50 protein-coding genes, 1 tRNA gene and 2 riboswitches (2 of these 53 only partly in view) are annotated in these 57,671 nt (G+C 65.8%); of the genes, 38 read left to right on the top strand and 13 right to left on the bottom strand.

The window, feature by feature from the left end:
• A protein-coding gene (locus FFS18_RS01500) for a TonB-dependent receptor (RefSeq protein WP_120216837.1) crosses the window boundary here: on the bottom strand, nt 1-2,177 show its 5' portion. It extends 811 nt beyond the left edge of the window; the window shows 2,177 of its 2,988 coding nt (coding positions 1-2,177); its start codon is at nt 2,175-2,177; its stop codon lies off the left edge, out of view.
• 437 nt (nt 2,178-2,614) lie between these two features.
• On the opposite strand from FFS18_RS01500, the gene folE reads away from it, so the two are divergent.
• A complete protein-coding gene (folE, locus tag FFS18_RS01495) occupies nt 2,615-3,217 on the top strand; it encodes a GTP cyclohydrolase I FolE (RefSeq protein WP_120216835.1) in 603 nt (200 codons plus the stop codon).
• A 614-nt stretch (nt 3,218-3,831) separates the two neighbouring features.
• On the opposite strand, the gene rplI is transcribed toward folE, so the two are convergent.
• The 4 genes from rplI to FFS18_RS01475 form a co-directional block, all read right to left on the bottom strand.
• Nucleotides 3,832-4,461 (bottom strand): 50S ribosomal protein L9, encoded by a 630-nt coding sequence (rplI, locus tag FFS18_RS01490; protein ID WP_120216833.1) that lies wholly within the window; start codon nt 4,459-4,461, stop codon nt 3,832-3,834.
• Nucleotides 4,462-4,475: 14 nt separating this feature from the next.
• A complete protein-coding gene (gene rpsR, locus FFS18_RS01485) occupies nt 4,476-4,700 on the bottom strand; it encodes a 30S ribosomal protein S18 (protein ID WP_088440322.1) in 225 nt (74 codons plus the stop codon).
• 11 nt (nt 4,701-4,711) lie between these two features.
• On the bottom strand, nt 4,712-5,080 hold the full coding sequence (gene rpsF, locus FFS18_RS01480; RefSeq protein ID WP_137869468.1) for a 30S ribosomal protein S6: 369 nt from the start codon (nt 5,078-5,080) through the stop codon (nt 4,712-4,714).
• Nucleotides 5,081-5,236: 156 nt separating this feature from the next.
• Nucleotides 5,237-6,622 carry a Mur ligase family protein gene (locus FFS18_RS01475; RefSeq protein ID WP_137869467.1) on the bottom strand — a complete coding sequence of 462 codons (1,386 nt, stop codon included), beginning with the start codon at nt 6,620-6,622 and terminating at the stop codon, nt 5,237-5,239.
• Nucleotides 6,623-6,778: 156 nt separating this feature from the next.
• On the opposite strand from FFS18_RS01475, the gene FFS18_RS01470 reads away from it, so the two are divergent.
• From FFS18_RS01470 to FFS18_RS01455, 4 genes are read left to right on the top strand one after another with little or no spacing between them, the layout of a single operon-like run.
• The gene (locus FFS18_RS01470; protein WP_137869466.1) at nt 6,779-7,606 is read left to right on the top strand and encodes an LD-carboxypeptidase; all 828 of its coding nucleotides are present in this window, start codon (nt 6,779-6,781) and stop codon (nt 7,604-7,606) included.
• A gap of 45 nt (nt 7,607-7,651) precedes the next feature.
• On the top strand, nt 7,652-8,590 hold the full coding sequence (gene fabD, locus FFS18_RS01465; protein WP_137869465.1) for an ACP S-malonyltransferase: 939 nt from the start codon (nt 7,652-7,654) through the stop codon (nt 8,588-8,590).
• A gap of 25 nt (nt 8,591-8,615) precedes the next feature.
• The gene (gene fabG / locus FFS18_RS01460) at nt 8,616-9,356 is read left to right on the top strand and encodes a 3-oxoacyl-[acyl-carrier-protein] reductase (RefSeq protein ID WP_137869464.1); all 741 of its coding nucleotides are present in this window, start codon (nt 8,616-8,618) and stop codon (nt 9,354-9,356) included.
• A gap of 34 nt (nt 9,357-9,390) precedes the next feature.
• Nucleotides 9,391-9,930 carry a hypothetical protein gene (locus FFS18_RS01455; RefSeq protein WP_137869463.1) on the top strand — a complete coding sequence of 180 codons (540 nt, stop codon included), beginning with the start codon at nt 9,391-9,393 and terminating at the stop codon, nt 9,928-9,930.
• Between the two features lie 39 nt (nt 9,931-9,969).
• On the opposite strand, the gene FFS18_RS01450 is transcribed toward FFS18_RS01455, so the two are convergent.
• A complete protein-coding gene (locus FFS18_RS01450; RefSeq protein WP_137869462.1) occupies nt 9,970-12,093 on the bottom strand; it encodes a TonB-dependent receptor in 2,124 nt (707 codons plus the stop codon).
• 193 nt (nt 12,094-12,286) lie between these two features.
• Here FFS18_RS01450 and FFS18_RS01445 point away from each other — a divergent pair, with 193 nt between their 5' ends.
• From FFS18_RS01445 to FFS18_RS01295, 30 genes are all read left to right on the top strand, one after another.
• On the top strand, nt 12,287-13,267 hold the full coding sequence (locus tag FFS18_RS01445) for a cysteine synthase A (protein ID WP_120216825.1): 981 nt from the start codon (nt 12,287-12,289) through the stop codon (nt 13,265-13,267).
• Nucleotides 13,264-13,650 carry a hypothetical protein gene (locus tag FFS18_RS01440; protein ID WP_137869461.1) on the top strand — a complete coding sequence of 129 codons (387 nt, stop codon included), beginning with the start codon at nt 13,264-13,266 and terminating at the stop codon, nt 13,648-13,650. Before FFS18_RS01445 ends, FFS18_RS01440 begins: the two co-directional genes overlap by 4 nt.
• Complete coding sequence (locus tag FFS18_RS01435) at nt 13,647-14,810, top strand: Gldg family protein (RefSeq protein WP_249340245.1); 1,164 nt, start codon at nt 13,647-13,649, stop codon at nt 14,808-14,810. Before FFS18_RS01440 ends, FFS18_RS01435 begins: the two co-directional genes overlap by 4 nt.
• A gap of 275 nt (nt 14,811-15,085) precedes the next feature.
• Nucleotides 15,086-15,586 (top strand): division/cell wall cluster transcriptional repressor MraZ, encoded by a 501-nt coding sequence (locus FFS18_RS01430; RefSeq protein WP_120216823.1) that lies wholly within the window; start codon nt 15,086-15,088, stop codon nt 15,584-15,586.
• Nucleotides 15,583-16,575 (top strand): 16S rRNA (cytosine(1402)-N(4))-methyltransferase RsmH, encoded by a 993-nt coding sequence (gene rsmH / locus FFS18_RS01425; RefSeq protein WP_137869460.1) that lies wholly within the window; start codon nt 15,583-15,585, stop codon nt 16,573-16,575. Before FFS18_RS01430 ends, rsmH begins: the two co-directional genes overlap by 4 nt.
• Nucleotides 16,575-17,162 (top strand): hypothetical protein, encoded by a 588-nt coding sequence (locus tag FFS18_RS01420; protein WP_137869459.1) that lies wholly within the window; start codon nt 16,575-16,577, stop codon nt 17,160-17,162. The genes rsmH and FFS18_RS01420 overlap by 1 nt, the downstream gene beginning before the upstream one ends.
• A complete protein-coding gene (locus FFS18_RS01415) occupies nt 17,159-18,853 on the top strand; it encodes a peptidoglycan D,D-transpeptidase FtsI family protein (protein WP_137869458.1) in 1,695 nt (564 codons plus the stop codon). The genes FFS18_RS01420 and FFS18_RS01415 overlap by 4 nt, the downstream gene beginning before the upstream one ends.
• The gene (locus FFS18_RS01410; RefSeq protein ID WP_137869457.1) at nt 18,853-20,292 is read left to right on the top strand and encodes a UDP-N-acetylmuramoyl-L-alanyl-D-glutamate--2,6-diaminopimelate ligase; all 1,440 of its coding nucleotides are present in this window, start codon (nt 18,853-18,855) and stop codon (nt 20,290-20,292) included. Before FFS18_RS01415 ends, FFS18_RS01410 begins: the two co-directional genes overlap by 1 nt.
• On the top strand, nt 20,289-21,665 hold the full coding sequence (locus tag FFS18_RS01405) for a UDP-N-acetylmuramoyl-tripeptide--D-alanyl-D-alanine ligase (RefSeq protein WP_137869456.1): 1,377 nt from the start codon (nt 20,289-20,291) through the stop codon (nt 21,663-21,665). Before FFS18_RS01410 ends, FFS18_RS01405 begins: the two co-directional genes overlap by 4 nt.
• Nucleotides 21,665-22,735, top strand: a complete 1,071-nt coding sequence (gene mraY, locus FFS18_RS01400; protein WP_137869455.1) for a phospho-N-acetylmuramoyl-pentapeptide-transferase — start codon at nt 21,665-21,667, stop codon at nt 22,733-22,735. Before FFS18_RS01405 ends, mraY begins: the two co-directional genes overlap by 1 nt.
• A complete protein-coding gene (gene murD / locus FFS18_RS01395; RefSeq protein WP_137869454.1) occupies nt 22,732-24,036 on the top strand; it encodes a UDP-N-acetylmuramoyl-L-alanine--D-glutamate ligase in 1,305 nt (434 codons plus the stop codon). Before mraY ends, murD begins: the two co-directional genes overlap by 4 nt.
• Nucleotides 24,033-25,271, top strand: a complete 1,239-nt coding sequence (locus tag FFS18_RS01390) for an FtsW/RodA/SpoVE family cell cycle protein (protein WP_171005180.1) — start codon at nt 24,033-24,035, stop codon at nt 25,269-25,271. Before murD ends, FFS18_RS01390 begins: the two co-directional genes overlap by 4 nt.
• Nucleotides 25,268-26,452: an undecaprenyldiphospho-muramoylpentapeptide beta-N-acetylglucosaminyltransferase gene (gene murG, locus FFS18_RS01385; RefSeq protein ID WP_137869453.1), complete on the top strand. Its 1,185-nt coding sequence runs from the start codon at nt 25,268-25,270 to the stop codon at nt 26,450-26,452. The genes FFS18_RS01390 and murG overlap by 4 nt, the downstream gene beginning before the upstream one ends.
• The gene (murC, locus tag FFS18_RS01380) at nt 26,452-27,885 is read left to right on the top strand and encodes a UDP-N-acetylmuramate--L-alanine ligase (protein WP_137869452.1); all 1,434 of its coding nucleotides are present in this window, start codon (nt 26,452-26,454) and stop codon (nt 27,883-27,885) included. The genes murG and murC overlap by 1 nt, the downstream gene beginning before the upstream one ends.
• Before the next feature lie 115 nt (nt 27,886-28,000).
• Entirely contained in the window at nt 28,001-28,900 is a 900-nt protein-coding gene (murB, locus tag FFS18_RS01370; RefSeq protein WP_137869451.1) for a UDP-N-acetylmuramate dehydrogenase, read from the top strand.
• A complete protein-coding gene (locus tag FFS18_RS01365; protein ID WP_137869450.1) occupies nt 28,897-29,820 on the top strand; it encodes a D-alanine--D-alanine ligase in 924 nt (307 codons plus the stop codon). Before murB ends, FFS18_RS01365 begins: the two co-directional genes overlap by 4 nt.
• A complete protein-coding gene (locus tag FFS18_RS01360) occupies nt 29,817-30,749 on the top strand; it encodes a cell division protein FtsQ/DivIB (protein ID WP_137869449.1) in 933 nt (310 codons plus the stop codon). The genes FFS18_RS01365 and FFS18_RS01360 overlap by 4 nt, the downstream gene beginning before the upstream one ends.
• Nucleotides 30,750-30,752: 3 nt before the next feature.
• A complete protein-coding gene (ftsA, locus tag FFS18_RS01355; protein WP_137869448.1) occupies nt 30,753-32,009 on the top strand; it encodes a cell division protein FtsA in 1,257 nt (418 codons plus the stop codon).
• Between the two features lie 153 nt (nt 32,010-32,162).
• A complete protein-coding gene (gene ftsZ, locus FFS18_RS01350; RefSeq protein WP_137869447.1) occupies nt 32,163-33,632 on the top strand; it encodes a cell division protein FtsZ in 1,470 nt (489 codons plus the stop codon).
• Nucleotides 33,633-33,707: 75 nt separating this feature from the next.
• The gene (locus FFS18_RS01345; protein ID WP_137869446.1) at nt 33,708-35,591 is read left to right on the top strand and encodes an SPOR domain-containing protein; all 1,884 of its coding nucleotides are present in this window, start codon (nt 33,708-33,710) and stop codon (nt 35,589-35,591) included.
• A gap of 253 nt (nt 35,592-35,844) precedes the next feature.
• Nucleotides 35,845-37,017 (top strand): deoxyguanosinetriphosphate triphosphohydrolase, encoded by a 1,173-nt coding sequence (locus FFS18_RS01340; protein WP_137869445.1) that lies wholly within the window; start codon nt 35,845-35,847, stop codon nt 37,015-37,017.
• Complete coding sequence (locus FFS18_RS01335; protein ID WP_137869444.1) at nt 37,010-37,657, top strand: Rossmann-fold NAD(P)-binding domain-containing protein; 648 nt, start codon at nt 37,010-37,012, stop codon at nt 37,655-37,657. Before FFS18_RS01340 ends, FFS18_RS01335 begins: the two co-directional genes overlap by 8 nt.
• A gap of 61 nt (nt 37,658-37,718) precedes the next feature.
• Nucleotides 37,719-37,820, top strand: a riboswitch (glycine riboswitch).
• Nucleotides 37,821-37,925, top strand: a riboswitch (glycine riboswitch).
• Nucleotides 37,926-37,979: 54 nt separating this feature from the next.
• On the top strand, nt 37,980-39,146 hold the full coding sequence (gene gcvT, locus FFS18_RS01330) for a glycine cleavage system aminomethyltransferase GcvT (protein ID WP_137869443.1): 1,167 nt from the start codon (nt 37,980-37,982) through the stop codon (nt 39,144-39,146).
• A gap of 3 nt (nt 39,147-39,149) precedes the next feature.
• A complete protein-coding gene (gcvH, locus tag FFS18_RS01325; protein ID WP_137869442.1) occupies nt 39,150-39,521 on the top strand; it encodes a glycine cleavage system protein GcvH in 372 nt (123 codons plus the stop codon).
• A gap of 84 nt (nt 39,522-39,605) precedes the next feature.
• Nucleotides 39,606-40,388, top strand: a complete 783-nt coding sequence (locus FFS18_RS01320) for a glycosyltransferase family 2 protein (RefSeq protein ID WP_137869441.1) — start codon at nt 39,606-39,608, stop codon at nt 40,386-40,388.
• 3 nt (nt 40,389-40,391) lie between these two features.
• Nucleotides 40,392-41,750, top strand: a complete 1,359-nt coding sequence (gcvPA, locus tag FFS18_RS01315; protein ID WP_137869440.1) for an aminomethyl-transferring glycine dehydrogenase subunit GcvPA — start codon at nt 40,392-40,394, stop codon at nt 41,748-41,750.
• A gap of 32 nt (nt 41,751-41,782) precedes the next feature.
• Nucleotides 41,783-43,297: an aminomethyl-transferring glycine dehydrogenase subunit GcvPB gene (gcvPB, locus tag FFS18_RS01310; protein ID WP_249340253.1), complete on the top strand. Its 1,515-nt coding sequence runs from the start codon at nt 41,783-41,785 to the stop codon at nt 43,295-43,297.
• 101 nt (nt 43,298-43,398) lie between these two features.
• On the top strand, nt 43,399-43,845 hold the full coding sequence (locus tag FFS18_RS01305) for an ABA4-like family protein (RefSeq protein WP_120218253.1): 447 nt from the start codon (nt 43,399-43,401) through the stop codon (nt 43,843-43,845).
• On the top strand, nt 43,845-44,483 hold the full coding sequence (locus FFS18_RS01300) for a DUF938 domain-containing protein (protein WP_137869438.1): 639 nt from the start codon (nt 43,845-43,847) through the stop codon (nt 44,481-44,483). Before FFS18_RS01305 ends, FFS18_RS01300 begins: the two co-directional genes overlap by 1 nt.
• A gap of 101 nt (nt 44,484-44,584) precedes the next feature.
• Nucleotides 44,585-46,144 carry a fatty acid--CoA ligase gene (locus FFS18_RS01295; protein ID WP_137869437.1) on the top strand — a complete coding sequence of 520 codons (1,560 nt, stop codon included), beginning with the start codon at nt 44,585-44,587 and terminating at the stop codon, nt 46,142-46,144.
• Nucleotides 46,145-46,407: 263 nt separating this feature from the next.
• On the opposite strand, the gene FFS18_RS01290 is transcribed toward FFS18_RS01295, so the two are convergent.
• Complete coding sequence (locus tag FFS18_RS01290) at nt 46,408-47,025, bottom strand: glutathione S-transferase family protein (protein ID WP_137869436.1); 618 nt, start codon at nt 47,023-47,025, stop codon at nt 46,408-46,410.
• The gene (locus FFS18_RS01285) at nt 47,022-47,960 is read right to left on the bottom strand and encodes a DMT family transporter (RefSeq protein ID WP_137869435.1); all 939 of its coding nucleotides are present in this window, start codon (nt 47,958-47,960) and stop codon (nt 47,022-47,024) included. Before FFS18_RS01285 ends, FFS18_RS01290 begins: the two co-directional genes overlap by 4 nt.
• Before the next feature lie 92 nt (nt 47,961-48,052).
• Here FFS18_RS01285 and FFS18_RS01280 point away from each other — a divergent pair.
• A tRNA-Trp gene (locus FFS18_RS01280) sits at nt 48,053-48,128 on the top strand.
• Between the two features lie 93 nt (nt 48,129-48,221).
• On the top strand, nt 48,222-48,542 hold the full coding sequence (locus FFS18_RS01275) for a DMT family transporter (protein WP_137869434.1): 321 nt from the start codon (nt 48,222-48,224) through the stop codon (nt 48,540-48,542).
• Between the two features lie 5 nt (nt 48,543-48,547).
• On the opposite strand, the gene nagE is transcribed toward FFS18_RS01275, so the two are convergent.
• The 5 genes from nagE to FFS18_RS01250 form a co-directional block, all read right to left on the bottom strand.
• Entirely contained in the window at nt 48,548-50,230 is a 1,683-nt protein-coding gene (nagE, locus tag FFS18_RS01270) for an N-acetylglucosamine-specific PTS transporter subunit IIBC (protein WP_137869433.1), read from the bottom strand.
• Nucleotides 50,227-52,716: a phosphoenolpyruvate--protein phosphotransferase gene (ptsP, locus tag FFS18_RS01265; protein ID WP_212743005.1), complete on the bottom strand. Its 2,490-nt coding sequence runs from the start codon at nt 52,714-52,716 to the stop codon at nt 50,227-50,229. The genes nagE and ptsP overlap by 4 nt, the downstream gene beginning before the upstream one ends.
• A 53-nt stretch (nt 52,717-52,769) precedes the next feature.
• Nucleotides 52,770-53,930, bottom strand: coding sequence for an N-acetylglucosamine-6-phosphate deacetylase (nagA, locus tag FFS18_RS01260; protein ID WP_137869432.1), 1,161 nt, complete (start codon nt 53,928-53,930; stop codon nt 52,770-52,772).
• Nucleotides 53,927-54,964 (bottom strand): SIS domain-containing protein, encoded by a 1,038-nt coding sequence (locus tag FFS18_RS01255; RefSeq protein WP_212743004.1) that lies wholly within the window; start codon nt 54,962-54,964, stop codon nt 53,927-53,929. The genes nagA and FFS18_RS01255 overlap by 4 nt, the downstream gene beginning before the upstream one ends.
• A gap of 201 nt (nt 54,965-55,165) precedes the next feature.
• On the bottom strand, nt 55,166-55,903 hold the full coding sequence (locus FFS18_RS01250; RefSeq protein WP_137869431.1) for a GntR family transcriptional regulator: 738 nt from the start codon (nt 55,901-55,903) through the stop codon (nt 55,166-55,168).
• Nucleotides 55,904-56,269: 366 nt separating this feature from the next.
• Here FFS18_RS01250 and FFS18_RS01245 point away from each other — a divergent pair, with 366 nt between their 5' ends.
• Nucleotides 56,270-57,671: the 5' portion of a beta-N-acetylhexosaminidase gene (locus FFS18_RS01245; protein WP_137869430.1), read on the top strand. 1,154 nt of this gene lie beyond the right edge of the window; only the first 1,402 of its 2,556 coding nucleotides appear in the window; its start codon is at nt 56,270-56,272; the stop codon falls past the right edge of the window.

Below are 57,671 nucleotides of genomic sequence, written 5' to 3'. Positions count from 1 at the left end.
AACCCGTAAATGTTGGCGCTGACATTGTCGTTGACCGCGGTGCGGGCGACGATCTTGCTCAGCTGAAGATCCTTATATTTGTAATAGAAGGCAGTCAGGTTCAGCTGGAGCGCGCCGTTGCCGAAGCTGTTCTTCGACCCGATTTCGAACGCGTCGACCTGTTCGGGGGCGAAGCTTTCGGGAACCGCAAAGATCGGCTGCAGCGGCGGGTTGATCCCGCCCGATTTATATCCGCGCGAATAGGACGCATAGATCAGATTGTCGTCGGTGACCTTGAAGTCGAGGACGGCGCGTCCGGTCAGCTTGTTGAACTTGACTTGGCGTGACTGGATGATCTGATTGCCCGGCGTGCCCGGATCGGCATCGAACGACCCGACGAACGGCGATCCGAACACGGTGTCGCTGGTTCCGCCATGCGGGGCCAGGAAGCTGGCGAGCGTCGAGCGCGCCGTGACCGCCTTTTTGTCATTGTTGTAACGCAGGCCTGCCGTCAGTTTCAGCCGGTCGCTGAACTCGAAATAGGCTTCACCGAACAGGCCGTAGGACGTGATCTTGAGGTCGTCGGTGTTGTTGCGGAAAAAGGGCGTCGCCAGGAACGACGGCGGCAACGGACCGCCCGCAGCGGGCGGATTGGTCGCCGCGGTGAATGCACCCAACACCCCGGTCAGATAATCGATGGGGAAGGCGTTCACATAATAGCTGTTCTCGGTCAGATGATAATCGGCATAGATGCCGCCGACCAGGAAGTTGAACGGTCCGTCGAAATCGCTGGTCAAAATGCCTTCGACCGACCAGCTGCTGTTATTCTGGTTCGACCGGTCGAATTGCAGCGACTGATCGCTACAGATTTTTTTGCCGCCATAGGAGCCATATCCGGTCTCCTCTGCGAGCGAGGTGCAGAGCTGGCCGGTGGGACCGTTGGGAATGATCGCCGCGGCGACCGGCGCAAAATAGGGGGTGAACGCGGCACCCAGCGCGCCGCCTGCCGCCGCCTGCAAGGTCGCGAGGCCGCCCGCGTAAAGCGCGCGGTTGCCGACATTGCTGTTATAATCCTGCGAAGCGTCCAGTTTGACCTTTTGATACTGGCCCGACACCTGCAGCGACACCGGCCCGAAATTATGTTCGATCTGGCCCTGAACGGTCAGTTCGCTGGTGAAATAGCTGGGGGTGTAAGCGGTGTTCACCACCCGCGGATCGGCGGGAACCGTGGTGTTGGCATAGACATCGGGGCCATAAAGGCTGCCTAGCGCGAATGCAGTGGGGATCCCCCGGATGGCGAGGAATTCACGCGATGTCAGCGCCGCAGTGAAGGTGGCGTTGCCGTTGAACGGTGCGTTGTCGCGGCGGGTGTTGAGACAGCCCAAAATGCCGGTCGGATCGCGCTGGCAAAGCTGTTTCTGGATACGGGTGCGTTGGTCCCTTTCGTGGAAATAGGACGCCAGAATATCGATCGTCGTGTCGTCGCTCGGTTCCCAGCGCAGCGAGCCGCGGACCGAGTAGAGATCGCGATCGTCGATACGGGTGTTGAGGAAGGCGTTGCGGGTATAGCCGTCGCGGTTCAGGTAGATGCCCGCAACGCGGAAAGCCATATTGTCCCCGAGCGGGATGTTGACCATCCCCTTGCCCTTGATCGAGTTATAATTGCCATATTCGCCCTCGGCGGCGGCTTCGAACGTCCCGAGCTTGGGCTTGGCCGTGATCACGTTAACCACGCCCGACGTTGCGTTGCGGCCGAACAGCGTACCCTGCGGCCCGCGCAGGACTTCGACGCGCTCCAGGTCGTAGAATTCGGTTTCGAACAGGCGGGTCGAAAACAGCGGGTCGCCGTTCAGATGGATCGCCGTCGCGCTGTCGCAGGTGGTGCCGACGCAAAGGTCACCGATGCCGCGGATCGTAAAGCTGGCGCCGGTAAAGTTGGTTTTTGTAAAGGTCACATTGGGCAGGGTCAGCTGCAAATCCGACGGCGTCTTGATCTGCTGTGCTTCCAGGGCTTCGGACGAAAAGGCGCTGACCGCGATCGGCACGTCCTGGAGCCGTTCGGACTGACGCTGTGCCGTGACGACAATTTCGCCGCCGAACGCGTCGCGTTCGACTTCTTCCGCCGGATCCTGCGCCCACGCGGGTGTCGCCACCGCCATCGCAAGAATCGACGTTCCGATCAGTGCCTTGAACTTCATTTACAGCCTCCCTTTTTCGAACCCGCGCACTGCGGGGCCGCCCAAATTCAAATTGTGGTAAGGGGAGGGGATAAGACCAGACATGGCAAAGGGTGTCCGACCGAAACGGCCGGATGCCCGGGTGTGTCCCACTTGCCAGCTGTGCTGGTCATCGTCCTCTCCCACCGGCGTCGGGGAAAAACGCCGGCCTCTCCGGATCACGACCCGCTTGAGCGGGTTCTGTAATGCAACCCAAAGGTGCGCTTAGTTGACGCGAGCGTCAAGCCACTTGTTCGATCTGGAAAGCGACATGAAATGGGGCAGTTGCAAAGATGCAAAATCCCAAGTTTCCGCAACGTAAACTTGCGCACGCCGCAATATTGTTGTCGTTCGACCCTTGTTTATCTAGGCGTGGGCACCGAAATGTGCGGCAAGAATGCAACAGTGAAAGTGGGGCGATGAGCGACAGCAAGGTTGAAGTGGGAGCGGACGGCAAGGTGGTCGTTCCCGACCATGTCGCGGACGCGGTGCGGACGCTGATCGAATGGGCCGGTGACGATCCGGCGCGCGAAGGCCTGCTCGATACGCCCAAGCGCGTGGCGCGCGCGTGGAAGGAATATTGCAGCGGCTATGCCGACGATCCGGCGATCCACCTGGCGCGCACCTTTGAAGAGGTGGGGGGCTATGACGAGCTCGTGCTGCTGAAGGATATTCCGTTCCAGTCGCATTGCGAACATCATATGGCGCCGATCACCGGCAAGGCGTCGATCGCCTATATGCCGCGCGACCGCGTCGTCGGCATTTCCAAGCTGGCGCGCGTGCTCAACGGCTATGCCCGGCGGTTGCAAGTACAGGAACGGCTGACCGCCGAGGTCGCGCGCTGCATCTGGGACAATCTGCACCCGCACGGTGTTGCGGTGGTGATCGATGCGCAGCATGGCTGCATGACCGGGCGTGGCGTGCGTACCCCCGGGGTGGGGATGGTGACGAGCCGGTTGCTAGGCTGTTTCCTCGATGATCAGCGCAGCCGCAAGGAAGTGCTGAGTTTGATGGGGTATTGAGGGGGGCGTTTGCGACCGGAAGTTGACATAGCCGATCCTCCCCCACCGGGGGAGGGGGACCACCCGAAGGGTGGTGGAGGGGCACAGGCGGTTTACGCGGCGCTGGGCGAGAAGAGCCAAGCTTTCCGGGTCCGTACCAGTGGAGCACGACTTCGGCGGCAAGGCAAACCGATGGTGCCCCTCCACCAGCTTCGCTGGTCCCCCTCCCCGTTCCGGGGAGGATCGCTACGCCCGCTTCCCACCCCAAAGCCGCCACCCGCCGCCAAAAACGCTTTCCTACAATCTTCGGCTGTGCCAGCCTTCATCTCAGCTCTTTCCATATGTCGGCAAAAAAGCGGTCACCGCCCGGATTCCTGACGCGGCCCCGATCCGACCGCCCTATGTCCATCGAGCATGACAATCCGGGCGCCGCAATGGGCTGAACTTTCCTGAACTTTGGGATGATGGCGCGGGGTACGCGCCGCGCGGATCGCGGCCCCGGCCCACGATAACCGGGGACCGAAATGTCCGCTTCCTGCCCATGGGCTGACATTGAACCCAATGGAAAGCCAAAGAAAAAGGCTCCGGAACGCCAGGTTCCGGAGCCTTTCCTGTCTCGCGCGAGAGCGAAGGGCTTAAGCCTCTTCGTCCTCGGTCGCAGCCGGAGCTTCCTCGGCAGCGCGTTCCGACGGCGGCGTCGCGTCGTCGAATTCGTCTTCGCTGTCGGGTTCCAGCGCCGAAGCGACGGCTTCGGCCTGTTCTTCTTCGAACATCGCGGCGATGACGTCGATGCCCTGCTTCTGCATTTCGGCTTCGTCGGGCGAACGCGCGACGTTGACGCCGACGGTCACGGCGACCTCGGGGTGCAGCTTGACCTTGACGTCGACCAGGCCGAGCGCCTTGATCGGGCGTTCCAGTTCGACCATCGACTTGGTCACGCCGGTGACGCCGTCTTCGGCGAGGGCGTCGACGATGTCGCGGACCGAAACCGAGCCATAGAGCTGGCCGGTGTTCGACGCCTGGCGGATCAGGACGATCTGCTTGCCGTCGATGTCCTTGGCGCGGACTTCGGCTTCACCGCGACGTTCGGCGTTGTCGGCCTCGATCTTGGTGCGGTTCGCTTCGAACAGCTTGCGGTTCGCGTCGTTCGCGCGCAGCGCCTTGTTGTTGGGCAACAGATAGTTGCGGGCAAAGCCGTTCTTGACGGTGACGACATCGCCGATGCCGCCGAGTTTCTCGATGCGTTCGAGCAGAATGATTTCCATCAGACCAGCCCTCCTTACTTCACAATGTAGGGCAGCAGGCCGATGTGGCGCGAGCGCTTGATCGCTTTCGCCAGCTCACGCTGCTTCTTGGCGGACACCGCGGTAATCCGCGACGGGACGATCTTGCCGCGCTCCGACAGGTAACCCTGGAGCAGGCGGACGTCCTTGTAATCGATGACCGGTGCGTCCTTCGCAGTGAAGGGGCAGGTCTTGCGGCGACGGAAAAAGGGTCGTGCCATGGTCTTTATCCTTATTCTTCGCCGTCGCGGTCACGGCCGCCACGGCCGCCCCGACGTTCCTGCTTGCGCATCATGACCGACGGGCCTTTTTCGAGTTCGTCGACCTTGATCGTCATCCAGCGGATGATGTCTTCGCTGATCGCGGCCTGACGCTCGATCTCGGCGATCGCTTCGCCCGAAACTTCGGCCGACAGCATCACATAATGACCCTTGCGGTTCTTCTGGATCTTGTAGGCGAGCTGCTTCAGGCCCCAGGTCTCGGTCTTGTGGACCGTGCCCTTATATTCGCCAATGACGTTGGTGACGGTTTCCGCCAGCGCGTCGACCTGAGCCTGGCTCAGGTCCTGACGCGCGATAAAAACATGCTCGTAAAACGGCATGGTGCGCTTCCTTCGATTTGGCCGATCGCTGACCTGCGCCAATCGCAGGCCCCTCCGGCTGTCGTCTTGCCCTGCGAAATCACTGCAAAGCAAATGGGGCGACGGCAAAGCGCCTCGCCCCAATGGAGCGCGCCTATACAGATTCGCGCGATGAAATCAAGCGTTGCCGAGCTTTTCCAGCAAGTCGCGCCCGAAGTCGGTCAGCGTGTCGTCGCGCGCGCCGAGGATCAGGATGCGGTCCCCCGGCTTCGCTTCATCGAGCATCGCTGCGCCGCAATTGGCGCGGGTGGTCAGATGCACCGCATCGCCGCCGCCCGCGACGATGTCGGCGACCAGCGCTTCGCTGCCGATGCTGCGGTCGACGGTGCCGCCGAAATAGACGGGGTCGCACACGAACATCCCATCACCGTCGCGCATGCCCCCCGCGAAACTCGCCGCGAGTTCTTTGCCCATCTGGCGCAGCGGGCCATAGCCGTGCGGCTGAAAAAAGATCAGCGCGCGGCCGGGGAGCTCGGCAACGGCGGTGAGCGTCGCCGCCACCTTGTCCGGGTTATGCGCGAAATCGTCGATGACCGTGACGCCGCCGGCCTGACCCAGAACCTCGTAGCGGCGCGCGAGGCCAGTGAAATCGGCCAGCGCCGCGGCTGCGTCGGCGACCGATATGTTGATCGCGCGCGCCGCCGCGATCGCCGCGAGCGCATTCATGGCGTTGTGCCGTCCAGGCATGCGCAGCCGCACGTCGTGGGTGGTCGCGAGAAAATGAACCTTGAAGCGGCAGCCGTCGGGCAGCGGCTCGAAATCGCTGCCGCGCAGCGCGGCGCCGTCACCAAAGCCGAAGCGCAGATTATTGTCGGCGTTGAACAGCGGCGCCGATTCGGGATCGTCGGCGTTGATCACCGCGATCCGCGCCTTGGCGACGAAATCGCCGAACAGCGCATGGAGTTCGTCGAGGCTCTTGTGGTCGAGGCTGATGTTGGTGACCACCGCGACATCCGGGCGATAAAGCGCGATCGACCCGTCGCTTTCGTCGACTTCGCTGACGTACAGCGTGTCGTCGCCGACCAGTGCGCTGGCAAAGGGTTGGTCGGCCTTCACGAAATTGCGCATCACCGCGCCGTTCATCACCGTCGGCTTTTTCCCGGCGCGTTCGAGGATCCAGCCGATCATCCCGGTCACGGTCGATTTACCGCTGGTCCCGCCGACGCCGATCGCCTTGCCTGCGCCATTGAACAGGGCCGCGTTAAGGTCGGCGCGGGTCATGCGCGCGAGGCCGAGCCTGTTTGCGGCGGCGATGTCGGGAACGCTGTCCTCGACCGCTGCCGAGGCGACAAGCGTCTGGCCCGCGGCGACGCCGCTGCCGTCCTGCGCGAAGAGCGCGATGCCCTGACCCTCGATCCACGCGAATTTGTCGGCGCTGCGCCCCTGGTCACGGCTGCGGTCCGAGCCCGACACGCTGGCGCCGCGCGCGGCGACAATCATCGCGAGCGGCAACATGCCCGACCCGCCGATACCGCAGAAGAAATAGGATTTGTTTTCCGACATGGCGCGGCGTTATGGGCTTGTCGAAGGGTTTGCAACCGGCACTGACCCCAATTTCCGTTCGTGTCGAGCGAAGTCGAGACACCCATGGGGATGGCGTAAGGCCGATGGGCATCTCGACTTCGCTCGATGCGAACGGTTTGAGGGGAAGTTTGGTCCATGCGTATCGGGATTGTTGCACCCTCGACCCCCATCCTGCCCGACGATGCCGAGGCGGTGCGTGCGCTCGCCAGCCTCGGCTACCCCGACGTCGAGCTTGAGTTCGATCCGCAATGTTTCGCGACGCACGGCCATTTCGCGGGCGAGGACGGACATCGTTTCGCGGCGCTGGTCGAAATGGCGAACCGCCCGGACATCGACGCCCTGTGGTTTGCGCGCGGCGGCTATGGCGCGTGCCGGATCGCCGAAGACGCGGTTGCGGCGATGACTGACATCGCAAGGGCCAAGGCCTTCCTAGGCTATTCGGATCAGGGTAACCTGCTTGCCTGCCTCTATCGCGACGGTTTCGACCATGTCGCGCACGGCCCGATGGTCGCCGATATCCGGCGCGAGGGCGGTGATGCGGCGGTGCTGCGCGCGCTCGACTGGCTGGTCGCGCGCGATCCGGGCGCGTGCGAGAGCGGGCTCGAACATGGCGCGCGCCATGCGGCGTTCAACCTGATGACGCTGTCGATGCTGCTCGGCACCCCGCTCGAGCCCGATCTGGCGGGGCATGTCCTGCTCGTCGAGGAAGTCAGCGAATATCTCTACGCGTTCGACCGCGCCTTTTTCCACGTCGCAACCTGTCTCGGCCCGCGCGGGCTTGCCGGCATCCGGCTGGGGCGCGTCAGCGACGTCCGCGAAAATGACCGGCCGTTCGGGCTGGAGGCCGAGGAGATCGCGCAGGGCTGGTGCGCGCGATGCAACATTCCCTATCTTGGCCGCGCCGACATCGGCCACGATGCAGCGAACAAGGTCGTACCCTTCGGCTTGCATCGCGCGGGGTGAGGGAATAGGCGCGGCCCAATCAAAGAACAGGCTAGGGGACGCAACATGCGCGCATTCATCTTTCCGGGTCAGGGCAGCCAGTCGGTCGGCATGGGCAAGGCGCTCGCCGATGCGTCACCCGCGGCGCGCGAGGTGTTTCAGGAGGTCGACGACGCGTTGGGGCAGAAGCTGTTCCAGCTGATGACCGAAGGTCCGGAGGATCAGCTCACCCTTACCGAAAATGCGCAGCCTGCGATCATGGCAAATGCGATCGCGACGCTGCGCGTGCTCGAAAAGGAAGGCGGCGTGATGCTCGCCGCCAAGGCCGACTATGTCGCGGGCCACAGCCTCGGTGAATATAGCGCGCTGTGCGCCGCGGGTGCGTTCGACCTCGCGACGACGGCGCGGCTTCTCAAGACCCGCGGGCAGGCGATGCAGGCCGCGGTGCCGGTCGGCATCGGTGCGATGGCGGCGCTGCTCGGCGCCGACATCGACACCGCGCAGAAGCTTGCCGATGCAGCGGCGGAGGGCGAGGTCTGCACTGTCGCCAACGATAACGACCCGTCGCAGGTCGTGATTTCGGGCCACAAGGGCGCGGTCGAACGCGCGGTCGCGCTGGTCAAGGATTTTGGCATCAAGCGCGGCGTACTGCTCCCCGTCTCGGCGCCCTTCCACTGCCCGCTGATGCAACCCGCGGCCGACGCGATGGCCGAAGCGCTCGGCACAAACCCGCCCGCCGCGCCGCTGATCCCCGTCGTCGCCAATGTCACCGCGAGCCCGGTCGGCGACGCCGACAGCATTCGCGACCTGCTGGTACAACAGGTCACCGGCCGCGTCCGCTGGCGCGAAAGTGTCGCGTCGATGGAAGACATTGGCGTGATGCACTTTGTCGAATTCGGCGGCAAGGTCCTGTCGCCGATGGTGAAGCGCAGCGCGAGCGGTGAGGTCGAGACGATCAGCGTGATTTCGATGGACGACATCGAAGCGCTGCTCAAGTCGCTCTAAGGATCAGATTTCAGGAGAATTGCAGATGTTCGATCTCACCGGCATGACTGCCCTCGTCACCGGCGCCAGCGGCGGCATCGGTTCGGCCATCGCGCAGGCGCTCGCGGCGCAGGGCGCGCGGCTCGCGGTGTCGGGTTCCAATGCCGACAAGCTCAATGCGTTTCGCGATACGCTCGGCGGCGATCATGTCGCTTTGCCGTGCAATCTCGGCGACGCCGCCGCGGTCGATGCGCTCGTGCCGTCGGCGGTTGAGGCGCTCGGCCAGCTCGACATCCTCGTCAACAACGCCGGGGTTACGCGCGACAATCTAATCATGCGGATGAAGGATGAGGAGTGGCTGGATGTCATCCGCATCAATCTGGAAGCCAATTTCCGTCTCGCGCGCGCCGCCGCCAAGCCGATGATGAAGGCGCGCTTTGGTCGCATCATCTCGATTACCAGCGTCGTCGGCGCGACGGGGAATCCGGGGCAGGCCAATTATGCGGCGTCGAAGGCGGGGGTCACCGGTATGACCAAGGCGCTGGCGCACGAACTGGCGAGCCGCGGGGTGACCGCAAACTGCGTCGCGCCGGGCTTTATCGCGACAGCGATGACCGACGATTTGCCGGAGGCGCAAAAGGAAGCGCTCAATCAGCGCATCCCGGCCGGGCGGATGGGGGAGGGCAGCGATATCGCCGCGGCGGTCGTCTATCTGTCGTCGAAAGAGGCCGGATATGTCACTGGCCAGACATTGCATGTAAATGGCGGGATGGCCATGCTGTCGTGATGGTTCGCGATGCGACGTTGAAGGGAATTTGCGCATGCTGAAGGGTTTGATTGCGGGCGCCGCGCTGGCGATGGCGGCGCTGCCCGCCGCGGCCACGGCGCAGGAAGGTGAAAAATTCGATTGCGTAGTGACCTCGGTCGCCGCCGATACCAAGGCGTCGATCGGCGCCGCGATGGCGGGTGCGGGCGACGATGCCGCGCGCGACGCGCTGTTTCAGCAACTGTCGACCGTTACCGACGGGTGCGTCGCGAAGCATGGCATCGCCGAAGCCCAAAGGGCGGCCTATTTCGATTACAGCCTCGCGCGCATTTCGCGCGAGTGGCTGGTCGGCGATATCGCCAAGCTCAACCTGTCATCGGCGATCGTCGACAAGGCGCTCGACTTTGGCCCGACAGGCGCCAATCCCGATCTGTCGAGCGACATGTCCGAGGACCAGATCATGGCGATCGTTCAGGCCTACATCGACAGCGGCGTCGACATCGAAAAGGTGGACAATGCGGTGTGGGAAAAGGTCGGGGCTTATGCTGCGGCGACCTCGATCTACTGGAACAAGCGCAAGCAATTGCCGTTTTGACACCATCGTCACCCCCGCGCAGGCGGGGGCGACGATATCTCAGAAGCTCGCCCGTGCCGTAATCCGGAAATCGCGGCCCGCGAGCGGCACATAATCCTTGGTAAAGCTGGCGTGGCGGCGCGCTTCGACGTCGAAGATATTGTTTGCCGCCAGCGACAGCGTCAGGTTTTTGGTGTCGGGCAGCGGCCGCCAGCTGATCGAGGCGTTGACCAGGGTGAAGCCCTTGGTCGCGGTTTCGAACGGCGCGATGCGGGTCTGATCGTCGGTCCACTCGACCTCGGCGCGCGCGTCAATGCGCTCGCCCTGCGCTTCCAGCCCGCCCAGCACGCGCATCGCGGGGATGCGGGGGACATGATCGCCGCCCTTGATCTTGGCGCGGGTCATGTCGGCGACGACGTCGCCGACGATGTTGAAGCCGCCGATCTGCGCCAGCCGGGCGCTTGCTTCGGCCTCAAGGCCCCAGACGCGCGCGTCACGCTGAAAATATTGGAAGACTGGCAGTTCGTCTTCTTCCTCGCCGGTGGCTTCGGAATAGATGAAATTGTCGAACCAGTTGGAATAGCCGGTGAGGCTGAGGCTGAACGCGTCGGTCTTGACCTTGAACGACGCTTCGGCGCCCCAGCTCGCTTCGCGCTTCAGGTCGACATTGCCGACCTCGAACGCCTGCGTGGCGATGTGCGGGCCGTTGGAGAAAAGTTCCTCTGCCGAGGGCGCGCGGACGGCACGGGCCACGGACAGACCGATCTTGGCGCTGTCGCTGATGTCGTAATTTGCGCCGAGCGCGCCTGAAAAAGTGTCGAAACTGCGCGATATGCCCAGCGACGGCGCACGGACATCGGTCGTTTCATAGCGCGCCGCGGCCTCGACGCCGAGCGAGCCCAGCGTCCATTCCTGAAGCGTGAACAGTGCGAACTGGTCGGTCAGGTTGCGCGGGACGAACGCTTCGGCGCCGATCGCGTTGAAATCGCGGTGGCTGTACTGGATGCCGCTGGCGCCGCGCCAGCCGCCACGATCATTCTGCGCCAGTTCGAGCCGACCTTCGATCCCCTGGTTGGTAAAGACGGTGCCGACTTCGTCGCCTTCGAATTCGGTATGTTCGTAATCGGCGAAACCGGCGCGAATGCGCAGCTTGTCGAAGAAGCCATCTCCCATTTCGACCTCACCGCGCAGGTCGGCGCGCCATTGTTTCAGGCCGATCGTCACCGGACCTTCGCCATGGTCATGGCCTTCCTCTTCTTCGCCTTCTTCGCCGCCATGGTCGTGGGCGGTGTTCGGGCGCGAGGGGACGCCATAATTGCTATCGTAATAGCTGACCGAAATCCCCAGCTGTCCGCCGTCGTTGATCAGCGACAGGCCGCCCGCCGCGGTCCAAGTCTCGCTGGCGGTGTTCGGGATATTGCCGCGCCGGTTGGCGTCGGCGGTCAGTTCGGCGGCTTCGTCCAGATGACCTTCTTCGACCTCATGTTCCGCAAGATGGAGCAGGTCGTCGCGGATGCCGGGCGCATAGACAAAGCCGCCCGAGCGCGCATCGCCGGTCTTGCGCCAGCTGCCGTCCAGATGCGCGACGATCTGCGGGGTCAGCGCGACGTCGATCGAGCTACCGATGTTGCGGTCGTTGGCGGCGGTCGCATAGCCGCCGATCGCATCGATATGGACGTGGTCGGCCGGCACCTTGCGCGGGATGCGGCGGTCGAAAAGATTGACCGCGCCGCCGATCGCCTGGCTGCCGAACAGCAGCACGGCGGGTCCGCGCAGGATTTCGATGCGCTCGACGGTGAGCGGATCGATGGTGACGGCGTGGTCGGCGGAGGTGTTCGACACGTCGATCGACCCGATGCCGTCGGTCAGGACGCGGACGCGCTCACCCGAAAAACCGCGCAGCACCGGACGCGAGGCGCCGGGAGCAAAGCTGGTGGCCGACACGCCAGCCTGGCGGGTCAGCGTGTCGCCGATCTGGCCGCGGATGTCGCGTGCCAGCTCGTCGCCCTCGAGCACCGAGACATTACCGAGGATGTCGAGGCTGCGGACATAGGGTGCGGTGACGATGATCGGGTCGCCGGTGTGCACATCGTCGTCGCTGCCCGCAGCGGCACGGTCCTGCGCCAAGGCGGGGGCGGCGAGGAAGACGGCAAGCGAAAAACCGGCGGAGCAAAGCAAACGCATGGGGGAAAGTCCTATTCTGAAACGATCTGTGCGGGCTCCAGTAATGATATACTGTCACAGTGGCAACCCCCGGTCGTCGCGCATGCGTGGTCGTTTGTCGGAAGCGGGCGCCCGTTTATCGACAAAGGCCGATCATGGCGGCGCCAAGCGAAGCTGTCTTGCGAGGCCGGGGGCGCGGCCCTAGATCAGGGGCATGACTATAGCTGCAAACAGCCTCGACCTGATCGGCAACACCCCGCTGGTGCTGCTGAAGGGGCCGAGCGAAGCCACGGGCTGCGAGATCTGGGGCAAGTGCGAATATGCCAACCCCGGCGGTTCGGTGAAGGACCGCGCCGCGCTGTATATCGTTCGCGACGCCGAAGCGAACGGCAGCCTGCGTCCCGGCGGCACGATCGTCGAGGGGACTGCGGGGAACACCGGCATCGGGCTGGCGCTGGTCGGCAACGCGCTGGGGTACAAGACCATCATCGTCATGCCCGACAACCAGAGCGCCGAGAAGATGGCGACGATCCGCGCGCTCGGTGCCGAGCTGGTGCTCGTCCCGCCCGCGCCCTTCGCCAATCCCGGCCATTTTGTCCACACCTCGCGCCGGATCGCCGAGGAAACCGACAATGCGATCTGGGCCAACCAATTCGACAATATCGCCAACCGCAAATCGCATGTGATGGGGACGGCGGAGGAAATCTGGGCGCAGATGGACGGCCGCATCGACGGCTTTACCTGCGCCGCGGGAACCGGCGGCACGATCGCGGGGACCGGGCTGGGGCTGAAGGCCAAGAACAGCGATATCGTCATTGCATTGACGGATCCGCATGGCGCGGGCCTCTACAATTATTACCAGTGCGGCGAGTTAAAGGCCGAAGGCAGCAGCGTTGCCGAGGGGATCGGTCAGAACCGCATCACCGCGAACCTCGACGGGGCGCCGATCGACACCCAGTTTCGCATTTCGGATACCGAAGGGTTGAAGGTCGTACGGCAGTTGCTCGACGAGGAAGGGCTGTGCCTGGGGCTGTCGTCGGGGATCAATGTCGCCGGGGCGATGGCGCTCGCGCGGCAGTTGGGGCCCGGCAAACGGATCGCAACCATCCTGTGCGACAGCGGGTTCCGCTATTTGTCGACGCTCTACAACCCCGAATGGCTGGCGAGCAAAGGTCTGACGGAGGCGGCAGCATGAACCAGATCCGCACCGACAAACAGGCGGTACCGCCGCCGGTGGTGCCCGCGCCGGTCAACGACACGATGCGACGGTTGCAGATCGGCATTGCTGGCGTGCTCACCGTGCTGCTGCTCGTCGGCATGGCCGGGCTGATCGGCGATCGTGCGCGCGAAAATGTCGAGAGCGACGCTGCGGCCTCCGCCGACGTGAAGATGCCGGGCGAAGAAAAAGGCAGCGGCGCGCCGCTCGAAGAATTGGGGGTCCAGCCGGTATCGCCTTCGACGAAGGACGAAAATGCCGCGACCGAGATCAAGGTGCCGCAGGCGGCGCCGTCGCCAGCCACCGTCCCCGACCTGGAACCCGACCCCGAATTGCAGCGCGCGCGCAAATCCGCCCCGTGACGATCGGGACGCGCCGTTCGGTGGCGCGCACTATCTCGATCGCTGCCTTGACGCTGTTGCTGGCGTGGATCGTCGGCGGGCAGGCGCTGCTCGGCCGGATCGACCCCGCGCTTGCGCTGCCGATACTGGCTTTGGCGATGCTGCTCCTCGCGGTCTGGCAGCGCGGCGAGGAAACCGCGTCGCGGCGGTTCAACGCATTGGCCGTGCTTGCCCTGTTGCTCGGGGCGCAAGCGCTGCTCGGGGTCGCTTTGGCGGGTTCGGCGGGCTGGCTGCAACTGGCGCTGGTCGGTGTATCGGGCGCCGTCGCGGCATGGGTTGCCGATCGGCTGATGCAACGGCGTTGGCGGGTGCGATGGCTGCCGTGGTTCGCCGGACTGGTGCTGGTCACCGGCTGGTTCGCGGCCGGACATATGTTGCTCGCGGCACTTTACCGGCCCGCGTTGGCCGCGGCTGGCACCCCGGCGGCGACGATGCTCACCGGACTGCCGCTGCGCTGGTCGGGTAGCGGCGATATCGCCGCGATCATTTCGTCCGGCGCCGAGGATGATCCGGCACTGGTTCGGCTGGAGGCGTTGGGGCCGGTGGCGCTGGTCGACAGCCTGGTCGAACAGGTGTCGCCGCCCGGCGGAACGCTGCTGATCGCGCACCCACGCGCGCTAGCGCCGCAGGAACTGGTCGCGATCGACGCTTTTGTCCGGGGTGGCGGCAAGGCCGTGCTGCTGGCCGACGCGCTGTCGGGCTGGCCTGCGCGCCATCCGCTCGGCGATCCGCGCAATCCGCCGGTCACCAGCCTGCTGACCCCGCTGCTCGACCATTGGGGGGTGGCGCTCGGGTCGGCGCCAACGGACGATAATGCCGTGTCGGCGATCGCAATCGATGGAGCGTGGCTGCGCCTGTCGAGCGCCGGGGCGTTCGAGCGGTTGCCGCCGCGGTGCCGCATATTCGCCGATCGCCGCGTTGCACGATGCCCGATCGGTGCGGGCGAGGCCTGGCTCGTGGGCGATGCCGATCTGCTGTTTGCCCCGCTGTGGTCGCCGTTGGTGCCGGGTGCGCATCATCTGCGGCGAGCCGACACCATCGAATGGTTGGCGGCACGGCTTTGGCCGGGCGCCGGAGTCGCGCCGCTGCAGCCGCTGTGGATTCGCGCGCGCGCCAACTGAGGCGTCTTTTTCGACCAGATTTTGCTCCGAAAAGGCTGCGGTTTGCGGTCCGCCGATCAGTGTCGACCGCGTTTTGACCATGGAATCGGGCATTTTGCGGCAAATAGGGAGTAGATTCCCTATTTTGCCCCAAATTACCCCTTTTCACCCCGATCTATAGTTGATAGTCAGGAATCGGAGAGGGGCAATCTCCACCGACACCGAACCAACTGGAATCATGCGATTTCGGGGCCAGGGAATTATTGCCCGGTGGCGCATAGGGGGAGGGCAGAGCGATGGCGATTGTGACGCCCGGCCAATATGCAGGCACCAGCTTCGCCGCGATCGATGGCAAGGGACGCATCGCCGTCCCCTCACAGTTCCGCAACAATGTGCCCCTTACTGCGGACGGCCAGCGCGTGCTTTGGGTCGGTTTCCATGAAAAGCTGCCCTGCCTCGTCGCCTATGGTCACGATCAATATGACCGGTTGAACAGCGAGATCGAGCGTGATCGCGACACCGCGCGCGCGCGCAACCTCGATTTCGACGAAGACGCCGAGTTCAAGAAGCGTTTCAGCTATACCGAGGCCTATGCACTCGACGACAGCGGTCGGTTCCTGCCCGGCTTTACCCACCGCGACCGCGTTGGCGATGTCGGTGCGACCGCCTTTGTCGGATCGGGTCGTCGTTTCGAAATCTGGTGGCTGCCGACGCTCGTAGAATGCGCTGACGCTGATCCGGTGTTGCAGCGGCTTGCCGCGGCGTGGGACGCGACGAAAGGGAAGGGGCGCAAATGAGCGATCTTTCCGCCGCGCTGCCCCGCGATCCGCGCCATGACCCGGTCCTGCGCGACGAAGTCGTTGCCGCACTCGCGATCACGCCGGGCGAGCGTCACGTCGACGCAACCTTTGGAGCGGGCGGCTACACCCGCGCGATGCTCGCCGCGGGCGCCGATGTCGTCGCTTGCGACCGCGATCCCGATGCGATTGCCGAAGGGCAGGCGCTGGTCGGGGAGGCCAATGGCCGGCTGACCTTGATCCACGGCCGCTTCGGCGAGATCGACCGGCTGCTGGCCGAGCGCGGAATCGATACCGTCGACGGCATCACCTTCGACATCGGCGTGTCGTCGATGCAGCTTGACCGCGATGAGCGCGGCTTTTCCTTCCAGAAGGACGGCCCGCTCGACATGCGCATGGCGCAGGAGGGCGAAAGCGCCGCCGACTGGCTGAACCGCGCCGATGAAACCGAAATCGCCGACGTGCTGTTCCATTATGGCGACGAGCGTCAGTCGCGCCGCGTCGCGCGCGCGATCGTTGCCGCGCGGCCGCTGACGCGCACCGCCGAACTGGCGTCAGTGGTCCGCAAGGCGCTGCGCCATCCGCCCGGTGCGCCCAAGGATCCTTCGACCAAAAGCTTTCAGGCGATCCGCATCCACATCAATTCCGAACTCGACGAGTTGGTCGCGGGGCTGGCCGCCGCCGAACGGTTGCTCCGCCCGGGCGGCCGGTTGGCGGTGGTCAGCTTTCACAGCACCGAAGACCGCATCGTGAAGAATTTTCTGCGCGAACGGAGCGGAAGCGATGCCGCCGGTTCGCGTCACCGGCCCGCGCCGCTCCCTCTGGCGCGGGCCGCCACTTTCGAAACGCCGGCGCGCAAAGTGCGGCCGAGCAAGGCCGAAGAGGCGCGCAACCCGCGCGCGCGTTCGGCCACGCTGCGTAGCGCGGTGCGGACGGCAGCCCCGGCCTGGCCGGGTCAATCCAATATGAAGGAGGCGATCTCATGCTGATGGCGGCGCGCAAACTTCAAGGGATCGGACTGGTCCTGCTGGTGCTGATCTGTGCGATGATGCTCTATCCGGTGTCGCTCAAGGTCGCGGCGACGCGCAGCGAATTGACGCGGATCGAAAAGGAGATCGAGCGCAGCCGCGACAATATCCGCTACCTGGAATCCGAGCTCGCGGTGCGCGCCTCCATGCGCCAGCTGGAGCAGTGGAACGCTGACACCTTTGGCTATTCGGCCCCGGGTGCGGGGCAATATCTGGAGAGCGAGCGCCAGCTGGCGTCGCTTGACCGCCTGCCGCGCGCGCGCGGCGCCAACGAGGTTGCGCCGGTGCTGATGGCGATGGTTTCGCCGGTTGCCGTGCCCGCCGCGCCCCAGGCAAGCCCGGTCGCAGCAAAGCCCGCTGCGGCAAAGCCAGTCGTGCTGGCGCAGGCCGAAACAGGCATTCGCAGCGACACCGCGCCGCGCATGGCGCCGACGCGCCGCCGCGAACAGCTCAAGATGATCGAGGACCAGTTGCTTGCCGAATCGACGCTCGCGGATCTGAAGCGTGCCGCCGCCGCCGAAGCCGCAGGAGGGAAGCCGACCCGATGAACACGCTGGTCGTCCGTCCGACCCGGGTGCGTACCGCTGGGGTGCGGCAACAGATTTTGCTGACCGCGCAGCAGCGCCTGATGATCCTGATGCTGCTGTTCATGGCGGCATTTTTTCTGGTGTCGATGCGGCTCTTGTATTTTGCGATGTTCGACACATCGTCGCGCAACGGTTCGGCATCGACCGCCTTCCTTCCGGCGCGCGCTGACATTGTCGATCGCAACGGCATCCCGCTGGCGCGGACGATCGACGGCTATTCGATCCGCGTCGTTCCGGAAAAGCTGCTCAACAATCGGCAATATCTGGCCGACGAACTGCACAAGATATTCCCCGACATGTCGCGCGCCGAGCTGTTGGCCAAGGTGAGCGGGCCGCGCCCGACCTATATCCGCCGCCGCGCGCTGCCCGATCAAGTGGCGGCGGTAAACGCGATCGGCGACGTTGGCTTCGACTTCCCGCGCGAGAAAGAGCGGCTGTATCCGCAGCTCAGCCTCGCCGCGCACGTGCTGGGCTTCACCGATGCGGCGGGACATGGCGTCACCGGCGCCGAGGGGGCGTTCGACAGCCGCCTGATCGACAAGGCTACCCGCGGCGAGCCGCTGGCGCTGTCGATCGATGCGCGCGTGCAGGGTGTGCTCGAAAGCGAACTGGGCTCGGCGGTCGCCAATCTCGAAGCGATCGGCGGCGCCGGCATCATCCTCGACGTCCACACCGGCGAAATCGCCGCCATGACGTCGCTGCCGACCTATAATCCCAACAAGCTGGCGCCGGACAATATGGCGGCGCGGCGCAACGCGGTGACTCATAATCTGTACGAGCTCGGCTCGACCTTCAAACCGCTGACGGTGGCGGCCGCGATCGATGCGGGCACGGTGACCAGTATGGCGCGCCGCTATGACGCGACCGCGCCGCTGGCGATCGCGGGCTTTCGCATCCGCGACAGCCATCCCTCGAACCGCTGGCTGAACGTCCCCGAAACGCTGATCCACAGCTCGAACATCACTACCGCGCGGATTGCCGACGAACTGGGCCGCGAGAATATGGAGGCGATGTTCCGCAAGCTCGATTTCAACACGCGGCCCAAGATTGACCTGAAGGAACGTGCCTTTCCGCTGTGGCCGAAGGATTGGGGCCGATTGACCACGATGACCACCGGCTATGGCCATGGCATCGCGGTGACCCCGCTGCACCTCGCCAGCGCCTATGCCGCGTTGGTCAACGGCGGCATCTATCGCCCCGCGACGATCACCAAACTGGGCGATCAGGCGCCGCCGAAGGGCCGCCGCGTGTTCAAGGCCGCGACCAGCGCCCGGATGCGCCAGCTGCTCCGCCTGATCGTGTCGGACGGTACCGGCAAAAAGGCTGAAGCCCCGGGCTTCCGTGTCGGCGGCAAGACCGGCAGCGCCGAAAAGCCCGGCGCCGGTGGCTATCGCCGCAGCTCGGTCGTCGCGACCTTTGCCGCGGCTTTCCCGATGGATAATCCGCGCTATGTCGTGCTGGTGATGATCGACGAGCCCAAGGGCAACGCCTATAGCTCGGGTCAGCGCACCGCGGGCTGGACCGCGGCTCCGGTAGTCAGCAAGGTCGTGATGCGCGCCGGACCGATGCTCGGCGTATTCCCCGACGAAAGCCGCGACGTCGATGTCTCCGAGCTTACCCCGCTGCTGTGGAGAAATGGGGAAGACGAATAATGCGCCTGTCCGCGCTGACGGGGGATCAAGGGGGTGCGGGCACCGACCCGGTCGTCACCGGCCTCGCCATCGATCATCGCAAAGTGGCGCCAGGGACAGTCTTTGGCGCCTTTGTCGGCGAAAAATTCAACGGTGAGGATTTCATTCCCGCGGCGATCGAGGCCGGGGCGGTGGCGGTCGTCGCGCGGCCTGAGGCGCACGTCGAAGGCGCAGTGCATATTGCCGAAGCCAATCCGCGCCGGGCTTTCGCGCATATTGCGGCGCGATTCTTTCACCGCTTTCCGGCGACTTGCGTCGCGGTGACGGGGACCAACGGTAAGACCTCGACGGTCGAAATGACGCGCCAGCTGTGGCGGATGGCAGGGTTCAACGCGGCGTCGATCGGCACGCTGGGGATCACGACATCGCTCGACAGCGCGTCGACCGGGCTGACGACGCCCGACATCGTCACCTTCCTCAGCAATATGTCGGGGCTGGCGGTCGAGGGGGTCGGCCATGCGGCGTTCGAGGCCTCGAGCCACGGGCTTGACCAATATCGCACCGAAGGATTGCCGGTAAAGGCGGCGGCGTTCACCAATCTCAGCCACGATCATCTCGACTATCATGGCACGATGGAGGCGTATCTCGCGGCCAAGCTACGGCTGTTCACCGAGGTGGTCGAACAGGATGGTACAGCCGTCGTTTGGAGCGACGATGGCTATTCGGCCGCCGTCATTGATGCAGTGCGCGCGCGCGGCGTTCGCCTGCTGACGGTCGGGGCGCAGGGCGAGGCTCTGCGTCTGATCTCGCGTGAACCGACCCAGCTCGGCCAGACGCTTGTCATCGCGGCGGGTGATGTGACCCACAAGGTCGATCTGCCACTGATCGGCGCCTATCAGGTCGCCAATGCGCTGGTGGCGGCGGGTCTGGTCATCGCGACCGGCGGCGATGTCGCGCAGACACTGGGTAATCTGGCGCGGCTGCAGCCGGTGCGCGGGCGGCTCGAGCGCGCGGCGATCACCAAGGCGGGCGCGCCGGTCTATGTCGATTATGCGCATACCCCCGACGCGATCGCGGCGGCGCTCGACGCGCTGCGTCCGCATGCACGCGGGCGGCTGATCCTTGTGTTCGGCGCCGGCGGCGACCGCGATCAGGCGAAGCGCCCCGAGATGGGGAAGGTCGCGGCGGCCAAGGCCGACGTGCTGATCATCACCGACGATAATCCGCGCGGCGAGGATCCGGCGGCCATCCGCGCCGCAATTGCTGCGGGCGCACCGCGCGCGCAGGTCATCGGCGATCGCCGCGCCGCCATTGCTGCCGCGATTGCCGAAGCGCGCGCCGACGACATCGTCTGCATCGCGGGCAAGGGGCATGAGCAGGGGCAGATCGTCGGCGCGGGCGCCGACATGCGCGTCATCCCTTTCGACGACGTTGCCGTCGCGCGCGAGTGCGCGGCATGAACCCGCTGTGGACCGCCCGCGCCATCGCCGCCGCGACCGGCGGCGAAGCGAGCGCCGATTTCACCGTGCATGGCGTCGCCTTTGATTCGCGCGAGGTTACGACCGGCGACCTCTTCGTCGCGATGCGCGGCGAGGCGACCGACGGGCACAAGTTTATCGATAAGGCGATTGCTGCGGGCGCCGCCGGGATCATCTGCGAAACCGCCATCGACCAACCGCATGTCCGCGTTGCTGACAGCGCCGCGGCGCTGAATGCGCTCGGCACCGCGGCGCGTGCGCGCAGCCACGGCCGGGTCATCGGCGTGACGGGGTCGGCAGGCAAGACGGGGACGAAGGAAGCGTTGTTCGCGGCGCTCGACCGTTTCCGCCCCGGTAAGGCGCATCGCTCGGTCAAAAGCTATAACAACCATGTCGGCGTGCCACTCAGCCTCGCGCGCATGCCCTCGACCGCCGATTTCGGGGTGTTCGAAATGGGGATGAACCATGCAGGCGAGCTCGCCGAGCTGACCCGCATGGTCCGCCCGCACGTCGCCATCGTGACGACCATCGCCCCGGCGCATATGGAGTTTTTCGGCAGCGAAGAGGCGATCGCCGATGCCAAGGGCGAGATTTTCGAAGGGCTGGAGCCCGGCGGTACCGCGATCGTCCCCTTCGACAGCCCGCATTATGCCCGGCTGCGCGCCAAGGCCGAACAACATGCCGCGCATGTGATCAGCTTCGGCCTCGGCGCCGACGCCGATGTGCGCGCGGTCGACTGGTTGCCCGACGGCCAGGGTGGGTCGCTCGTCACCGCGCAGGTGCAGGATTCGCTGCTCTGCTACACGATCGCGCAGGCGGGGGTGCATTGGGTGTCCAATTCGCTCGCGGTGCTGGCGGCGGTGAAGGCGGTCGGCGGCGACCTGCCCGCGGCGGGGCTGGCTTTTGCCGAAATGGCCGGGCTCGCGGGCCGCGGCGCGCGTCACCGGGTGCCGCTGGGCGGCGGGCATATCCTGCTGATCGACGAAAGCTATAACGCCAACCCCGCCTCAATGGCCGCAACGATCGGCCAGCTGGGCAGCGAATCCGGCGACCGCAAAGTCGCGATTCTCGGCGCGATGAAGGAGCTCGGGCCGGACGGCGAAGCTTATCACGCCGGGCTCGCGGCTCCGCTCGTCGCAGCCGGGGTGCAATTCGCCCTGCTTGTCGGCGAAGAGATGGCGCCGCTCGCCAAAGCGCTTGAGGGCCGCATCGATTTCGAGCATGTGGCCGCCCACTCTGACGCAGCGGCACGGCTGGGCGACGTGATCCACCCCGGCGACACCGTGCTGGTCAAGGGGTCGAACAGCGTCGGCTTGTCGCATCTGGTGACGGCGCTGACCAACGGGGACTGTTGATGTTATATTGGCTGGCGGAATGGCTGGGCTTTCCGGGGGTATTGAACCTCATTCGCTATCTGAGCTTCCGCTCGGGCGCTGCGGTTGCGACCGCATTGATCATTGGCCTGTGGATCGGGCCGCGCTTCATCCTGATGCTGCGGATGCGGCAAGGCAAAGGACAGCCGATCCGCGAGGACGGGCCGCAAAGCCACCTTGCCAAAAAGGGCACGCCGACGATGGGCGGGCTGATGATCCTGATCTCGCTGATGATCTCGGCGCTCTTGTGGATGGACCTGTCGAACCGCTTCGTCTGGGCGTGCATTTTCGTGACCGGCGGGTTCGCGGCGGTCGGTTTCCTCGACGATCTCGACAAGGTCACCAAGGCCAGCCACCGCGGCATTCCGGGTCGCGTCCGCCTGCTGATCGAGTTCCTGATCGCCGGGGTCGCGGTGTTCCTGATCGTGTCGCGCACCGGTACCGACCTGTATCTGCCGTTTTTCAGCGGCGTCGTGCTCGAACTCGGGCCGCTCTATTATGTCTTTGCGATGGTGCTGATCGTTGGCTTCGGCAATGCGGTGAACCTGACCGATGGGCTCGACGGCCTCGCGACCTTCCCGGTGATCATCGCCAGCCTGACCTTCCTCGTCATTGTCTATTTGTCGGGCAATGTGAAATTCGCCGAATATCTAGGCATTCCGCATGTTTCGGGCGCCGGCGAGTTGGCGGTGTTCGCCGCCGCGATCATCGGGGCGTGCCTCGCCTTCCTGTGGTTCAACGCGCCGCCTGCTGCGGTGTTCATGGGCGACACCGGCAGCCTCGCGCTCGGCGGCGCGCTGGCGACGATCGCGGTGACGGCGCAGCATGAGCTGGTCCTCGTCCTGGTCGGCGGATTGTTCGTGGTCGAGGCCTTGTCGGTGATCATCCAGGTGTTCTGGTACAAGCGCACCGGCAAGCGAGTGTTTCGCATGGCGCCGATCCACCATCATTTCGAGCAGATGGGCTGGCCCGAATCGACTGTCGTCATCCGGTTCTGGATCGTTTCGATCGTTCTGGCGCTCGCGGGGCTCGCGACCTTGAAACTGCGGTGATCACCTCGCGCGCCTTTGCCGGTCGCCGCTATGCGGTGCTGGGGCTGGCGCGCTCGGGGCTCGCGACGGTCGCGGCGCTGGTTGCCAGCGGCGCGGGGGTCACCGCGTGGGACGAGCGCGAGGAAGCGCGCGACGATGCGATGGCGCTGGGCGCCGACATCGGCAATCCGCTGGATATTGACCTCATTGGCTTTGCCGGCGTCGTCGTGTCGCCCGGCGTGCCGCTAAATCGCCACCCGATCGCCGCGCACGCGCGCGAGGCGCATGTGCCGGTGATCGGCGATGTTGAGCTTTTTGCCGAAGCGCGCGGCGAATTGCCGCCGCACAAGGTCGTTGGCATCACCGGAACGAACGGCAAATCGACCGTCACGGCGCTGATCCACCATATGCTGGAAAGCGCCGGGGTACCGTCGCTGATGGGCGGCAATATCGGGCTGCCGATCCTGTCGCGCGATCCGCTGGAGGAAGGCGGCGTCTATGTGCTCGAACTGTCGAGCTACCAGATCGACCTCTCGCATAGCCTGGCCTGCGACGTCGCGGTGCTGACGAATCTCAGCCCCGACCATCTCGACCGCTATGACGGGTTTACCGGCTATGCCGCGTCCAAGGCACGGCTGTTTTCGCTCCAGCATCAGGGTCAGGTAGCGATCGTCGCGGTCGACGACGATCCGTCGAAGATGATTGCGGGGCGGATCAATCACCGACTGCACCGCGTGTCGGGCAAGGACATCGACCCGGTCGACCAGGCGCGCTGGCCCGCGCTGCAAGGCCCGCACAACGCGCAGAACGCCGTCTGCGCGATCGCGGTGTGCCGGGTGCTGGGGCTGAATGACGAGCAGGTCGAACGCGGCCTCGCGACCTACCGGTCGCTGCCGCATCGGATGGAATTTGTCGGCGAAGTCGCAGACGTCCGCTGGTTCAATGACAGCAAGGCGACCAACGCGGCTTCCGCTGCACCGGCGCTGGCGGCATTCCCGCCGGCGCCGGACCAGCGTCTGCACTGGATTGCCGGGGGGCAGGCCAAGGGCGACGGGCTGGCTGCGTGCCGTCCGTGGTTCGGGCATGTGAAGCAGGCCTATCTGATCGGCGACGCGATGGAATCTTTCGCTGCCGAAATCGGCGATGCGATCCCGGTCGATCGGTCCGCCGATATGGCGACCGCGGTCGCGCGCGCCGCGGCGGCGGCGCGGCCCGGCGACATCGTGCTGCTGTCGCCGGCCTGCGCCTCGTTCGACCAGTTCAAGGATTATGAGCAGCGCGGCGATGTTTTTCGCGGACTTGTCGCGGCGCTTGGGGCATGAGCGGGGGAATGGACAATATGGACGCCACCACCGAAAGGCCGGTGATTGCGACGACGCGCACCGTCAAGCGCCGCGGCCCGCGCCTCAGCCGCGCCGACCGCACCCCGCTGGGGCTGTGGTTCTGGGAAATCGACCGCGTCCTGCTCTTGCTAGTGTCGATGCTCGTCGCGATCGGATTGGTCGCGGTCGCCGCGGCGTCCCCCGTGGCGGCACAGAAACTATCGACCAACACGGCCTCGCTCGATCCGCTTTATTATTTCTATCGCCAGCTGATGTGGGTGATCGTCGGGGTGCCGGTGATGCTCGCGGTATCAATGTTGCCTAAAGCGCAGGCGCGGCGCTTTGCGATCTATGGCACGATCACCTTCCTGATCCTGCTGTTTCTCGTCCCGCTGCTCGGCACCACGGTCAACGGCGCGCAGCGCTGGATCGGCGGCGGTATCTTCCGGTTGCAGCCGTCGGAGTTTCTCAAGCCCTTCTTTGCGGTGTCGCTCGCATGGATCCTGTCGCTGCGCCTGCATGATCAGAGCCTGCCGGTCGTGCCGCTCAGTTTTGTGCTGACCGGGGTGATTGCGGTGCTGCTGATGGGGCAGCCCGATCTGGGGCAGACCGTGATCTTCGCCGCCACTTGGCTCGTCCTGGTGCTCGTGGCCGGGCTGTCGATGCGGATCATGGGGATGCTCGCCGCAACCAGCGTGGTCGGCATCATTCTAGCCTATTTCTTCTATCCGGTGGCGCAGCAGCGCATCAACATCTGGCTGTTCGCCGAGGGCGACAGCTTTCAGGTCGACAAGGCGCATGCGACGCTGACCGCGGGCGGACTGATCGGGACGGGCCCCGGGGCGGGCCTCGCGAAATTCCAGCTGCCCGAGGCACACACCGACTATATTTTCTCGGTCATCGGCGAAGAGTTCGGGATGATCGCGTGCATCGCAATCGCGATCCTGTATCTCGCGATCATCGTCCGCGTTCTCGTGCGTCTGCTCGATGAGGAGGACAGCTTCCTGATCCTTGCGGTCGCGGGATTGATCGCGCAGTTCGGCGGCCAGGCGACGATCAACATGGCGGTGAACACCCAGCTGTTCCCGTCGAAGGGCATGACGCTGCCGTTCATCAGCTATGGCGGGTCGTCCTTCATCGCTTTGTCGATCGGCATGGGTTTGCTCTTGTCGCTGACCCGGCGAAACCCCTATGCGGCGCGGGTGTCGATGACCCGCAACTGGAACAAGAAATGAGTGCAACTCGCCACTATCTGCTCGCTGCTGGCGGCACCGGGGGGCATATGCTCCCCGCTTATGCGCTGGCGGGCGAACTGATCGCGCGCGGGCATCGCGTCGCGCTGGTCAGCGACGACCGCGGCCTGCGTATTCCGGGCGCGCCTGCCGAGATGGAAACGCATGTCCTCCCCGCCGGGCGCGTCCATGGTGGCCCCATCGGCTGGATCAAGGCGGCGCTCGCGATCCGCAAAGGGCGGCGGATGGCGATCGACCTGATCCGCGACTTCGATCCCGCGGTCGTCGTCGGGTTCGGCGGCTATCCCTCGCTGCCCAGCCTGCTCGCGGCGGGCGCGACAAAGCGGCCGCGCGTGCTGCACGAACAAAATGCCGTGCTGGGGCGGGTCAACCGGATGATGGCGCCGCGTGTCGATGCCGTGGCGGTCGCCTATCACAATATCCAGCGCTACCCGGCGGGGCATGAGCTCAAAAAGCATATCACCGGCAATCCCGTGCGTGACGAGATCATTGCGATCCGTGAAGAAGGCTTCCCGCCGCTGAGCGAGGACGGCATTTTCCGCCTGCTCGTCGTCGGCGGCAGCCTGGGCGCGACGGTGCTGAGCGATGTCGTTCCCGCCGCGATCGCGATGCTGCCGCGCGCGCTGCTCGACCGGTTGCAGGTTGTCCAGCAATGCCGCGAGGCCGATCTGGAGGAAGTGCGCGGCAAATATGCGGCGATGGGCGTCGCCGCCGAATGCGCGACCTATATCGCGGACTTTCCCGACCGGCTCCGCTGGGCGCATCTGGTGATCGCGCGCGCCGGGGCGTCGACGGTGGCCGAACTGGCCTGCGCCGGGCGGCCCGCGATCTTCGTTCCCTATCCGCACGCGATGGACAATCACCAGACCTATAATGTCGTCGACATGGTCGAGGCGGGCGGCGCGCGCTCGATCCCGCAGCCGCAATTCACCGCCAGCGAACTCGCCAAGCAGATCCAGCGCATGGCGCTCGAGCCCGGTGCGCTCGAAAATGCCGCGGCGCGCGCCGCGAGCTGCGGCTTGCCAGACGCCACGCGCGACCTTGCCGATCTCGTCGAATCGTTGGCCGCCCCGCCGATGATGGATGTCATCCGCGTCGGCGCCCCGTCGGGCCAGCGCGCCGCAGCGACCGGCATGGCGTCGGCGCGCATGGGAGGCGAATGATGCGCGGCGTTGCGACCGACATCGGCACCATCCACTTCATCGGCATCGGCGGCATCGGCATGTCGGGCATCGCCGAAGTCATGCACAACCTCGGCTATCAGGTGCAGGGCAGCGACATCGCCGAAAGCTATGTCATCGAAGGCCTGCGCAAACGCGGCATCAAGGTCGCGATCGGTCATGACGCCGCGAATGTCGACGGCGTCGCGGTGGTCGTCACCTCGACCGCGGTCAAGCGCGGCAATCCTGAGGTCGAGGCGGCGCTGGCGCAGCGCATCCCGCTGGTCCGCCGCGCCGAAATGCTGGCCGAACTGATGCGGCTGAAATCGACCGTCGCCATCGCGGGCACCCACGGCAAGACGACGACGACCAGCCTCGTCGCGGCGCTGCTCGATGCGGGTGGCATTGACCCGACCGTGATCAATGGCGGCATCATCAACAATTATGGCTCGAACGCGCGGCTGGGCGCATCGGACTGGATGGTGGTCGAGGCCGACGAGAGCGACGGCAGCTTCCTGCGCCTCGACGGCACGATCGCGGTCGTCACCAACATCGACCCCGAACATCTCGACCATTATGGCAGCTTCGACGCGATCAAGGACGCCTTCGTCGAGTTTATCGAGAATGTGCCTTTTTATGGCGCTGCGATGCTCTGCCTCGATCATCCCGAGGTACAGGCGATCATCCCGCGCATCCGCGACCGGCGGATCGTGACCTATGGCTTTTCGGCGCAGGCCGATGTGCGCGGGACCAATGTGACGCCCGGTCCCGACGGCAATCGTTTCGACGTCGTCGTGCGCGACCGCGACGGGAACAGCCGGACGATCGAGGGCATCCACCTGCCGATGTCGGGGCGCCACAATGTCCAGAACTCGCTCGCCGCAATCGCGGTGGCGTTGCACATGGGGGTCAGCGACGACAAGATCGTGTCGGGCTTCAACGGCTTTGCCGGGGTGAAGCGCCGCTTCACCAAGGTCGGCGAGATTGCGGTCGAGGGCGGTAACGTCACCGTGATCGACGATTACGCCCACCACCCGGTCGAAATCCGCGCGGTGCTGTCGGCGGCGCGCGAAGGCGTTGGCGCAGGGCGCGTCGTCGGCGTGGTCCAGCCGCACCGCTTCACGCGCCTCCGCGACCATATGGACGATTTCCAGCAGGCGTTTAACGACGCCGACATCGTGCTGGCGTTGCCGGTCTATGCGGCGGGCGAAAGCCCGATCGACGGCGTATCGTCGGATGCGCTGGTCGCGGGCCTGCGCGATCGCGGACATCGGCAGGCGAGTGTCGTTGCGGATGCCGGGGCACTGGCTGTGAGCATCGCGGATAGCATCAAGGCGGGCGATCTTGGTGCGGGCGATATGATCATCTGCCTGGGGGCGGGCGACATCACCAAGATGGCGGCCGGGCTGGCGAGCGCGGTGGAGACGGCGGCGTGACTTGCGTCTCCGTTCTCATCTTACCTCCGTTCGTGTCGAGCGAAGTCGAGGCACGCCAGCGCAGCGCCAGGTGTCCCTCGACTTCGCTCGGGACGAACGGGGAAGGGGTGCGGTCGTGAGCGACCTTGCCACCCTCCCGACAGTCCGCGGCAAACTGACCGCCCATGCCCCACTCGCGCCGCTTGTCTGGTTCAAGTCGGGCGGTCCCGCTGATTGGCTTTTCGAACCCAAGGACGCAGACGACCTTACCGATTTCCTGCGCGACCTTGATCCGGCTACGCCTGTCATGGCGCTCGGCCTCGGCTCGAACCTCATCATTCGCGATGGCGGTTTTCCGGGCGTCGTGATCCGGCTCGGCAAAGCCTTTGCCAAGGTTGAAGCCATCGATGCCACGACGCTGCGTTGCGGCGGCGGCGCGTCGGGCATCCTCGTTTCCTCGACGGCGCGCGACGCGGGCATAGCGGGGATGGAATTCCTGCGCTCGATCCCCGGTACCGTCGGCGGCTTCGTGCGGATGAACGGCGGCGCCTATGGCGGCGAGGTGAAAGACATTTTGATCGATGCCGACGTGGTGTTGCGATCGGGTGAGCGCCGCACGCTGGCGCTCGACGATCTGGGATATACCTATCGCCACAGCGAATTGCCCGAGGGCGCGGTGGTGATCGGTGCGACCTTCCGCGGTCGGCCCGGCGAACCCGCCGCCATCCAGACCGAAATGGACCGCATCTCGGCGAGCCGTGAGGCGTCGCAGCCGCTGCGGTCAAAGACCGGCGGCTCGACCTTCAAGAACCCCGTCGGTCACAAGGCGTGGCAGCTGGTCGACGAAGCCGGATGCCGTGGCCTCACGGTCGGCGGCGCGCAGGTCAGCGAGAAGCACACCAATTTCCTGATCAACACCGGCGAAGCGACGAGCGCTGATATCGAGGCGCTCGGCGAGGAGGTCCGCCGCCGGGTGAAGGACAAGAGCGGCGTCGAATTGCAATGGGAAATACAGCGCGTGGGAGTGAAGAAGTGAGCCGCGGCCCCTGGCATGTCGCCGTCCTGATGGGCGGCTGGTCGGCGGAACGCGAAGTGTCGCTGATGAGCGGCAACGGCGTCGCCGACGCGCTCGAATCGCGCGGGCACAGGGTCACGCGGATCGACATGGACCGCGACGTTGCGCTGCGGCTTGCCGAGGCGAAGCCCGATGTCGTGTTCAACGCGCTCCACGGTGTTCCGGGAGAGGACGGCACCGTGCAGGGCATGCTCGACCTGATGGGGCTAAAATACACCCACAGCGGCCTCGTCACCTCGGTAATCGCGATCGACAAGGAATTGACGAAACAGGCGCTGGTGCCGCATGGTATCCCCATGCCGACGGGGACGATGGTCGACAGCGAAAGCTTGTTTTCAGTTGACCCGCTGCCGCGTCCCTATGTCCTCAAGCCCGTCAATGAAGGTTCGTCGGTCGGCGTCGCGATCGTCAAGGACGACAGCAATTACGGCAACCCGATCGCGCGCGATGCGGTGGGGCCGTGGCAGGAGTTCGACCGCCTGCTCGCCGAGCCCTTTATCAAGGGTCGCGAACTGACCGTTGCGGTGCTGGGCGACCGGGCGCTCGCCGTCACCGAACTGCGCGTGAAGTCGGGTTTTTACGATTATGACGCCAAATATACCGACGGCCTCACCGAACATGTGTGCCCCGCCGACGTCCCGGAGGACGTCGCGCAGCGGATGAAGGATCTGGCGCTGCAAGCGCACCGCCTGCTCGGCTGCAAGGGCGCCTCGCGCTCCGATTTTCGCTGGGACGACGAGCATGGGCTTGCGGGCATCTATCTGCTCGAGGTCAACACGCAGCCGGGCATGACGCCGCTCAGCCTTGTTCCCGAACAGGGACGCGCGGTGGGCATGGATTATGCCGAACTGGTCGAACGCATCGTGGGGGAAGCGTTATGAGTAACACGCGGATCAAGCGCGGTGCGGCGCCGCCGCGGCGCCCGGCGCGGGCGCCGAAAAAGCGTCGGAAGGTGCAGACGTCGCGGCTTAACGCCGTGATCAACGCGCTGCCGATCAGCCCGCAGCGATTGCAAAAAATCGCCAACTGGACAATCGGGCTCAGCTTGGTCGCGGTCGCGGGCATCGCGGCGCAGGCGACCGGCGTGACCGCAAAGATCCACGAGGAATATGCGCAGGCGGTCGGCCGCGCCGGGTTCCAGGTCAAGAAGGTCGAAGTCGTCGGTGCCGACCGGATCGACCGGCTGAAGGTCTATGACATCGCGCTGGCGCAAAAAGATCGTTCGATGGCGGCGGTCGATCTGGAAGATGTCCGCGGCGACTTGATGCAATATGGCTGGATCAAGGATGCGCGCGTGTCGCGCCGCCTGCCCGACACGCTCGTCGTCGATATCGTTGAGCGCACGCCGGCGGCGATCTGGCAACATAACAATCGCCTGTCGCTGATCGACGACAAGGGCGTGGTGCTCGAACCGGTGACCGTCGCAACGATGCCCGACCTACCGCTGGTGATCGGACCCAAGGCAAACCAGCGCTCGCAGGATCTCGACCGGCTGCTCGCCGAGGCAAGCAGCCTCAAGGAACTGCTGGCGGGGGCGACGTGGGTCGGCAACCGCCGTTGGGATCTGCGCTTCCGCAGTGGCGAAACGCTATCGCTGCCCGAGGGCGAGGCCGAGGCAAAGGCGGCGCTCGCCAAGTTCGCGCATATGGACGGTGCCAATCGCCTGCTCGGGCGCGGCATCCTGCGCTTTGATATGCGCGACCCCGCGCGGTTCGTCCTGCGGCTGCCGCATGAAGGACAGGTAGCGCCCGCCAAGCTCGACGAAGCGCGCGCTGCGGTTGCCGACGTCGCGGTGGCAGAGAAGGGATAAGCCATGGCCCCGCCGCGCATCGAAAAAATCATTACCGCGCTCGATGTCGGGTCGTGGAAGGTGTGCGCGCTGATCGCGGGGCAGGCCGCCGACGGCCAGCTGCATGTGCTGGGTACCGGGCAGCGCGAAAGTCGCGGGGTCCAGCGCGGCTATGTCGCCGACATGGAGCAGACCGAACATATCGTGCGCGAAGCGATCGAGCAGGCCGAGCGCATCGCGGGGCTCAATATCGACGATGTGTGGGTCAGTTTTTCGGCGGGCGGTTTGCTCAGCGACGTCGCGCCGATCGAAAGCGAACTCGGCGGCCATCGGATCGAGAAAGAGGATATCGACGACCTGCTTGCCGCGGGCCGCGCCGGGATCGACCCCGAAGGCCGCATGATCCTGCACGCGCAGCCCGCGCTTTACACGCTCGACGGCCTGACGGGGGTGAAGAACCCGATCGGGCTCCACGCCGACCGGCTGGGCGTCGACATCCATATCATCATGGCCGACGGCGCCCCGGTGCGCAATCTGGAGGCGGCGGTGCGGCAGGCGCATCTTGACGTCAACGCGGTGGTCGCGTCGCCGATCGCGGCAGGGCTTGCCTGCCTGTCGGACGAGGAACGCGACCTTGGCGTCGCGCTGGTCGAACTTGGGGCTGCGGTCACCACGGTCTCGCTTTATGCTGGCGGGATGCTCGTCGAAATGGCGTCGCTGCCCTTTGGCGCGAGTGACATCACTGACGATATTGCGTCGGCCTTTGGCATAAGGCGCAGCCAGGCACAGCGGCTGCAGAGCTTTTACGGCTCGGCATCGGCCAGCCCGCGCGACAATAACGAGGTCATCGAGCTGGAACCCGGCGCGCCGACGAGCGGGGATTCCCCGCGCATCACCCGCGCGCAATTGGTCTCGGTGATCCGCCAGCGTCTCGACGCGATGATGGGCGAGATTGGCCGGACACTCAAAGACCTGCATTTCGTTGGCCCCATCGGGCGCCAGGTGGTTCTGGTTGGCGGCGGCGCCGACCTCAAAGGCATTGCCGATTACACCCAGAGCGCGCTCGGCCGCGCCGCGCGCGTCGGCAGGCCGCGCGGACTGCACGGACTGCCCGATGCGCACAGCGGCCCCGCTTTCGCGACGCTCGCCGGTCTGGTTCTCTATGCCGCGTCGGACCCCGTCGACCTGCGCGATTTGCCGATGATGTCGCAGGATGTCTATCGTCCGGCGAGCACTTCGATCCTGCATCGGTTGATGGCAGCGTTAAAAAGCAGTTTTTAGCGGTGAAACGCGAAAAAAGGTTAATTTTTTGGGTGATTCCCACGTCACAATAGTGCAATGCGGGTTAAGAAAACCGGGCGGCGGGACACCCGCCCGTTCGGGTCGCAAGGTTGGGGAAGCGGCACCTGTCCGCCGCTGCAGGGAGACTTTTTGATGAGCATCAATATTGGCCCGCCGCAGGTCGACGAACTGAAGCCGCGCATTGCGGTGATCGGCGTCGGCGGTGCCGGCGGCAATGCCATCGCGAACATGATTGCGGCGCGGGTCGAGGGGGTTGATTTCATCGTCGCCAATACCGACGCGCAGGCGCTGAACGCATCGCCCGCCGAACGGCGCATCCAGCTGGGGACGCAGATCACGCAGGGGCTGGGCGCCGGTTCGCGACCCGAGGTTGGCCGCGCGGCCGCCGAGGAGAGCATCGCGCAGGTCGAGGAAGCTTTGAACGGCGCGCACATGTGCTTCGTCGCCGCGGGCATGGGTGGCGGTACCGGCACGGGGGCGGCGCCGGTCATCGCCAAGGCGGCACGCGATCGCGGCATCCTGACCGTCGGCGTCGTCACCAAGCCCTTCACCTTCGAAGGCGCGCGCCGCATGCGGTCGGCGGACTCGGGCATTGCCGAGCTGCAGGACCATGTCGACACGCTGATCGTCATTCCGAACCAGAATCTGTTTCTGGTCGCCAACCCCAACACGACCTTCAAAGAAGCCTTCACCATGGCGGATGAAGTGCTGCAGCAGGGCGTGCGCGGGATCACCGACCTGATGGTCATGCCCGGCCTGATCAACCTCGACTTTGCCGACGTGCGCAGCGTGATGCGCGAAATGGGCAAGGCGATGATGGGCACCGGCGAAGCCGAAGGCGATGGCCGTGCGCTCGAAGCCGCACAGAAAGCGATCGCCAACCCGCTCCTCGACGGTGTTTCGATGGCGGGGGCCAAGGGCGTCATCATCTCGATCACCGGCGGCGAGGACATGCGCCTGATGGAAGTCGACGAGGCCGCGAACCATATCCGCGAGCTGGTCGATCCCGACGCCAACATCATCTGGGGCAGCGCGTTCAACGACAGCCTGGACGGCAAGATCCGCGTCTCGGTGGTCGCGACCGGTATCGACAGCAGCGGCGAAATGGCAGCGCAGGCTTCGCCCGCAACGCGCAGCTTCTCCTTTGCTCCGGCGCGCGCCGCGGCGCCGGCGCCGGTGGCCGAGGAGGCGTTTGAACCGGTTGTCGAGGAAGAGACCGTTGCTGACGCACCCGCCGAAGAGGCGAACGATCCTGCGCCCGGCTTTTCGCTGAGCGATACGGTCGAGGCCGAGGCGCCTGCCGCCGAAGACGAGCCGATGGAATTGTCGCAGGTCGCCGCCAGCTATGACGATACGGCGGAAGAACTGGTGCTCGATGCACCCGAAGCGCCTGCGGCCGATTATCGGTCAGCGCCTGCCGCAGCATCGGATGGAGGTGCCGGGGCTGCCGCGGAATCGCCGGCACGCGCGATCGGTGGTGGAACCTTGTTCGAACGTATGTCGCGCCTTTCGCGCGGCGCCACCGCGCCCGAGGGTGAGGCGGCCGACAAGGAAGACGGGGTCGACATTCCGCGCTTCCTGGGGCGTCAGAACAACCAGTAACGGGGCTAGCGAACGGCCGCCCACCGGGCACGGCGGGCCGGAAAGCGGGATGATTTGCCCATGCGGCAAGCAAAAATGACGGCAAGGCCGGCCCGCGCGCGGCTTTGTTCCGGCGCATTCGGCGCGCTGTTGTTCGGGCTGCTGGCGGCGCCTGCGTTCGCGCAGGTGACGCCGCCCGACGCCGCGACCAAGGCGGCAATGGAGAAGCGTACCGCGGCGCGGACGTTGCTGTCGTCGGCGCTCGCGCGGATTGCGTCGAACAACAGCGATCCACGCGCGCTACTCGACGCCGGGCGGGCATCGATCGAGTTGGAAGATTATCGTGCGGCGCTCGGCTTTCTGGTCCGCGCCGAGCAGGCGAGCCCGCGCGATGGCGCGATCAAGGCAGCGCTGGGATCGGCAGTGGTTCATATGGAAAACCCGACCCGCGCCCTCGATTATTTTGGCGAGGCGCAGCTGCTCGGCGCGCCCGAGCGGCTGTTTCTGGCGGACCGTGCGCTAGCCCGCGATTTGCTGGGGCAGCAGGATGCGGCCCAGCGCGATTACCAGCTGGCGCTGTCGATCGCTCCGAACGACGAACTGACGCGGCGCTATGCCCTTTCGCTCGGGATCAGTGGCGAGGCCGATCGCGCGATCCAGATGCTGACGCCGCAATTGCGGGCGCAGGATCGCGGCGCTTGGCGGTTGCGCGCAATGATCCTGGCGATGAACGGCCGCGACGGCGAAGCAACCGAGATCGTCAACGCAACGATGCCGCCTGCGATGGCGCAGAATATTCTGCCCTATCTGACCCAGATGGACCGGCTCAATCCGGCGCAGCAGGCCGCAGCCGCCCATTTCGGGCGCTTCCCGAACGGCCAGCTTGCGGCGAAGCGCAAGCCGGTGCAGGTGGCCGCCGCGACGCCATCTCCGACACCGCCCGCGACGTCGACCCGGCGCCCCAGCGCTGGCACCAGCCGCCCGCCCGCCGCGTCGGTCGCTGCGACGCCGGCCCCGACGCCCAGCACGCGGCCAATCGGGCCCGCCTATGCCCAGCCGCGCGAGTCCGCGCCGCAGCCTGCATCACCCCCAAAGCCAACGCCCGCTCCAACGACGCGCGCCGCACAATCGCCGGTCGCCTTGCCGGATGGGCCTGCGTCGTCGGGGCCGCCCGTCTTGCAATCGACATTGCGCCAGACGCTTCGCCCCGCCGTTTCCCCCTTGCCAGAAAAAGCATCCGATATCGCGGCGGGGTCGGCAGTCGCGGCAGGACCGTCACCGGCGGCTGCAAACCCCGATCCGGTCTTCACCGCACAGAGTGGCGCGCGCGAAGTCGCTCCGGGCTTCTCGATCGCCGACGTTGGGACCAGCGGAGCCGTCGCGGCAGCGAACATGGCAACCACATCGCGCGATGCTTCGCCATCCGCGCCAACGCCCGCCGCAGTATCCAATTCTTCGGCGCCCGCTCCCGCTCCCGCTGCGGTTGCACCACTGGCGTCGCTTGCCGACATCGTCGGGTCGATCGAGATTCCGCCGGAGGAACTGAACCAGCCCGACAATGCGATCGGTGCCGACACGCTCGCAAAATTGCTCGAAGACAAGCGACGCGCCGACGCGGCGGAGGATGCAAAACGCGAAAAGGACGCGGTTGCGGCGAAAGCCAAGGCTGAGGCCGATGCAAAGGCCAAGGCCGAAGCGGCAGAGAAAAAGGCCAATCCGGCGCGCATCTGGGTACAGGTCGCGACCGGTGCCAATGCGCGGGCACTCGCGACCGACTATGGCAAATTCGCGAAGAAAAGCCCCGACTTGTTCAAGGGCAAATCGGGCGCGACCGCCGAATGGGGCCGGACCCGCCGCTTGCTGGTGGGGCCGTTCAAGGACCGCAAGGCGGCGCAGGACTGGCTGACGGGTTATAAAAAGGCGGGCGGCGACGGGTTCCTGTTCAACAGCGAGGCGGGCCAGGCCGTCGATCCGATTTAGGGCCAGAATCCGCCATTTGCGCCTTCGAGGTTTGAAGCGATTTTGTTCAGGGCAAGGAAGCGAGACGCAGGCATATGAAGATATTCCAAGGCTCGCTGACGAAATCGGTCAAATCCCGAAGGGACGTCGAAATGGCTTCGATCTCGTCCCCGCGCGGCCTTGCGGATGGAACCACCATCAGCGGCGGCCACGCGAAGACGATATCTTCGCCATTGCGACGCCTCGAAGACGCAAATGGCGGATTCTGGCCCCTATGAGCGTCGCCGATTGCGCCAGCAACCCGGCGCAAAGTCGCGGGCGACGCTATGCCGAGCAGGGCCGCGTCGTTCGCGGCCCGCGCGACGATTTCCAGCGCGACCGCGACCGCATCATCCATTCGATCGCCTTTCGCCGCCTGCGCCACAAGACGCAGGTTTTTGTCGCCCCCGACGGCGACCATTATCGCGTCCGCCTGACCCACAGCATCGAGGTCGCGCAGATCGGTCGCGGCATCGCGCGCGCACTAGGGCTGAACGAGGATCTGACCGAGGCGCTTTGTCTGGCGCACGACATCGGGCATCCGCCCTTCGGTCATGCGGGCGAAGATGCGCTGAAGGCGGCGATGGCCGAGCATGGCGGTTTCGACCATAATGGCCATACGCTGCGCACGCTGGCGCAGCTCGAATGTCCTTATCCCCGTTTCGACGGTCTCAACCTGACGTGGGAGACGCTCGAAGGGCTGGCCAAGCATAATGGCCCGGTGACGAACCCCGGCTGGGCGCTGGCCGCGATCGACGATGATTTCCGCCTCTACCTTGACAGCCATGCCAGTCTTGAGGCGCAGATTGCGGCGGTCGCCGACGACATTGCTTATGACAATCACGACATCGACGACGGTCTGCGCGCGGGCTTGCTCGACCTAGATCAGCTGATGGAGCAACCGTTTGTTGCCGCCAATTTCGGCGCCGTCGAGGGCCGCTTCCCCGGCGCGCCGCGCGACCGGTTGCTGCGCGAATTGGTGCGCGATCAGATCGGGGTCATGGTCAACGACGTCATCGCCGCGACCGCCGCCAATGTCGCGGCTGCCGGCGTCGCGAGCGTCGCCGACGTGCGCGCCGCGGGCCGACCGCTCGGCGGCTTTTCGCCGGAGCTTGCGGCGCAGGAGCGCGAGCTGAAACGCTTCATGTACGCCAATCTCTATCATCATCCCGAACAGATCGCGGCTGCCGAGGCTGCGAACCAGGTCGTCGGCCGCTTGTTTGCCGCCTACGCCGACAATCCGGGGCTGATGGGCGAGGATTGGTCCGCGCGGTTGCCCGGTGAAGAATGCGCGACAACGCGGCATATTGGCGATTATATTGCAGGAATGACCGATCGGTTCGCGATAGACCGCTACGCCGAGATTTTTGGCCGCGAAGCGGTGCCCGAAGCGCTGGCGCATGTCTGACGTGCTGATCGTCGGTGCGACCGGGCTGATCGGACGCGCGGTGATCGACGCTTTCGGGAATCGCGGCATCACGATCGTCGCGCGCCGACCGGTCGAGGGGCTGGCGCCGCATCATGTAACGCGCGTCGCACCGCCACACGACTGGCCCCACGTCATCGCCGACGAACGCCCCGCGGTCCTGATTTGCTGCCTTGGCACCACGATCCGCCAGGCGGGATCGCAGGCGGCGTTTCGCGCGGTCGACCATGACCTCATCCTCGCTGCGGCAAAGGGGGCGCGGCAAGGCGGCACGGGGCACATGATCGTCGTCAGCTCGGTTGGGGCGTCGGCAAAAGCAGGCAATTTCTATCTGCGCACCAAGGGTGAGACCGAGGATGGCCTGCGTGCGCTCGGGTTCGACCGGCTCGACCTGATCCGTCCCGGGCTGCTGACCGGCGATCGGCCCGGGCCGCCGCGACTGGGCGAGGGGCTGGCGACGGTCGCGGCGCCGCTGATGGATGCGTTGCTGCACGGTTCCCTTCGTCGCTATCGTTCGATTCCCGGTGACAAGGTCGCCGCGGCGATCGTCCGGTTGGCGGGGCAGGGCGGTTCGGGCGTGCATGCCCACGAAAACGACGCGATCCGCGCGCTCGCCGATTGACTCCGCCCGGGGGCAGCGCCAAGGCTCGCAGCGTCTGTCGGGCCTCCCCTAAAGAGATTCGACCGGCCGCGCGGGAGAGCGTGAGGGCAGGGCAACCGGCGCCTCACCACCGAAGGAGCAACCGCCCCGGAAACTCTCAGGTCAGCAGGACCGCGCAGGCTGGAACGGACACTCTGGAAAGCGTTCCGGCTCATTGCTGGGACCACCGAAGGGGTAACCCCGGCGCGCCGGGGGAAAACTCTCAGGTTCCCGTGACAGAGGGGGCATGGCGAAAGGCGCGGCACCCCGCCGCGCATCCGCCGTGCAACCGCGGGAGACTGACATGACCGAAACCGAACAACTGGATGAGGACGGCGCGATCGCGGCAGCGACCGAGGTGCTGCCGCTCGACGCCTGGCACCGCGCGAAGGGCGGACGGATGGTCGAGTTCGCCGGCTACTGGATGCCGATCCAATATGAAGGCATCATGGCCGAACATCTGTGGGTGCGCGAAAACGCCGGACTATTCGATGTCAGCCATATGGGGCAATTGCTGCTGTCGCACGCGGGCGGCGACAAGGCAGCGCTCCATGCCGCGGTCGAGACCCTGCTGCCGATCGACCTGTCGACGCTGCAGCTTGGAATGCAGCGCTATTCGCTGCTCTTGGCCGAGGACGGCGGCGTTCTCGACGACCTGATGGTCTCGCGCTGGCCCGACTATCTGTATCTGGTCGTCAACGGTGCCACCAAATGGGACGACATCGCCCATCTGCGTGAGCATCTGCCCGACGACATCGTGATCAATCATCTTGACGATCAGGCGTTGCTGGCGCTGCAAGGCCCCGGCGCGGCGGCGGCGCTGGGCCGCCACGTGACCGGAGAATGGCCACTGTCGGCGCTCGTTTTTATGCGCTTTGGCGCGTTTCAGATCGGCGGCGTGCCGGCGACGATCAGCCGGTCGGGCTATACCGGAGAAGACGGGTTCGAGATTTCGATCCCAGCCGACGCCGCGGCAACCGTGGCCGATCTGTTGTGCGCTGAGCCGGAGGTCAAGCCGATCGGGCTGGGGGCGCGCGACTCGCTGCGGCTTGAGGCGGGGCTGCCGCTCTATGGCCATGATCTCGACCCGGCGATCGATCCGGTCGAGGCTGATCTGGCGTTCGCGATCAGCAAACGCCGGCGTGAGGAAGGCGGCTTCCCGGGTTCCGCGCGCATCCTCGGTCATCTCGCAGACGGCGCCCCGCGCAAACGGGTCGGCCTGCTTGTCGATGGCAAAATGCCGGTGCGCGAAGGCGCAAAATTGTTCGATGGCAACACCGAAATCGGCGTCGTGACGTCGGGCGGCTTTGCGCCCAGCGTCGGCGCGCCGATCGCGATGGGCTATGTGCCGACCGGATTGTCGGCGCCGGGGACCGCCGTCGCGGCCGAGGTGCGCGGCAAGCGCGTCGCCTGCACCGTCGCCGCCATGCCCTTTGTTCCGCATAATTATGTTCGTAAAACAGGAGCTTGACCGATGCCGCGTTACTATACCGAAGAGCATGAGTGGATCGATGTCGACGGCGACGTCGCAACGGTCGGCATCACCGATTTCGCGCAGGGCCAGCTTGGCGACATCGTGTTCGTCGAAGTCCCCGACACCGGCGCCGAGCTCAGCCAGGGCGGCGACGCCGCGGTGGTCGAATCGGTCAAGGCGGCGAGCGACGTGTACGCCCCGGTCGATGGCACGGTGACCGAAGGCAACAGCGCGCTCGAGGAAGATCCCGCGCTCGTCAACTCGGATCCCGAAGGCGAAGGCTGGTTCTTCCGACTGACGCTGAGCGACAAGAGCCAGCTCGACGGCCTGATGGACGCCGCCGCGTACAAGGCGTTCTGCGACGCGCTCTAGCGATTTCATCCCTTCCCCTTGGGGGGAGGGGTTTATGGAGAAAATGCAATCGCCACGGACGCCGCCCTTGCCAACTGCCGCCTGATGGTGGCGACCCCGATCTATGAGGGGGCGCAGGGGACTTATGTCCGCGCGGCGCTCGCGCTCGCGCTGCGCGCCCAGGCGGCGGGCATTTCGGTGCGCTTCGAGTTCATCCTCTACCAGCCGTCGATCACCCGCGCGCGCAACATGCTGACCGCGATGTTCCTGGCGAGCGATTGCACGCATTTGCTGTTCATCGATGCCGACATCGATTTTTCGGCCGACGACGTGTTTTCGCTAGTGCGTGCGATGGAGGCGAACCCCGACTGCGGGGTGCTCGGCGGCGCCTATCCGCGGCGGATGATCAACTGGGCCAATGTCGCGCGCGCGGTGGAACAGGGGCTGGCGAAGGGTAACCCGGCGGACCTGGCGCGCTATACCGGCGACTTTGCGCTGCATTTCCTGAATCCCGAGCAGAATTTCAAGCTGACCGACCTCGTCGAATTGACGCGGCTCGGCACCGCGATGATGCTGATCCGCCGCGCAGTGCTGGAAGGCATGGCGGCGGCGCTGCCCGACCTCGTGTTCCGGCCCGACCCTGCCGAGCGACAGGCGCATGGCGTCGGTGAAATCGTCCCGGCCTTTTTCTGCCCCTATATCGAGCCCGAAAGCCAGGCGCTGCTTTCCGACGACTATGCCTTTTGCCGCCGCGTGCGCGATGCAGGCTTTCGCATCTGGCTCGCGCCGTGGATTCGCACGACGCACGCCGGCCCGGCGATCTTTTCCGGCACTCTTGCCGACACCGTTCAGCTTTTCTCCCCAAAACCAGATTCTTCTGTGGAGTAGTTCATGCGTTATCTCCCCCTCACGTCCGATGACCGCAGCGCGATGCTTGCGACCATCGGAGCTGCCTCGATCGACGATCTGTTCGCCGATGTTCCCGTCGATGCCCGGCTCGACGGCCCGATCGCGGGTCTGCCGCTGCACGCCAGCGAGCTCGCGGTCGAACGCCACATGGCGGCGCTGTCGCGCCAGAACCGCGCGGCGGGCGACGGTCCCTTCTTTTTGGGCGCCGGGGCGTACCGCCACCACGTCCCCGCCAGCGTCGATCATTTGATCCAGCGCGGCGAGTTTCTGACCGCCTACACGCCGTACCAGCCCGAAATCGCGCAGGGCACGCTCCAGATGCTGTTCGAATTCCAGTCGCAGGTCGCGCGCCTGCTCGGCACCGATGTCGCCAATGCATCGATGTACGACGGATCGACCGCCTGCTGGGAAGCGATCGTGATGGCGCGGCGGGTCACCAAGCGGAACAAGGCGCTGCTGTCGACCGGTCTGCATCCGCATTACCGCAGCGTCGCGCGCACGATGGCGAAATATACCGGCGACGTGCTGGTCGATGGCGACCCAGGCCTCGACGCGGGAACCGACTGGGCGGCGCTTGCTGCCAGCATCGACAAGGATGTGAGCTGCGTCGTCGTGCAATATCCCGACATTCTCGGCCGCATCGACGATATGACCGCGCTCGCCGCGGCGTGTCAGACGGCGGGCGCGCTGTTGGTGGCGGTGGTCACCGAACCCGTGGCGCTCGGGCTGATCAAGGCCCCGGGCGAAATGGGTGCCGACATCGTCGTGGGCGAAGGACAGTCGCTGGGCGTCGGGCTGCAATTCGGTGGGCCTTATGTCGGCCTGTTTGCCTGCAAGTCCAAATATGTCCGCCAGATGCCGGGGCGCCTCTGCGGCGAGACGGTCGACGCGAATGGGAAGCGCGGGTTCGTGCTGACGCTCTCGACGCGCGAGCAGCATATCCGCCGCGAAAAGGCGACGAGCAATATCTGCACAAATTCAGGACTCTGTGCGCTGGCCTTCAGCATCCACATGACCTTGCTCGGCGAAGCGGGGCTGCGCCAGCTTGCCGCGATCAACCATGGCCGCGCGAAAAAGGCCGCGGCCGAACTCGCCAAAATCCCCGGCGTGTCGGTGATGAACGACAGCTATTTCAACGAATTCACCCTGCTGCTGCCGACGGAGGCGCGCCCGGTGGTCCACAAGCTGGCCGAAAAGGGCGTCCTTGGCGGCGTTTCGCTTGGCCGCCTCTATCCCGACAATGCGGCGCTCGCGAACGGCCTCGTCGTCGCCGTCACCGAGACGGTGACCGAGGATGATATTGCCGCCTTTGCCGCGGCGCTGAAGGAGGTGCTGGCATGACCGCGCTCAACCGCGCCGGCTGGCGCCCCGAAATGAACGTCGCTGGCGGCGCCGACGACACCGCGACCTTTACCGGAAACCGCGCGCTGATGCTCGAGGAAGCGCTGATCTTCGAGATCGGCGGGGCCGAAACCACCGGGGTCGATTTCGACGAAGCGGCGCCTGCCGCCGACCTTGGCGCGCTCGCGCGCACCGCGCCGATCGGCCTGCCGGGCCTCAGCGAAGCCGAAACGGTGCGCCACTACACGCGCCTGTCGCGCCAGAATTACGCGATTGACCTCGGGCTGTTCCCGCTCGGCAGCTGCACGATGAAGCATAACCCGCGCCTCAACGAAAAGGTCGCGCGGATGCCGGGCTTTGCCGACGCGCATCCGCTGCAACCGCAGGAGACGGTGCAGGGCGCCTATGCGGTGATCCACGAGCTTGCCGAATGGCTGATCACGCTGACGGGTATGCACAGCGTCGCGATGTCGCCCAAGGCCGGTGCGCATGGCGAACTTTGCGGCATCCTCTGCATCAAGGCCGCCTTGGAAGCGCGCGGCGAGGACCGCCGCGTGATCCTTGTTCCCGAAAGCGCGCACGGCACCAACCCGGCGACCGCGGCCTTTGCGGGCTTCACCGTCGAGGATATTCCCGCGACCGAAGCGGGCCGCGTGAACCTCGAGGCGCTGAAGGCGCGGCTCGGCCCCGACGTGGCGGGGGTGATGATCACCAACCCCAACACCTGCGGCTTGTTCGAGCGCGAGATGAAGGCGATCTCCGACGCGGTCCACGCCGCGGGCGGCTATGTCTATTGCGACGGCGCCAATTTCAACGCGATCGTCGGGCGGGTGCGCCCCGGCGACCTCGGCGTCGACGCGATGCACATCAACCTGCACAAGACCTTCTCGACCCCGCACGGCGGCGGCGGACCCGGTTCGGGGCCGGTCGTGCTGTCGGAGGCGCTCGCCCCCTTCGCGCCGCTGCCCTTCGTCACGAAGCAGGGCGAAGGCTTCCGCCTGATCGAAGAGGAAAGCGCGGGCGAGGATCATCCGCAGACCTTTGGCCGCATGACCGCTTTCCACGGCCAGATGGGCATGTTCACCCGCGCGCTGACTTACATCCTCAGCCATGGCGCCGACGGGCTGAAGCAGGTTGCCGAGGATGCGGTGCTCAACGCCAACTATGTGCTGCGCAGCCTGGAGGACGTTCTCGACGCGCCGTTCGCGGCGTCGGGTCCGTGCATGCACGAGGCGCTGTTCAGCGACAAGGGGCTCGCCGAAGGCTTCTCGACGCTCGACATCGCCAAGGGGCTGATTGACGAGGGCTATCATCCGATGACGGTCTATTTCCCCCTCGTCGTCCACGGGGCGATGCTTGTCGAGCCGACCGAGACCGAGAGCAAGGCAGCGCTCGACCAGTTCATCGGCGCGCTGCGCAGCATCGCGATGCGCGCGCGCAATGGCGACCCGGCGCTGAAAACCGCCCCGCATTTCGCGCCGCGCGCGCGGCTGGATGAGACGGCGGCGGCGCGCAAGCCGGTTTTGGCTTGGGAGGGTGATCTATAATCGATCGTCATCCCGGCGAAGGCCGGGATCTCGCCGGTGCGTCATGATGATAGGATGAGATCCCGGCCTTCGCCGGGATGACCGATAAAGGGGAGGGCGCGATGAGCTGGGACACAATCTTTCTGATCGCCAACTATTGGGCCGTTGCGGCGTGGATCGCGCTCGCCTTTCTGCCGCGCGGGCCAAAGATATTGGCGTTGATCCTCTATGCCGGCGTGTTCCTGCTGTGCCTTACCTATACGGTGATGATTGTCGGTTTCCTGACTGGCGGCATCGATCCCGGTGGGCCTGGCGGCGGTGATTTCACGACGCTGGCGGGGGTGATGAAGCTGTTCGATAGTCCCGGCGGCGCGACCCTCGGGTGGGTTCATTATCTGGCGTTCGACCTGTTTACCGGCATGTGGATCGCGCGCGACGCCGACCAAAAGGGGTTCAGCCGGGTCGCGCAATTCCCCTTTCTGCTCCTGACCCTGATGGTCGGCCCGGTCGGGCTGTTCGCCTGGCTGATTGTGCGCGACCGGCGCGCGCGGGCGCAGGCCAAGGCGTAATGGCGTCATCACCGCCGTGGATGCCGAGCGACGGCGGCAGGGACGACAAACGCCACGCCCCGGCAACGCTGCGCAACCGCGATGCGATCGCGGCGGTGCTGACCGAATGGCTGCCGGCGAGCGGCACGGTGCTGGAGGTCGCGAGCGGATCGGGCGAGCATGTCGTCCATTTCGCTGCGGCCTTCCCGGCGCTCGACTGGCAACCGAGCGATCCCGATCCCGCGGGACGGGTCTCTATCGCTGCCTGGTGCGCCGAGGCTGCGTTGGCCAATATCGCGCCGCCGCTGGCGCTCGATGCGGCGGCGGCAGACTGGCCGCTCGATCGGGCCGACGCCATCCTGTGCATCAATATGATCCACATCAGCCCTTGGGCGGCGACGCTGGGGCTACTGGCGGGCGCGGCGCGGTTGCTCGCGCCGGGGGCGCCGCTCATCCTCTACGGCCCCTATATCGAGACCGACGTGCCGACGACCGACAGCAACCTAGCTTTCGACGCCAGCCTACGCGCGCGCGATCCGGCGTGGGGGCTGCGCCAGCTCGACGACGTCAAGGCCGCCGCTGCGGCGGCCGGACTGCGCTTTGCCGAACGCCTCGCCATGCCCGCCAACAATCTGATGCTGCTCTTTCGCCGCACCTGACGTTGCTGACAGGGTTGTCGATACGCGCTTTACCTGTCGCGTACAGCCGCTAGCCTTTCCCCAATTGCGCGCCAAAGATGCGAATCGAGGAGAGAGAACCCATGCCCCGCGACGTTTCGGAGCTTTTCACGTTCGATGAATTCCTGACCCATTGGGCCAGCGAGCGTCCCGACCGCGTCGCGCTGCGTGAAGAAGATCGCGTCTATAACTACGCACAGCTCGACGAAGCGACGGCGAAGGTCGCGTCGGCGCTGATTGCCGCGGGCTTGGGCAAGGGCGACCGGATCGCGTGGATCGGCAAGAATAGCGACCTCTATTTCATCCTCTTCTATGGCGCGGCGCGCGCCGGGATCGTGATGGCGCCGATCGGCTGGCGGCTGTCGCCGACCGAATGGGCGTTCATCGTCAACGATACCCAGGCAAAGCTGGTGTTCGCGGGACCGGGGTTCGAAACGATAGCCGATCAGCTGGCTGGCAAGCTCGACCACGCCCCCAGGATCGTCGACGCCGCTGCCGCGCGCGCGATGATCGATGGCGCGGCGCGGACTGCGTTCACGCCTTCGACGGCGCATGATGCGGTGCTGCAACTCTATACCTCGGGCACGACCGGCAATCCGAAGGGCGCGGTGCTGTCGAACCATAACCTGTTCGCGCTGCGCAAACATTCGAACGACCTCGACCTGCCGTATACCAAATGGGAGGATGATGAGGCGGTGCTGGTCGCGATGCCATGCGCGCATATCGGCGGCACCGGGCTCGGCATCATGGCGCTCGCCGCAGGGCTGCCCGGCATCATCCTCGCCGAGTTCAACCCCGACGGGGTGTTCGACGCGGTCGAGCAACATGGCGTAACGCGCTTTTTCATGGTGCCCGCGGCGCTGCAGTTCCTGCTCATGCACCCGCGCTGCGCGACGGTCGATTACAGCCGCCTCAAATATATCCTGTACGGCGCCGCGCCGATCCCGCTCGAATTGCTGCGCCAGTGCATCCAGATGTTCGGGGCGCAGTTCATCCAGGCCTATGGGATGACCGAAACGACCGGCACGATCTCGATGCTGCCGCCCGAGGATCATGATCCCGCGGGCAATGCGCGGATGCGGTCGGCGGGCAAGCCGCTGCCGGGGGTCGAGATCAGGATTTTGGGATCAGATGGCGCGGAAGTTCCGGTGGGCGAGGTGGGCGAGGTGGTCACCCGATCGTCGAACAACATGCTGGGATATTGGAACCTGCCCGAAGCGACGGCAAAGACCGTCGATGCCGACGGCTGGATCCGCACCGGCGACGCGGGCTATATGGACGCCGACGGCTATCTGTTCATCCACGACCGGATGAAGGACATGATCATTTCGGGCGGCGAGAATATCTATCCCGCCGAGGTCGAGAGCGCGATCTTTGGTCACCCTGCGGTGCAGGAGGTCGCGGTGTTCGGCATCCCCGACGACAAATGGGGCGAGACGGTGAAGGCGGTCTGCGTCGCCAAGCCCGGGATGACGATCGACGAAGCCGACATCATCGCCTGGACGCGCGAACGCATCGCGCCCTTCAAATGCCCGCGCAGCGTCGATGTGATTGATGCGTTGCCAAGGAACGCGAGCGGCAAGATTTTGCGCAAGGATCTGCGCGCGCCATACTGGGCGGGATATGAGCGGATGGTGAATTGACGGGCGGCAGCTAGCGACCGATTGCGGACATAGCCGATCCTCCCCCAACGGGGGAGGGGGACCACCCGAAGGGTGGTGGAGGGGCACAGGCGGTTTACGCGGCGCTGGGCGAGAAGAGTCAAGCGTTCCGGGAACGTAGCAATGGAGCACGACTTCGGCGGCAAGGCAAACCGATGGTGCCCCTCCGCCAGCTTCGCTGGTCCCCCTCCCCCGTTGGGGGAGGATCGCTCCGTCCGCTCACCACCCCAAGGCAGACGTCGCGGCTAAACCCTCTGCCGCTCCCGCGCCCGCACAAACCCCTCACGCGCCATGCACCGCGCCAGCCATGCTTTGGTGGCCTCGCCCAGCACATCTTCCGCCCCCAGCGTCGTCGCCAGAAACGCCGCATAGCCGATCGCAATATCGGCAATCGTAAAGCGCCCCGCGACCAGCCATTCGCGCCCGTCGGCCAGAGCCGCCTCGATGCTCTTTGCGCGCCCGCCGAAGAAGGCCTTATAGTCCTCGACCGCCTGCGCCAGCCGCCGCTCTTCGGGCTCGACCCGTGTGTAACGGATGATGATCGCGAGTGGGAAGGTCAGCGTCGCGTCACTGCGGTGCAGCCAGTTGCGATAGTCCCAATAATCACCTTCGTCGCGGCGGACTTCCAGCGGCGTCCCCTCGGCAATGCGCTCGCAGATCGCTGCCGATTCGGTCATCAGCCGCCCGTCCTCGACCCAGCCGGGGATCGTCATCAGCGGGTTCACCGCGCGATAATCGGGCTCGAACGCACGCGGCGGGAATTTCAGGACGCGCAGGTCGACGTCGATCCCGGCTTCTTCGACCGCCCACAGGCAGCGAAGCGAGCGGGCGTCGGGGCAGTGGTACAATATGGGGCGCGTCATGCGGCAACCTCCTTCGGTCGGGTGATGTGGCGGCGATGCTCGCGCCAGGCGATGAACAGCCCCGACGCGACGATCAGCGGCGCGCCGACCCATGTCGTGTCGGCGGGCAGGGTGCCAAAGAACCACCAGCCCGCAGCGATCGCCCACAGCAGGCTGGAATAATCCATCGGGATCACGACCGACACCGGGGCAAGGCGCAGCGCGCCGGTCAGCGACATTTGCGCGACCGCGCCAAGGAAGCCGAGCGCGATGAGCAACAGCCACTCCCCGCCGTCATGCGGCGTGATGACAAAGGGCAGGGCGATGCCGAGCGGGATCATCGAGAGCAGGCTGAACCAGAAGACGATTGTCGCGGCGGCTTCGGTGCGGCCAAGGTCGCGGACGGCAATGGTGATCAGCGCGGTCATGATCGCGCCGCCCAGCGCGACGAGGGTGCCGAGTGCGCGGGTGCCATCGAACCCGCCCGCAAAGCTTGCAAACGGATCGATTACGACGAGGACGCCGACAAAACCGATGATCACCGCGCTCCACCGCTGCCACCCTGTGGCTTCGCCGAGCAGCAGCGCGGCAAAGATCACCGCGAAGATCGGCACCGAAAGGCTGATCGTCGTCGCTTCGGCCATCGGTAGCAGGATCATCGCGCCGAAATTGCATGCCATGCCGGTCAGCCCCATCAGCATCCGGCGCGTGTGTGCCCCGATGCGGTGGGTCTTGAGTGACGCGAAACCGCCGGTCGCCTTCACCCAAAGGAGCAGGAAGGGCAACACCAGCGCCTGTTGCCAGAACAGGCTTTCGACGATGTGGATGCCTGCGCGGTCGATATATTTGACCACCACGAACATCAGCGACAGGCTGGCCATGGCGAGAAGGCGGAGCGCGATGCCGCCGAGATAGTTTTGCGGCGCGGCGGCGGAGGGGGCGGCGGCGGATGTCATGCCGCTCTGCGCATATCAGGCGAGTGCGCGCACGCAAGCCGTGATCCCCCTTGCCCCGCCTCTGCAATCGGGCTAGGGGCGCACTCCGGCCTAGGGGTATAGCTCAGTTGGTAGAGCATCGGTCTCCAAAACCGAGGGTCGCGGGTTCGAGTCCTGCTGCCCCTGCCAGGCCATAAATCACCAAGAGGCCACGTCCTCGCCTGCATCATGGGCAGGCTTTCAAGTCCGGGACGGCCCGGCAGCCTTGAATGGGAGGCTGTCATGGCCTGGATCTATCTCGCAATTGCTGGTGCGCTCGAAATCGTCTGGGCGTTTTCGATGAAACAGTCGGACGGCTTTACCAAGCTTGGCCCGTCGCTGCTCACGCTGGTCGCGGCCTTCGCCAGCTTTGCGTTGCTGGCGCTGTCGATGAAATCGCTGCCGCTCGGCACCGCTTACACGATCTGGACCGGAATCGGGGCGGTCGGCGCATTTGTCGTCGGCATCCTCGTGCTGGGCGAACAAGCGAGCGCGATGCGGATATTTGCCGCGGTGCTGATCGTCAGCGGCCTCGTGTTGATGAAATTGTCGGCGCCCGCCTGATCGGTTCAGATCAGGATATGACAGACGCCCGGCTGCGGGCGGACAATTCCGCGCGTCAGTTGCGCCAAGGCACCCTCGTCGATCCGTGCCGCGTCGGTCAGTTCGACGCGGTAGCGGCCATGGAGAACGCGGACGGCGCGGACATTGTCGTTGCCGCCGAGCGCAGCGGCGATCTCGTCGGGCAGGGCGACCGGCTCGACGTCGCGGCTCGCCGGTTGCGCATCCGCGGCCGGGGCGACGGCCGCGCCGCCTGACAGCGCGCCGCGAATTTCCTCGGCGACCAGATCGGCGATCGGACCGAGCACGACCTGTGCCGCCTTGTCGGACGGGCGGATGATGCCGCGCGCACCGAGCCGCGACAGCGCGACGTCGTCAATCGCGTCGTTGTCGGCGACGATCAGGCGGAGCCGAGTTGTACAGGCATCGACGCTGACCAGATTGGCGGCGCCGCCCAGCGCGGTGACAAAGGCGTCGCCGCGCGCGCTCCCGGCGGTGGTCGCCGCGGCCTCGGCGACCTCGCCTTTTTCGCGGCCCGGGGTCGGCAAGTCGAAGCGGCGGATGAAAAAGCGGAACAGCCCGTAATAGAGCGCCGCGTAGACGGCGCCGATCGGGAGCAGCAGCCACGGCCGCGTCGCGAGGCTGAAATTGAGCACATAGTCGAACAGCCCCGCCGAAAAGCCGAAGCCGAGCCGGATGCCGAGCGCGTCCATCAGCGCCATCGACACGCCCATCAGCAGCGCGTGGATCGCGTAGAGCAGGGGCGCGACGAACATGAAGGTGAACTCGATCGGCTCGGTCACTCCGGTCAGAAAGCTCGTCAGCGCCAGCGATAGCAGCATGCCGCCGACCGCTTTGCGTCGTTCGGGCCGCGCCTCGTGATACATGGCGAGGCATGCGGCGGGCAGGCCGAACATCATCACCGGGAAGAACCCCGACATGAAAGCGCCGGCGTCGGGGTCACCCGCGAAGAAACGGCGCAGGTCGCCCGTTGCCCCCGCAAAATCGCCGACGACGAACCAGGCGGCATTGTTGATGATATGGTGCAGCCCGGTGACGATCAGCAGCCGGTTGAGCGTCCCATAGACGAACAGCCCTACGCCGCCGCTTTCGACGACGGTGCGGCCGGCGGTGTCGATCGCGCCGCTGATATGTGCATAGCCATAACCGAGCACTGCCGCGAGCAGCAGCCCGGCGACCCCGCTGGCGATCGGCACGAAGCGGCGACCGCCAAAGAAAGCGAGATATTCGGGCAGCGCGATCGTCGCGAAGCGGTTGTAGAAATTGCCGCCGATCAGGCCGGACAGGATGCCGATCGGCACCTCCAGCTTGTCGATCTGGCTCAGTGCCCAGGTCTTTCCGGCGAGCGCCGCGGCGGCTTCGGGCAACCCGGCGCCAACATCGGGCGGCGCAATCAGAAAGGTCTGCGCGCCCGTTGTGGTTACCAGGTAGCAGACGATGCCCGCCAGCGCGGCGGCGCCATTGCCGTCGCGCGCAAACCCCACCGCGACGCCGATCGCGAACAGGATACCCAGATTGTCAAAGATCGCGGCGCCCGCGGCGGAGATGAAGGCGATGTCGAGCAGGTCGGGCTGGCCGATGCGCAGCAACAGACCCGCGATCGGCAGCACCGCGATCGGCAGCATCAACGCGCGGCCGAGCGGCTGGAGCGTTTCGAGCATCTTCCTCATCGACGTGTCTCCTCGAAAGCGCGGGAGAGCGCACGAACTTCGGCGGCCGACTTGCATTGCAGCGCGAGTTCGGCATGCGCGCGCGCTTCGCTCAGCGTCAGGCCGCGGACGATCTGCTTCGCCTCGGCGACGAAGCCGGGGACCGCCGACAATTCGGTGACGCCCAGCCCGATCAGGATCGGCAGCGCCGCCGGATCCGACGCGAGCCCGCCGCACACCCCGACCCAGCGCCCGCGCGCAGTGGCGCGGCGACAGGTTTCGCCGATCAAGCGGAGCACGGCAGGATGCATCGCGTCGACCCCGGCGGCGACCGCGGGATTGCCGCGGTCCATCGCCAACACATATTGGGTGAGGTCGTTGGTGCCGATCGACAGGAAATCGGCCTCGAGCGCGAGCAGGTCGGCGGTCATCGCGGCGGCGGGGGTCTCGACCATCACCCCGACCTCGACGGGCGTAAAGATCGCCATATCGCTGCGCAGCCGGTCGACGAGCGTGCGGACCTGCCGCAACTCGTCGATGCTGGCGACCATCGGGATCATGATCTTGCACGCGCCCACGGGCTCGACGCGCAGGATCGCGCGGAGCTGGGTTTCGAGCAAGTCGGGCCGGGCGAGCGCGACGCGGATGCCGCGCTGGCCGAGCGCCGGATTTTCTTCGGCGGCAATCGGAATATAGGCGGCGGGCTTGTCGCCGCCGATGTCGAGCAGGCGGATGATAACAGGCTTGCCGGGCAGCGCGTCGGCGATCGCCTGATAGGCGGCGTGCTGTTCGTCCTCCGACGGCGCGGTCTCGCGATCGAGGAACAGAAATTCGCTGCGGACAAGCCCCGATCCCTCGGCGCCCTGCGCCGCGGCGAACTGCGCGTCGGCCTCGCTACCCAGATTGGCGCAAATCTCGATCCGCGTCCCGTCGGCGGTGCGGCAGGCTTCCTGTGCCGCGGCCTGCGCGGCGCCGCGCCGCGCGGCACGCTTCGCCAGCCGCGCGGCAAAGGCAGCGGCGTCGGCGGGGGAGGGGCGCAGCGTGACATGGCCGAGTTCGGCGTCGAGCAGCAACGGCGCATCATCCTCGATCGCGCCCAGCGCAGCGCCCATCGCGACGAGCGCGGGCAGCCCCATTCCGGCGCACAGGATTGCGACGTGCGACGTCGGCCCGCCACGCGTCAGGCAGACCCCGGCGGGATTCGCAGCGGCGAGCGCCACCAGCTGCGACGGCAACAGGTCGTCGGCGACGATGATCGCGCCCGCGGCGATCGCGGCGGTTTCGAGCGGGGTTCCGGTCAGCGCTGACAGCAGCTGCCGTTCGACGTCGACCAGATCGTCGATCCGTTCGATCAGATGCGCGTTGCCGGTCGCGCGGATCGCGTCGATCTGGTCATGGATCGCGCCGCGCCAGGCAAAACCGGCGCTGCGTCCCGCGGCGATCCGCGCGTCGGCGCCCGCAATCAGTTCGGGATCGTCGATCAGTGCAAGATGCGCCTGCATGACCGCCGCGATGCTGGCGTCGTCGCTGTCGGCGCGCGCTGCAATATGCGCGCGTACCGTATCGCGCGCCGCCAGCAGCGCGGCGCGTTCTTCCGCCGCGCCGACGCCCTCGCTCGCTACCGCAATCTCGGCCTGCCGCAGCCGCGCCGCGGGTCCCATCGCGAGCCCGGGCGATGCGATCACGCCGCCGATTTGACCAGCTTGCAGGGTAGTCCTCGGGGGTGCGGCCGCCGACGGCGCAGCAGGCGCCGTCTCGCCCATGTCGGTCGCCAGCAACGCGGCGATGGCCGCCAACGCTGCCTCGGCGTCGTCGCCGCGCGCCTGCACGACGACCTCGTCGCCGAACCGCGTGCCGAGCGCGAGCAGCGCCACGGTGCTGCGGGCGTCGCCGCGCTTGTCGCCGTTCAGCAGGTGCAGCTCGGCCTGAAATCCGCGCGCGGCTTCGCAGATCCGCGCGGCAGGCCGCGCGTGGATGCCGTGCGGCAGCGCCAGCTGCACCGTCTGTTCGATCACAATCCCGTCGTCCGAGCTGCGCCGGACGTTCGCCTGCACGGGAACCAGCGTCATCAGCGCCTCGCACGCGCTGATCGCGCAGTCGGTGCTGCGGCGGCTGATCGCAAAGGCTTCGGCATTGGTGACGATCACCGGGGTGATCAGGCTGGGCGCCGCGAGCGCGACGGCGTCTAGGTCAAAGCGAATCAGCGGGTCACCGCGCGCGACGGTCTGGCCGATCGCCACCAGCGGCGTGAAGCCTTCGCCCTTCAGCATCACGGTGTCGAGCCCGATATGGATCAGCACCTCGGCGCCCTCGGCGCTGCGCAGCGAAATCGCATGCCCGGCGTCGTGCAGCGTCACCACCTCGCCGTCGAACGGCGCGACGATCGTGTCGCCGAGCGGCTCGATCGCCACGCCGTCGCCCATCATGCGCTGGGCGAATACGGGATCGGGAACGCTGTCCAGCGTCGTCGCCCACCCTCTGAGCGGAGAGGTGATGATCAGGCTCATCCATCTAATCCCCAAAACTTCCGCCGCTTTTTTTGTGCGGCTTGATTATCATTCTACGCGCGGGACAGGTCCGGTACGGTGTCGGGCGCAATCCGTCCGCCGATCCACGTCGCACGCGGATCGAGTTCGCTGCCCAACCACACCCAGTCGGCGCGCTGCCCCGGCGCGATCGCCCCGTGGCTGCCCTGCAGCGACAGGAAAGCAGCGGGGGTGGCGCTGGCCATCGCCGCCACGTCGGTCACCGGCAGTCCGGTCACCTCGACCGTCTTGCGCAGCGCCGCCGCCATGTCGAGATGCGTCCCGGCAAGCGTTCCGTCCTCAAAAATGCAGACGCCGTCCTTCACCGCGATACGCTTGCCCTGCAGGGTGAATTCGCTGTCGTCGGTGCCGACGCTGGGCATCGCATCGGTGACCAGCATGACGCGCTCGATGCCCTTGGCCTTGATCGCTAGCCGGACTACCGCGGGGTGGAGATGGACGTCGTCGACGATCAGGCCGCAATAGCTGTCCGAATCGAACGCGGCGCCGACCGCGCCCGGCGCGCGGTGGTGCAGCGGCGACATCGCGTTGAACAAATGGGTAAAGCCGGAAAGTCCCGCGCCGATCGCACGCTGCGCCTCGTCATAGGTCGCGTCGCTGTGACCGGCGCTGACGATCACGCCGTGGCGAACGAGGGTGCGAATATCTTCTTCGGCGCAGAGTTCGGGCGCCAGCGTCAGCATCACGCGCCCGCGATGCGGGGCGGTGAGCGTGGCGAGCGTCTCGGCGTCGAGGCGGCGGATGCGATGCGCCTCGTGGATACCGCGCTTGACCTCGTTGATGAACGGTCCTTCGATATGGATGCCGATCACCCCCGGCACCCCCTGTTCGATCGCGGCATCGACCGCAGCCATCGCGGCGGCGATCTGGGCCGGGGTGTCGCTGATCAGCGTGGGCAAGAATGCGGTGGTGCCGAACTGGGCATGCGCGGCGCCGATTGCTGCAATCGCCTCGACGTCGACCTGATCGTTGAACAGAACGCCGCCGCCGCCATTGACCTGCGTGTCGATGAAGCCAGGGAGCAGCCAGCCACCCGCCAGATCGACTACATGATCGGCGGACGCTGGTCCGGCCGGGGTGACGGAGGTAACGACGCCATCGGCGACAGCAATATCTGCCGCGCCGACGGCGCCGTCCGGCAGTGCGACCCGGCCGTTGTGAAAGCGATAGATCATAAAGTCTCGGTAACCTTGTTCAGATGCGGAGGCGAGTCGGGGTTGCACCCGCGCGCCAGCGCCAGCGCGCTCGCCATGCGATAAAAGCTCTGGATCGTCAGGATCGGCTCGATCGCCGGATGTGCGGCGATGGTGGGCAGGTCACCGACCGCAGGATCGGCAAGCAGCACGGTCGCACCGCGCTGGCGAAATTCGGCGACCGTATCGCGGACGCTGATCGCGGCGCGATCGGTGCCGCCCAGCGCCAGCACATGAAAGCCCTTGCCGACGATGGCCATCGGTCCATGGCGCACTTCGGCGGCGCTGAACGCTTCGGCATGAAGCGCTGACGTTTCCTTGAATTTGAGCGCCGCCTCTTGCGCGGCGCCAAGGCCATAGCCGCGGCCAAGGACGAACAGGTTGCTCGCGCCGCGATAGGCCGTGACGGCGGCCGACCAGTCGAGAGCAAAGGCGTCGGCGAGGCTGGCCGGCAGCGTATCGAGCGCCGCATCGAGCGCGGCATCTTGTGACCAAGCGGCGACAAGCGCCGCGATCGCCGCCAGCGAGCAGATATAGGATTTGGTCGCGGCGACCGATCGTTCGACTCCCGCTGACAGCGGGATTACGACGTCGGCGACCTTGGCGAGCGGGGCGTCGGGCGCATTGACCAGCGCGACGACGAACGCGCCAGACGCGCGCTGCTGTTCGACCGCCGCCAGCAGGTCGGGGCTTTGGCCCGATTGCGAAATCGCCAGACACAAGCGGTTGCCGACTAGTGAGGGAGCATCATAGAGCGATGCGATCGACAGCGCCGCCGATGCGGTCGGCGTCCCGGTCAGCGTTTCGATCAGATATTTGGCATAGGTCGCGGCATGGTCCGACGAACCGCGCGCGCAAGTGACGACGGCGACCGGCGGCGCGGCGTGAAGGCGGCGCGCGATGGCGGCAAACGCATCGCGGTTCGCCTCCAGCATGCGCGCGACCGCTGCCGCCGCCTCGCCCGCTTCCTCCTCCATCAGCGTGTGTCGTCCGTCTCGCGCGGCGCTCAGCGTCATCAATCTGGCCTCCCGATCGAGCGGCTCGCGGCGGCTCGATATATTGGTACTATATAGGTTATATATAGCTCATCAAGATGTATGTTCAAAAAATCGGCTCAGCCGATCTGGCGACCCTTGGGATCGCACGCGCGACGCGGCGCGCACGGCGTCGATCAGCGCGCCGCGCTGGCATCAATGCCTCGGTATGTCAGGGCTGGGCTAGCCGTTCAGCTCCGCCACGACGTCATAGGCGTCGCCGCGATAATAGCTTTGGGTGAATTCGGCGGTGCGCCCGTCGGCCAGAAAGCCGCGCCGTTCGATGAACAGCCCCGGCATACCCGGCTCGATCCCCAGAATGTCCGCCTGTTCGGCGGTAAAGGCAATGGCGCGCAATCGTTGCAACGCGCGCGCGGGCAAATGGCCCGCGGCTTCCAGCGCTTCATATAGCGACGCATCAACGGCTTCGACCGAGGGCAGGCAATAGGCTGGGATCGTCGCATATTCGAGCGCCATCGACGTGTCGTCGGCATAGCGAATGCGGTGGAAGCGATAGACGAGTGACCCTGGCGACAGCCCCAGCGACAATGCCTCTTCGGGCGTCACCGCGCCGGCCGTCTTGCTGATCCATTCGCTGTGCGGCTTGCGGCCGCGCGACACCATATCCTCTGAAAATGAGGTGAGCTTGGAGAAGCTTTTCTCGACCCGGGGACGCGTGACAAAGGTCCCGGCGCCGCGGCGCCGCGCGACGATGCCATCGGCGACCAGCCCGTCGATCGCCTTGCGCACGGTGATGCGCGACACGTCGAATTCCTCGGCCAGATCGCGCTCGGTGGGGATCGCCTCCTCCGGCCTGACCAGCTGCCCCTCGATCGCGCCGCGCAGAACCTTCTGCAATTGCAGATAAAGTGGGGTCGGGTCGTCCTTGTGGAGCGGACCCACGCGTTCGATCAATGACAACGACCTTGCTCCACCTGATTGCCCCGGCGCAATGGCTATAAGGCCAGCGCCGCGATCATATGTGTTGCATTGGTATCGTTGCGTCAATCTTTGTTGCGCGTGGCGACGGATGCCACGGCAGTGCGCGGTCGTCGTTTTGGGGCAGTCGAAGGGTGGCTTCCTGGCAGCGATCGTCGTCTCAGCCATGCCCATAGGCGGAAACTAATACTAATTTAAAACCAATGCCTACGTCGGTGACGAGGGTTCATCGGTTTCAATTACGATAGATTTAGCAGGACTTGTTGCATCTCCTAGGTTGTGGAAAGGCGTTGACCGTCTCGCACCGACATGACAAATTGAATACAAATTTTGGGACGGGAGACGATTATGCAGCCGGTGGGTTGGGCGATGCTGGCGGTGGCGGCGCTGATTGCGCCGCAAGCCGCGGCAGCCGAGGCGTCGCCGCAGGCGGCACTCGACCAATTCGCCGACACGCTGGGCTATCAGCTGGAAACCGTCGACAACCGGCCCCAATGCCCAACCGGGATTGCCGGTTGTTTCCTGACCACGATCACGCTGACGTTCCCTGAAACCCTGCCCGATGCACTGCCGACGCGCGGCCTCTCACTCTATTTCAGCTTCGTCAATCAGTTGCCGCTGGTCGAAAGCGATATCTTTACGCACCGGCTGATCAACGGCGATGTTCAGCAATTGACGCTGAAGCCCGGCGCGACGCTGGGCCCCGGTGCACGGCACGTCGTCAAGCTGTGGGGGATCGGCGCCAATTTCTCGCGGGCATTTGCGATGCCCAATGCCTATCTCGTCGCCGACGGGGTAAACCCGCGGACGATTGCCGCCACGCGCGCGGTCATCGATCCCGAAACCGGCCTCGAAGCCCTGCCGTTCGCGGCGCCGATGACGAACGAGGCACGGCTGGCGACCAAAAGCGACGCCGATCGGACCCGCTGGTTGACCGCCGAACGGGCCTTTGCCGTACAGGCGGAGCGCCAAGCCGCTGCGACAACCGGTGTGGCGATCCTGCCGAAACCGATCGAGGCGGTGCAGGGCAATCGGCCGTCGGTCGATCTTGGCCGGGGGATTGCGTTGACGCTCCACGGTGTCGAAAGGGCCGCCGTCGCGCCCGCGCTCGCGTCGCTCGGTGTCGCCGAAGGCGGCGCACTGCCGCTGACGGTCCGGGTCGATCCGGTCGCAATCGTAAAGCCCGAGGGATATATGCTCGACGTCAGGACGTCGGGGATCGCGATCACCGCGCACGACGCGGCGGGAGCCAGCCATGCGCTGCGCTCGCTGGCGCAGCAGGCGGCGTTTGAAAAGGGCCGGATGAAACCGCTGCGCGTGGTGGACGCCCCCGAATATGGCTTTCGTGGGTTGCACATCGACCTTGGCCGCAATTTCCACGGCCGCGACCAGATATTGAAGCTGGTCGAGGCCATGGCGGCGTACAAGCTCAACAAGCTGCACCTCCATCTGGCCGACGACGAGGGCTGGCGGATCGAAATTCCGGCGCTTCCCGAACTCGCGGAGATCGGATCGAAACGATGCCATGACCTGCGAGAGCAGGCGTGCCTGCTGCCCCAGCTCGGCGCCGGTCATGACGGGAAGGGCGGCGTCAACGGGTATCTGACCGCCGCCGATTATGTCGCGATCGTTCAGGCCGCGGCGGCGCGGCAGATCGAGGTCATCCCGTCGATCGACATGCCAGGCCACAGCCGCGCCGCGATCAAGGCGATGGAGGTTCGCCACGCGCGGCTGATGGCCGCGGGCAAGG

Source organism: Sphingopyxis sp. 2PD, from assembly GCF_005503695.1.
Taxonomy (GTDB): Bacteria; Pseudomonadota; Alphaproteobacteria; order Sphingomonadales; family Sphingomonadaceae; genus Sphingopyxis.
This window is presented reverse-complemented; position numbering and strand designations above follow the sequence as displayed.

Bases quoted from the DNA above. Each gene is read 5' to 3' on its own strand.
- FFS18_RS01305 (WP_120218253.1), top strand. From the start codon at position 43,399: ATGAGCTGGGACACAATCTTTCTGATCGCCAACTATTGGGCCGTTGCG.
- ftsA (WP_137869448.1), top strand. From the start codon at position 30,753: ATGGCCCCGCCGCGCATCGAAAAAATCATTACCGCGCTCGATGTCGGG.
- FFS18_RS01440 (WP_137869461.1), top strand. From the start codon at position 13,264: ATGAACCAGATCCGCACCGACAAACAGGCGGTACCGCCGCCGGTGGTG.
- rsmH (WP_137869460.1), top strand. From the start codon at position 15,583: ATGAGCGATCTTTCCGCCGCGCTGCCCCGCGATCCGCGCCATGACCCG.
- FFS18_RS01430 (WP_120216823.1), top strand. From the start codon at position 15,086: ATGGCGATTGTGACGCCCGGCCAATATGCAGGCACCAGCTTCGCCGCG.
- FFS18_RS01450 (WP_137869462.1), bottom strand. From the start codon at position 12,093: ATGCGTTTGCTTTGCTCCGCCGGTTTTTCGCTTGCCGTCTTCCTCGCC.
- gcvT (WP_137869443.1), top strand. From the start codon at position 37,980: ATGACCGAAACCGAACAACTGGATGAGGACGGCGCGATCGCGGCAGCG.
- FFS18_RS01255 (WP_212743004.1), bottom strand. From the start codon at position 54,964: ATGACGCTGAGCGCCGCGCGAGACGGACGACACACGCTGATGGAGGAG.
- FFS18_RS01345 (WP_137869446.1), top strand. From the start codon at position 33,708: ATGACGGCAAGGCCGGCCCGCGCGCGGCTTTGTTCCGGCGCATTCGGC.
- FFS18_RS01390 (WP_171005180.1), top strand. From the start codon at position 24,033: ATGAGCGGGGGAATGGACAATATGGACGCCACCACCGAAAGGCCGGTG.
- rpsF (WP_137869468.1), bottom strand. From the start codon at position 5,080: ATGCCGTTTTACGAGCATGTTTTTATCGCGCGTCAGGACCTGAGCCAG.
- nagA (WP_137869432.1), bottom strand. From the start codon at position 53,930: ATGATCTATCGCTTTCACAACGGCCGGGTCGCACTGCCGGACGGCGCC.
- FFS18_RS01415 (WP_137869458.1), top strand. From the start codon at position 17,159: ATGAACACGCTGGTCGTCCGTCCGACCCGGGTGCGTACCGCTGGGGTG.
- FFS18_RS01300 (WP_137869438.1), top strand. From the start codon at position 43,845: ATGGCGTCATCACCGCCGTGGATGCCGAGCGACGGCGGCAGGGACGAC.
- murC (WP_137869452.1), top strand. From the start codon at position 26,452: ATGCGCGGCGTTGCGACCGACATCGGCACCATCCACTTCATCGGCATC.
- FFS18_RS01410 (WP_137869457.1), top strand. From the start codon at position 18,853: ATGCGCCTGTCCGCGCTGACGGGGGATCAAGGGGGTGCGGGCACCGAC.
- ftsZ (WP_137869447.1), top strand. From the start codon at position 32,163: ATGAGCATCAATATTGGCCCGCCGCAGGTCGACGAACTGAAGCCGCGC.
- FFS18_RS01470 (WP_137869466.1), top strand. From the start codon at position 6,779: ATGCGTATCGGGATTGTTGCACCCTCGACCCCCATCCTGCCCGACGAT.
- fabG (WP_137869464.1), top strand. From the start codon at position 8,616: ATGTTCGATCTCACCGGCATGACTGCCCTCGTCACCGGCGCCAGCGGC.
- FFS18_RS01420 (WP_137869459.1), top strand. From the start codon at position 16,575: ATGGCGGCGCGCAAACTTCAAGGGATCGGACTGGTCCTGCTGGTGCTG.
- FFS18_RS01295 (WP_137869437.1), top strand. From the start codon at position 44,585: ATGCCCCGCGACGTTTCGGAGCTTTTCACGTTCGATGAATTCCTGACC.
- rplI (WP_120216833.1), bottom strand. From the start codon at position 4,461: ATGGAAATCATTCTGCTCGAACGCATCGAGAAACTCGGCGGCATCGGC.
- FFS18_RS01475 (WP_137869467.1), bottom strand. From the start codon at position 6,622: ATGTCGGAAAACAAATCCTATTTCTTCTGCGGTATCGGCGGGTCGGGC.
- FFS18_RS01320 (WP_137869441.1), top strand. From the start codon at position 39,606: ATGGTGGCGACCCCGATCTATGAGGGGGCGCAGGGGACTTATGTCCGC.
- rpsR (WP_088440322.1), bottom strand. From the start codon at position 4,700: ATGGCACGACCCTTTTTCCGTCGCCGCAAGACCTGCCCCTTCACTGCG.
- FFS18_RS01335 (WP_137869444.1), top strand. From the start codon at position 37,010: ATGTCTGACGTGCTGATCGTCGGTGCGACCGGGCTGATCGGACGCGCG.
- FFS18_RS01285 (WP_137869435.1), bottom strand. From the start codon at position 47,960: ATGACATCCGCCGCCGCCCCCTCCGCCGCCGCGCCGCAAAACTATCTC.
- gcvPA (WP_137869440.1), top strand. From the start codon at position 40,392: ATGCGTTATCTCCCCCTCACGTCCGATGACCGCAGCGCGATGCTTGCG.
- folE (WP_120216835.1), top strand. From the start codon at position 2,615: ATGAGCGACAGCAAGGTTGAAGTGGGAGCGGACGGCAAGGTGGTCGTT.
- FFS18_RS01290 (WP_137869436.1), bottom strand. From the start codon at position 47,025: ATGACGCGCCCCATATTGTACCACTGCCCCGACGCCCGCTCGCTTCGC.
- FFS18_RS01405 (WP_137869456.1), top strand. From the start codon at position 20,289: ATGAACCCGCTGTGGACCGCCCGCGCCATCGCCGCCGCGACCGGCGGC.
- FFS18_RS01275 (WP_137869434.1), top strand. From the start codon at position 48,222: ATGGCCTGGATCTATCTCGCAATTGCTGGTGCGCTCGAAATCGTCTGG.
- mraY (WP_137869455.1), top strand. From the start codon at position 21,665: ATGTTATATTGGCTGGCGGAATGGCTGGGCTTTCCGGGGGTATTGAAC.
- murG (WP_137869453.1), top strand. From the start codon at position 25,268: ATGAGTGCAACTCGCCACTATCTGCTCGCTGCTGGCGGCACCGGGGGG.
- ptsP (WP_212743005.1), bottom strand. From the start codon at position 52,716: ATGAGCCTGATCATCACCTCTCCGCTCAGAGGGTGGGCGACGACGCTG.
- FFS18_RS01340 (WP_137869445.1), top strand. From the start codon at position 35,845: ATGAGCGTCGCCGATTGCGCCAGCAACCCGGCGCAAAGTCGCGGGCGA.
- gcvPB (WP_249340253.1), top strand. From the start codon at position 41,783: ATGAACGTCGCTGGCGGCGCCGACGACACCGCGACCTTTACCGGAAAC.
- fabD (WP_137869465.1), top strand. From the start codon at position 7,652: ATGCGCGCATTCATCTTTCCGGGTCAGGGCAGCCAGTCGGTCGGCATG.
- nagE (WP_137869433.1), bottom strand. From the start codon at position 50,230: ATGAGGAAGATGCTCGAAACGCTCCAGCCGCTCGGCCGCGCGTTGATG.
- FFS18_RS01445 (WP_120216825.1), top strand. From the start codon at position 12,287: ATGACTATAGCTGCAAACAGCCTCGACCTGATCGGCAACACCCCGCTG.
- gcvH (WP_137869442.1), top strand. From the start codon at position 39,150: ATGCCGCGTTACTATACCGAAGAGCATGAGTGGATCGATGTCGACGGC.
- FFS18_RS01455 (WP_137869463.1), top strand. From the start codon at position 9,391: ATGCTGAAGGGTTTGATTGCGGGCGCCGCGCTGGCGATGGCGGCGCTG.
- FFS18_RS01360 (WP_137869449.1), top strand. From the start codon at position 29,817: ATGAGTAACACGCGGATCAAGCGCGGTGCGGCGCCGCCGCGGCGCCCG.